We start from the raw sequence: 45,789 nt of genomic DNA, 5'->3' as shown, positions 1-45,789 counted from the left end.
CTGTTGAGTTCTCAAGGAACGGACACTTCCTTCGGACCGCCTTCCAGCGGGCCCTCCGGGCGCTTCGTTCTTTCGTGTTTCCAGCTTATCAGACGATTTCCGCCCCGTTTTCCGGAGTTTCATTCATCGGATTCGCTTTCCGCTTGCCCCCGCTCTCTCGCGGCGACTCCGGAACTGTACGGGGACCGGCCCGTCACATGCAAATCGCCCCCGCCCGGGGTCCGGGCGGGGGCGATGGAGCGGGCGGAGCCGTCTGCTCAGCGGACCTCGGTGATCTCCGGGCCGCGGGCGAACGGGTCGAGCGCGTTGCCGCCGAAGCGGCTGTCGCCCTCGCCGGCGGCGGCTGCCCCGCCACCGTCGGCGACCATCTGCGCGTCCTCGGGGAGCTTCAGCACGATCGGGTCGCGGGGCGCCATCGGGCTCTCACCGCGGACGACGACCGTCTGCTGGAAGACCTGCTCCAGGATCCCGGCCATCTCGGGCTGCACGGCGGCCTGGCCCGAAATCACGCCGCGGAGGAACCAGCGCGGCCCGTCGCAGCCGACGAAGCGCACCAGCTGGACGCCCTGGGTGCCGTCCGGCAGTTGTACGGGGACCTGGGCGCGGAGGTGCCAGCCGAGCGGGCCCTCCTCCTCCTCGACGAGGCCGCCCTGCGAGGTGATGCCGTTGGCGATCTCCTCGCGGACCTCGCTCCAGATGCCCTCCGACTTGGGGGCCGCGAAGGCCTGGAGCTGGATGGCGCTGTTGCCGAGGACCAGCGTCGCGGCGACGATCGCGTCGCCGGCCACCTCGACCCGCAGCTCCATGCCCTCGACACCGGGGACCAGCAGACCCCCGAGGTCGACCCGGCCCTCCTCCGGCTTCTCCAGCTCGGAGTAGTCCCACGGACCGTCCGGACGCGGGGCCGGCGGCAGCCCGACCCGGTCGGCCGGGTCCAGCTCGGTCACGTTCTCGCTCTCGGCGGAACCTTCGACGTCATCGGCCGTCTCGTCGGCGCTGATGGCGTCGTCGGCGAGCTGCTCGACAGCGTCCTCGCTCTTCTGGCGACGACGGAACACGGTCACTGTCCTTCCCGGTCCAAGACCGATGCGAATACCTGCTCGGCTTCCTGCGAGGCCGCGGGCAGCCTAGACCGCGGCGTGGCCGCCGGTCGACCCGAACCCGCCCTCGGCTCGTGCCGACCCGGGCAGTTCGGCCACCTCGTGGAAGCGGGCCTTCTCGACCTGCTGGACGACCAGCTGGGCGATCCGGTCCCCGCGGCGGAAGCTGACCGCCTCGCGCGGGTCCAGGTTGACGACGATCACCTTGATCTCTCCACGGTACCCGGCATCGACCGTCCCCGGGGCGTTCACGAGGGCAACTCCGCAACGAGCTGCCAGCCCGGACCGGGGGTGGACGAACGCCGCGTAGCCGTCCGGCAGCGCGATGGCGATGCCGGTGGGCAGGACGGCGCGCTCGCCGGGGGCCAGCTCCGCGTCGACGGTGGTCCGCAGGTCGGCGCCGGCGTCGCCGGGCTGCGCGTACGCGGGCAGCGGCAGCTCGGCGTCGATTCGCCTGATCAGAACGTCGACGGGCGGGCGGGGGGTGCTGCTCAAGGGTTCACCTCAAAGGCTCGGGCGCGCTTCATCAGATCCGGGTCGTCGAGGACCTTCTCGATGTCCTCGGGACGACCGTGCTTGGTGAAGTGTTCCAGCTTCACCTCGATGAAGAGTGCCTGCGCCCTCAGCGCGACCGGTCCGTCCGGGCCGCCGATCCGCGCCTCCGCGGCGCTGTAGATCTTGCGGCCGTGCACCCCGGTGATCCGGGCGCGCACGTGCAGCAGGGAGCCGACGGGGACGGGGCGGAGGAAGTCGGTCTCCAGCCGGCCGGTGACGGCGGGGGCGTGCAGCAGCCAGTTCAGCGAGCCGAGCGTCTCGTCCATCGCGGTGGTCAGCAGGCCGCCGTGGGCCAGGCCGGGGCCGCCCTGGTGGACGTCGCGCACCACGAACTCGGCGGTGACGTCGAGCCCTTCGCCGGCCACCGCTTCGATCCGCAGGCCGCCGGGGTGCTGCGGGCCGCAGCCGAAGCAGTGCTCGTAGTGCGAGCCGAGCCTGGTGCCCGGGGCCGGAGCCTCGGGGGCGCGCGGCGGCAGGACGGCGTCCGGCGGCGGCGTGGTCGGCGAGGGCGGCATCGGCGTGGGGGCCGTCGGCGTGGACGGGGAGGCGGGGGCGGTGGAACCGGTCACGGCGCCCAACCCTACCGACCGGTAGCCACGGCGGGACCGGGGGTGCCGTCCCTGGGCGCCCGTCACGGCGACCACAATGGGGGCATGTACGACGAACGCCTCACCGTGCCGCGCTCCTGGTGGTTGCTCCCGGTCGCGATCGGGCTCACGCTCGCGTTGATCCTGCTGCGTCTCAGCGCGGTGGGCGCGCTGGCCGGGCTGGTGGTCGGCATCGCCGCCGGCGCGGCCGCGATCAGCAGCTACGGCTCCGCCCGGATCCGCGTGGTGCAGGGCTCGCTGGTCGCGGGCCGGGCCCGGATCCCGGTCGACGCCCTCGGCGCAGCGCACCCGCTCAGCCCCGCCGAGGCGGTGGCCTGGCGCGGCCGGGACGCGGATCCGCGCGCCTTCATGCTGCTGCGCAGCTACGTCCCCACCGCGCTGCGGATCGAGGTGAGCGACCCGGCCGACCCGACGCCGTACCTCTATCTGTCGACCCGCTCGCCGATGAAGCTGGCCGAGGCGCTGGACGAGGCGCGCCGCGGCGCCCGCACCTGACCGGGGAAACCCGGGACGCACCCGGCACGCGGGGCACGCCGGCCACAGGGCCCCGGAAAACGGAGGGGGACGGTTCCGCGACGCGGGACCGTCCCCTTCTTCTCCGTACCGCACGAGGTGCCGCCCGAGGTGCGGCACGACGCGCGGTGCGGGGTGTGGCGCTGGTACTACCTGACTCCGTACTGCCGGTGCGTCCGCCTCGGCGGCCGCCGGAGCTGCCGTCCGGCCCCGCTGCCCGGGGCCGGAAGGGACGGTGTGCCGGTCTCGCTGGCTGCGAGGCCCGGACCATGGCCGCCCTCGTTCTCAGGCGCCGCAGTCCCGGCAGATCGGGTTGCCGTTCTTCTCGCTGTACAGCTGGCTGCGGTGGTGCACCAGGAAGCAGCTCATGCAGGTGAACTCGTCGGCCTGGCGCGGCAGCACCCGGACGGAGAGCTCCTCGTTCGAGAGGTCGGCGCCGGGGAGCTCCAGGCCCTCGGCCGCCTCGAACTCGTCGACGTCGACCGAGCTGCCGGTCTTCTCGTTCCGCCGAGCCTTCAGTTCCTCGATGCTGTCCTCGTTGAGGTCGTCATCGGTCTTGCGTGGGGTGTCGTAGTCCGTTGCCATTTTTCGCTCTCCCCCTCCGGGTTGTGCGGTGTGTGCGGTATCTCCAGCGCACGTAACGCATGGGGGGTCGGTCTTGTGCCCGACCCGAGGCGGAGATTTTGCCTTACTTCAAGCCCTGTTACTCAATCGACACTCAGCCAGGGGTCCGTTGGGGTGATCCGCTCGGGGACGGGGGGCCTCACGCTGGGCCATCACCGGCCCGCGGTCGGGACCGCGCAGTCGACACGCACAGTGATCGGCGGCCGCGCGAGCGTCCGCCAATTCCCTTGCCCACCAGGGGCGACCGTCGATCCACCGGAGTCGCCCGGGCGGCCGGTCCCCTCACGGACGGCGACCGGGGCGCCCACGACCATGATCACACTCCGGGGTCGGCCGGACCCGGACCGCGACACGGTGTGACCTTGGTCACGTTCTGAATCTTCCAGGGCAAACCACGGAAAACCCACCCAAGCGGAGCGGTCGGATCCTCGCCCCCGCGCGCCGCGGTTCGTGTCCGGCCGCTTCCGCCGGGCGGTCGTGGCGCGCCCGGGACCGGACGGTCCCCGGCGCCCGACCCGTCCGCTACCGGGCGGCCTGCCGCGCGGCCCGGCGCGCCAGCAGCGCGGCCTGCCGCTCGTCGAACTTGGTCGCCTGCGCGTCCAGCCCGCCGAGGAAGACGCCGAGCTCGTCCTGGGCCCGCAGGCCGTCCGGACCGAGGCCGGAGACCTCCATGACCTTGAGGTGGCGCAGCACCGGCTGCAGCACGTCGTCGTGGTGGATGCGCAGGTTGTAGACGCCGCCGATGGCGATCTGGGCGGCGGCCCGCTCGAAGCCGGGGATGCCGTGGCCGGGCATCCGGAAGTTGGTGACCACGTCGGCGATGGCCCGCATGGCCTGGTCGGGGGCGATCTCCAGCGCGGCCTTCAGCAGGTTCCGGTAGAAGACCATGTGCAGGTTCTCGTCGTTCGCGATCTTCGCGAGCAGCTGGTCGCAGAGCGGGTCGCCGGCGTGGTGGCCGGTGTTGCGGTGCGAGATGCGGGTGGCGAGCTCCTGGAAGGCCACGTAGGCCACCGAGTGGAGCATGCTGTGCGCGTTGTCGGACTCGAAGCCCTCCGACATGTGGCTCATCCGGGCCCGCTCCAGCTCGTTCGGGTCGACGGCCCGGGTGGCGAGCAGGAAGTCGCGGATGGCTATGCCGTGCCGCCCCTCCTCGGCGGTCCAGCGGTGCACCCAGGTGCCCCAGGCGCCCTCGCGGCCGAACATGGTCGCGATCTCGTGGTGGTAGCTGGGGAGGTTGTCCTCGGTGAGCAGGTTGACGACCAGCGAGACGCGGCCGAGCGGGGTCACCTTGGACTGCTCCACCGACCAGGCCTCGCCGCCCAGCACGCCGTCGAAGTCGCGGCCCTGGCTCCACGGGATGAACTCGTGCGGCATCCAGTCCTTGGCGACCTTGAGGTGGCGGTTGAGCTCCTTCTCCACCACCTCTTCGAGGGCCATGATCAGCCGCGCGTCGGTCCAGGCGCTCGAACCGAGGGAGGCGGTGCGCTGCACGGGGGCGATGGTCACGGTCTTGCTCCTGGGGGAAGGGGCACGCGCGGGACGGGCGCGTTGGGCGGGCACGTCGGGGGACGCGCAGTCGGGATTGACCTACGGTTGCGTAGGTTACGACACCGTAAGTTGCCCGGGCCGGAAAAGACAAGCCGCCCCCGCCAGGCCTTATGTCGTCTTGACAGGCCTGACGGGGGCGGCTCGCGATGATCGGCGCGCGGAGCGGGGGGCACCCGAACGGCGCAACGGGGGCGAGGAGGGCCCCGGGGGCGGCTCAGGCTCCCGGGATGCGCACCCGCATGGTGAGGCCCCCTCCGGGGCGCGGGGCGGCCTCGATGGTGCCTCCGTGCGCCCGGACCACCGAGCGGACGATCGAGAGTCCGAGTCCGACGCCCTTGTCGCTGCGGGTGCGGTCGGCGCCCTTGACCCGGCGGAACGGCTCGAAGATGTGCTCCAGCTCGTAGCCGGGGACGACCGGGCCGGTGTTGGAGACCACCAGCTCGCCCGCGCCGCCGGGCGCCAGGGCCGTGGTGATCTCCACCCAGCCGCCGGCGACGTTGTAGCGCACCGCGTTCTGCAGCAGGTTGAGCGCGAGCCGCTCCAGCAGGACGCCGTTGCCGCCGACGGTGGCCGGGTGCAGCTCGGAACGCAGCTCGACCTCGCGCTTGCCGGCCTCGGCCCGGGTCTGTTCCAGCGCCCGGGTGGCGACCTCGGAGAGCTCCACCGCGCGGCGGTCGGTCAGCTCGTTCTCGCTGCGGGCGAGCAGCAGCAGGCCCTCCACCAGCTGCTCGCTGCGCTCGTTGGTGGCCAGCAGCGTCTTGCCGAGCTGCTGGAGGTCGGGCGAGGCGGCCGGGTCGGAGAGCTGGACCTCCAGCAGGGTGCGGTTGATCGCCAGCGGGGTGCGCAACTCGTGCGAGGCGTTGGCGACGAAGCGGCGTTGGGAGTCGAACGAGCGGTCCAGCCGGTCGAGCATGTCGTCGAAGGTGTCGGCGAGCTCCTTGAGCTCGTCGTCCGGGCCGTCCAGCTCGATCCGCCGGTGCAGGTCGGAGGAGGCGACCTCGCGGGCGGTGCGGGTGATCCGGCCGAGCGGGCGCAGCACCCGGCCGGCCAGCGCGTAGCCGAGCACGAAGGCGATCACGGCGAGGCAGACCAGCACGGTGAGGGACTTGCGCAGCAGGGTGTTGAGGGCGCCGTTGGACTGGCCGGTCTGCAGCGCTCCCAGGCGGTCGGCCGGGATCTGGGTGCCGTCGGGCAGGGTCGCGACCAGGCCGGGGGCGAACTTGATGGTGGGCAGCGCCGCGTCGTGGAAGGCCTGCCGGACGAAGAAGTACATCAGCAGCAGCAGCACCACGCCGGCCATCAGGAACATCCCGCCGTAGAGCAGGGTGAGCCGCATCCGGATGGTGGGGCGGAAGGGCAGCCAGGCGAGCATGCCGTCGCCGGGGACGTAGGTGTCGTGCGCGTGGTGCAGCCGGGGGGCGCGCGGCGGGTGCACGGGCTTGGGCGGTACGGCGCGCGGGCCGCCGGCGGGCGCGCCGGAGGGCCCGCCGGCCGGGGGCGGGGTGGTCATGGTGTTCCTCTCGGGGCGTCCGCCGGGCGGCGGGCGCGGTGGGCCGGCGCGGTGGCCGGCGGGGTCAGATCCGGTAGCCGGAGCCCGGCACGGTGACGATCACCGGCGGGTCACCGAGCTTGCGGCGCAGGGTCATCACGGTGACCCGGACGACGTTGGTGAAGGGGTCGGTGTGCTCGTCCCAGGCCTTCTCGAGTAGCTGCTCGGCGGAGACGACGGCGCCGCCGGCCCGCATCAGCACCTCCAGGACCGCGAACTCCTTGGGGGCGAGCTGGACGGGCCGTCCGTCGCGGATGACCTCGCGGCGTCCGGGGTCGAGCGAGATGCCGGCGCGCTCCAGCACCGGCGGCAGCGGGACGGTCGCCCGGCGGCCCAGCGCCCTTACCCGGGCGACGAGTTCGCTGAAGGCGAACGGCTTCGGCAGGTAGTCGTCGGCGCCGATCTCCAGGCCCTCGACCCGGTCGCTGATGTCGCCGGAGGCGGTCAGCATGATCACCCGCGTGGCCAGGCCCTGGTCGACCACGCTGCGGCAGACGTCGTCCCCGTGGACCAGCGGCAGGTCGCGGTCGAGGACCACCACGTCGTAGTCGTTGACCGCGATGCGCTGGAGCGCGGCCTCCCCGTCGTACACCACGTCGACGGCCATCGCCTCGCGGCGCAGGCCGGTCGCGACGGCCTCGGCGAGCAGCTGCTCGTCCTCGACGACGAGAACCCGCACGGTCGTTGTCCCTTCTCCAGGCCGGCCCCGGAAGCGGACGCACGGCTCCGACGGTGCCTCCATCCTGCCTGGTCCCGCGGTAAAGCAGCGATAAGCTGCCCCGGAGGCAAGGACGCCGGCTCGGCGCGATCACGGCGGGGGCCGCGGTTCGTGTCGGGAGCACTCCGGTTGGACTGTGACACAGGCAACTTTCTCGCCCGGGGAGGTTTCCTCCGGCCGGGGGCGGGGAGGACAGGTGCACACCCGCGATCTGGCTGGTAGGCCGATCGCACCCACCCGCCGTGCGTTCATCCGCGCCGGCCCTGGGGCTGGGACGTCACCGGGAGCGGCCGAGGGCCGTCTCCGCGCCCGACCGGAGATCTCGACCTGCCGGACCGGACGCTGCCGCTGGCACCACCACCCTGGGGCGGGGGACGCACGAACGTGCACGTCCGACACAGTAAGGGGGCCCGTATGGACGCCTTCACCGCCGGAATCCTGCAGCGCATAGCCAACGCCGAGCAGGATCTGCACCGCGCGATCGAGGCCGGGGACGAATTCCTGGCCGAGGTGGAGCAGTCCGAGCTGGACGATCTGCGCCGGCTCGCCGCCGAACACGGCGTGGACACGGTGCTGGAGCGCCACCGCACCGCCGCCTGATCCACCCGACCCGCCCGACCCGTCGCCGGACCTCCGGCACCAGCGGCCCTGCGGGGGCCGTGCGAAACCCAAGCCCTGGCATCCCCCGTGTGCCAGGGCTCTTCGCTTGTCCGGGAACGGCCGTGTCAGCCCGGGAACAGCCGTGCCGGGAAGCCGGCCCGGGAGGGCCGGTCCGGGAGGGCCGGGGGAGCCGTGCCGGGAAAGCCGGTCCGGGAGGGCCGGGAGAGCCGCGCCGGGAGGGCCGGGAGTGGCCGCCCGGAGCGGCCGCCCCGGAACCCGCCTCAGTCCGCCCAGGCGCGCAGCGCGGCCAGCCGCTCCTGGAGCGGCTCGTAGACGCCGGGTGCGGCGGCGACGGTCAGCTCGCCGTCCGGGCCGTGGCCCGGACGGCCGCCGACCAGGGCGCCGGCCTCGGCGGCGATCAGGCAGCCGGCCGCCCGGTCCCAGGGGGCCAACCCGCGCTCGTAGTACCCGTCCAGCCGGCCGGCCGCGACGTCGCAGAGGTCCACCGCGGCGGCCCCGCCCCGGCGGACGTCGCGGACCTCCGGCATCAGGGCCAGCAGCACCTCGGCCTGCCGGACCCGCACCCGCTGCACGTAGTTGAAGCCGGTGCCGATCAGCGCCTGCCCCCACGGCGGGGCCGGCCGGGCCGCGATCGGCCGGCCGTCCAGGTGGGCGCCGCGGCCCCGCACGGCGTGGAACAGCTCGCCGCGCGCCGGGGCGAACACCACGCCGACGACCGCCTCGCCGTCCAGCTCGGCGGCCACGCTGACGGCCCAGGAGGGCAGCCCGTACAGGTAGTTGACGGTGCCGTCGAGCGGGTCGACCACCCAGCGGACCCCGCTGGTGCCGGGCCGCTCGGCGCCCTCCTCACCGAGGTAGCCGTCCGCCGGGCGGCGGCCGCCGATCAGCTCCAGGACCAGCTTCTCGGAGGCGAGGTCCATCTCGGTGACCACGTCGACCGGGCTGCTCTTGGTGCCCGCCACGCCCAGGTCGGCGGGCCGGCCGTCGCGCAGCAGGGCGCCCGCCTGCCGGGCGGCGTCCAGGGCGACGTCGAGCAGTTCGTCGAGCAGTTCGGGGCTGGGCACGGGTTCTCCTCGGAACGGGGTTCAGCGCTCGGCGGCGGCCGGGCGGGGGGCGCGCGGGTTGGGGCAGCAGGCGACCGCGCACACGTCGTGGCTGGGGCCGAGCGTGCCCAGGGCGCAGCGGGTCACGGCCTCGCCGCGCTCGGCGGCGGCCCGCTCCAGGACGAGGTCGCGCACCGCGGCGGTGAACCGGGGGTCGGCGCCGACGGTGGCGGCGCGGGCGACCGGCAGGCCCAGTTCGGCGGCCTTGGCCACCGCCTCGGTGTCCAGGTCGTACTTGACCTCCATGTGGTCGGAGACGAAGCCGATCGGGACCATCACGACGGCGGGCGCGCCCTCGGCGTGCTGCGCCTCCAGGTGGTCGCAGATGTCGGGCTCCAGCCACGGGATGTGCGGGGCGCCGCTGCGGCTCTGGAAGACCAGCTCCCAGGGCCGGTCCGCGACGCCGGTGCGCTCGGCCACGGCGGCGGCGATCAGGCGGGCGACGTCCAGGTGCTGGGCGACGTAGGCGCCGCCGGGCCGGCCGCGGGCCGGGTCGTCCGGGGCGCCGGAGGTCTCGGCCATGGTGTCCGGGATGGAGTGGGTGGTGAACGCCAGCCGGGCGCCGGACCGGACGTCCTCGGGCAGCCCCTCCAGGGCCGCGAGGGTGGCCTCGACCATCGGCTCGACGAACCCGGGGTGGTTGTAGAAGTGCCGCAGCTTGTCCACCCGCAGCTCGGGCAGGCCCTCCTCGGCGAGCCGCGCCAGCGCGTCGGCGAGGTTCTCCCGGTACTGGCGGCAGCCCGAGTAGCCGGCGTAGGCGCTGGTGGCGAGGACGGCGATCCGGCGGTGGCCGTCGGCGGCGATCTCGCGCAGGGTGTCGACCAGGTAGGGCGCCCAGTTCCGGTTGCCCCAGTAGACCGGGAGGCCGAGGCCGTGCTCGGCGAAGTCCTTGCGCAGGGCGGCGAGCAGCTCGCGGTTCTGCTCGTTGATGGGGCTGACCCCGCCGAACATGAAGTAGTGCTTGCCCACCTCCTTCAGCCGCTCCTTGGGGATGCCGCGGCCGCGGGTGACGTTCTCCAGGAACGGGACGACGTCCTCGGGGGCCTCGGGCCCGCCGAAGGAGAGCAGCAGCAGGGCGTCGTACGGAGCGGCGCCGGAGGGTGAGGGATTGCGCGCGTCGGACATGGCACCGATCCTGCCATTGAGGGGGCGGAGACCGTCGGCGGGGCCGCGCGGATGTCCGGAAAATACCGTTTGCCAAGGTACGTAAGCTGTGTTGGCCAGCCTCGTTCCTTACCTCCACGGAGCTCCCCCGTGCTCTCCAGCTACCGCCAGATCTTCGCCGCCCCCGGCACCCTGGCCTTCTCCTCCGCCGGGTTCATAGCCCGGCTGCCGATCTCCATGACCGGGATCGGCATCGTGACGATGCTCTCCGAGCAGAGAGGGTCGTTCGGGGTGGCGGGCGCGGTGTCGGCCACGCTGGCGATCGCCGCCGGCGTGCTGGGGCCGATGGTCTCCTGGCTCATCGACCGGCACGGGCAGCGCCGGGTCGCCCTGCCCGCCGCCGCCGTCACCGTGGCCGCCGCGATCGGACTGCTGCTCAGCGCGCACTTCGACGCACCGTCCTGGACGCTGTTCCTGTTCGCCGTCGGCATGGGCGTGATGCCCAGCGCCGGCGCCATGGTCCGCGCCCGCTGGGCCCACCTCTACCGGGACGAGCCGGACCGGCTGCACACCGCCTACTCCTTCGAGGCGGTGGTCGACGAGTTCTGCTTCATGGTCGGCCCGATCGTCGCCGTCAGCCTGGCCACCAACGTCTTCCCCGAGTCCGGCGTGCTCGCCGCCGTCGTCGCGTTCACCGTCGGCATCGCCCTGTTCACCGCCCAGCGCCGCACCGAACCGCCGGTCCACCCCGCCTCCGCCCACAGCGGCGGCAGCGCCATCCGCAACGGCGGCCTGGTCGTCCTGGTGCTCACCTTCATCGCCACCGGTGCGATCTTCGGCTCGGTCGAGATCGTCACCGTCGCCTTCGCCAAGGCCCAGGACAACGAGGGGCTCGCCGGCACCGTCCTCGCCGTGTGGGCGCTCGGCTCCGGCCTGGCCGGCATGGTCTACGGCGCGCTCAAGCCGAAGGGCTCGCTGGCCAACCGCTTCTTCGTCGGGGTGCTGTTGATGGCGCTCAGCATGATCCCGGTCCTGCTCGTCGCCTCGACCGTGCAGGGCGTGGGCGGGCTGCTCGTCGTCGGCGCCGCCCTGCTGATCGCCGGCCTCGCCATCTCCCCCACCCTGATCTCCGCGATGGCCCTGGTCGAACGGCTCGTCCCGGCCGGCCAGCTCACCGAGGGCATGGCCTGGACCACCACCGGGCTCGCCCTCGGCGTCGCGTTCGGGTCCGCGGCCGGGGGCTGGGTGGTCGACGCCGCGGGCGCCGCCGCCGGCTACTGGGTGCCCCTGGTCGCCGGGGCGTTCGGCGTCCTCGCCGCCCTCGCCGGGCTGGGCCGCCTGCGAGCCGGCATCGCCGCCCCCAGGACCGCCGAGCCCGCCGGACAGACCGTAGACCTCGAACGGTGAACTGACTACTCTCTCCCTACCCGTGGGCCTACCCGCGGGTAGGGAGACCGCAGGGCGGGCCGGCCGCCCCGGAGCGAGCCGACGCCGTTCGGCCACGGAGCAGGAGGCACCACATGCCCCAGGCCAGTACCGCACCCCGCGCCCGCTGGACCAACTGGGCCGGCAACCAGAGCGCCCACCCGGCCAAGGTGGTCACGCCCGGCACCGCGGAGGAACTGGCCAAGGAGATCCTGCGCGCCGCCGACCAGGGCCGCACCGTCAAGGCCGTCGGCTCCGGCCACTCCTTCACCTCGATCGCCTCGGCCGGCGACGGCGTCCTGGTCCGCCCGCACGCGCTGACCGCCGTCCGTGCCGTCGACCGAGAGGCCGGCACCGTCACCGTCGAGGCCGGCCTGCCCCTGGCCCGGCTCAACCGGCTGCTCGCCGCCGCCGGGCTCTCGCTCACCAACATGGGCGACATCGAGGTGCAGACCGTGGCCGGCGCCACCAGCACCGGCACCCACGGCACCGGCCGCGACTCCGGCTCCCTCGCCGCCCAGATCCGCGCACTGGAGATCGTCCTCGCCGACGGCACCGTCCGGCACTGCTCCCCCACCGAGAACCCACGGCTCTTCCAGGGCGCCCGGCTCGGCCTCGGCGCGCTCGGCGTGATCACCGCGCTCACCCTCGCCGTCGAACCGGCCTTCCTGCTCACCGCGCACGAGCAGCCGATGCGCTTCGACGAGGTGCTGGACCGGCTCGACGACCTCACCTCGGTCAACGAGCACTTCGAGTTCTACTGGTTCCCGCACACCGACCGCTGTTCCACCAAGCGCAACAACCGCAGCCAGGGCCCGGCCGCCCCGCTGCCCCGGTTCAAGGAGTGGCTGGAGGACGACTTCCTCTCCAACACGGTCTGGGAGGGGGCCTGCCGGGTCGGCCGGCGCTTCCCCGCCGCCGTGCCCACCATCGCCTCGCTGGCCAGCCGCGCCTGGTCGGACCGCAGCTACACCGACACCGCGTACAAGGTGTTCACCAGCCCGCGCAAGGTCCGGTTCATCGAGATGGAGTACGCGGTGCCGCGCGGCGAGGTCGCCGAGGTGCTGCGCGAGCTGAAGGCGATGATCGAACGGTCCGACTGGCGGATCAGCTTCCCGGTCGAGGTGCGGTTCGCCCCCGCCGACGACCTCTGGCTCTCCACCGCCAACGGCCGGGACAGCGCCTACATCGCCGTCCACCTCTACCGGGGCACCGCCGAGCAGGGGTACTTCACCGAGGTCGAGAAGCTGATGACCGCCCACCGGGGCCGGCCGCACTGGGGCAAGCTGCACACCCGCGACGCCGGCTACCTCGCCGAGGTCTACCCGCACTTCGCCGACTTCACGGCGCTGCGGGACGAGCTCGACCCGCAGCGCCGCTTCGGCAACGACTACCTGCGACGCGTCCTCGGCGCATAAGGCGCTTCCCCTCATCCGGCCGGCGGCGCGGACGGGGCGACGGCCGGCGGCGGGACCGCGGCCGGGGCGCCGCTCGGCGCGGGCGGCCGCGGAGTCGCCCCGCCGGACGGCTCGGCCGAGGAGGACGGGCTGCCGGACGGCGACGGGCTCGGGCCCGCCGACGGGGAGGCCGTGCCGCCGCTCCCGGTACTCGGACGGTGGGACGGGCTGACGGGGGCCGGGTCGCCGCCGTCCTTCCCGGCCGACGGCGACGAACCGCCGGGGGCCCCGGCCGGGGGCACGCCGGCCGGCCGCTCGGCCGGCGCCGACGGGCCGGAGGACCTCGGCCCCACCGTGCCGCCCAGCGAGGTGCCGCTGCCCGACTCCCCCTTCACCGTGGCCGACACCGGCTGCCCGGTGGCCAGTTCGAAGCCGACGATCGGCGCCATCGCCAGGACGAAGACCAGCCCGGACACCACGGCGTACGTCCGCCACGTCCACCGCCGGCGCGCCCGGACCACCCGCGGCGCGTTCCACTCCGCGGCGGGCGCCGGCGCGAGGGCCGGGCCGGCGGGCGGTCCGGCGGCCGGGCCGGCGGTGCGAACGGCGGTCGCGGCGGTCGAATCGGCGGCCGCGGGGACCTGGCGGAGTTCGTTCACGGCCGGACCGGGGCCGCTCCGCTCCACCGCGTCGCGCAGTTGTTCGCCGGTGCGTTTGAAGACGTGTTGGAACACCGCCCCACCGGTGGTGGCTCCGACACTCACCACCGCCGCGCCCAGAATGGTGCCGTAGACGCCGAGTTCGGAGGCGAGCAGCGCCCCCACCACGGCGGCGAGCGCGCTCGCCGCGACCTGAGCCACACTCAGGTCAATTCGCCCGCGACCTTCTCCGCCACCCTCCTCGACCGGCCTCCCGGCGGCCCGCTGCTCCGGCATCGACATCCCTCGGGTCCGTACGACCGTTCTTCGAACAAGTCACTCCATCTTGCTCAAAGAAGGACACAAGGGACGAAAATGCGGTTCCGCGCGGGAGATATATGTGAAGATGATCACCGTTCACCGGTGGATCGTCCGCCATCGGCGGAGCGCGCTCTTGAGATTCCCGTGAATCGCGGGAGACTTGAGCGGCGAGCCGCCCCTTCGGATGCCACGAATGGAGTACTGTTCGTAAAGCCTGAGCCTTGGGTCGACTTGTCGACTGCCCATCAACCGGCAGCTTGACAAGGAGCCACGGCACAGGCACGCACGGCGACGCCCGTCCCGGAACGTCGCGTTCACTGCGCGTGCGAGTACGGCCGGGACACCCAGGCGCGACGTCAAGAGCGACGTGGCAAAAAGGCAACCGTGCCACAGCGGCGAGCCCGGGCGTGAGCCCGACACGCCGGGGAACTCAGCAAGGTTGTGGCCAGTCGCGAGCGGGCAGGCCACACTCAGTACGGGAGCAGCGACGCAGGTGACGTCGGCAGGCACCACCCGGGAGGTAACCGTGCCCGAACTGCGGGTTGTGGCCGTCAGCAACGACGGCACACGGCTGGTGCTCAAGGCTGCCGACAGCACGGAGTACACCCTCCCCATCGACGAGCGGCTGCGCGCCGCCATCCGGGGGGACCGTCCCCGCCTCGGCCAGATCGAGATCGAGGTGGAGAGCCACCTCCGCCCCCGCGACATCCAGGCGCGGATACGAGCCGGTGCCTCCGCCGAGGAGGTCGCGCAGGCCGCCGGCATCTCCGTCGACCGGGTCCGCCGCTTCGAGGGACCGGTGCTCGCCGAGCGCGCCTTCATGGCCGAGCGGGCCCGCAAGACCGCCATCCGCCGGCACGGCGAGTCCACCGGACCGCAGCTGGGCGAGGCCGTCGCCGAGCGGCTCGCGCTGCGCGGCGCCGAGAAGGACACCGAGCGCTGGGACTCCTGGCGGCGCGACGACGGCACGTGGGAGGTCATCCTCTCCTACCGGGCCGACGGCGAGGGCCGCAGCGCCGCCTGGACGTACGACCCGCCGCGGCGCCTGGTGCAGCCGAACGACGACGAGGCCCGGGCGCTGATCGGCGAGAACGTCGAGCGCGAGGAGGAGTCGGTCTTCCCGTTCATCCCGCGGATCGCCCGGCTCCCCCAGGACCGGCCGCCGCGCCCGATGATCGACCGGCCGTCCGCCGACCGCATCATGTCCGCCCGCGAGGTGCGCGAGGCCCGCGAGGCCACCGCCGACTCGCGCGACTCGCTGACCAGCCTGCTCGACGTCGTCCCGGCCTTCCGCGGCGACCTCGCCGTCGGCGCGCCGCCCTCGATCGAACCGGTGGTGCCCGCCGAGGTCGCCGAGGAGGACGAGGAGGCGGCCGCCGCCGCGCCCGCGGTCGGCGCGGGTTCGGCGTACGCGGACATCCTGATGCCGCGCGCCGTCGCCCCGCACCGCGAGCGGCTGGTCGGCACCACCGACCGGCAGGCCGAGGCGGACGGCGTCCGGCCCGGGCGCCGGGCCACCGTGCCGAGCTGGGACGAGATCGTCTTCGGCAGCCGGCGCAAGAAGCAGGAGTAGCCACCACGGTGAGGAGGGGCGTCCCGCGCGGGGCGCCCCTCCTCGCCGCGCGTCCGGCTACCGCGCGTCCGGCTACCGTGCGTGCGGTAGCCGGGCGTCCGGCTCAGCCCGGCTGATCGGTGACCGCCACCGGGCGGCTCTCGTCGCTCGACCACTCGCTCCACGAGCCCGGGTACAGCGTGGCCGGCACGCCCGCCACCGCGAGCGCGAGGATCTGGTGGGCCGCCGTCACCCCCGAACCGCAGTACACGGCGGTCTCCCGCTCGCCCGCTCCCAGCGCGCCGAACCGCTCGGCGAGAGCGGCGGCCGGCAGGAAGCGCCCGTCCGGGCCGACGTTCTCGGTGGTCGGCGCGGAGACCGCACCCGGGATGTGCCCGGCGCGCGGGTCGATCGGCTCGGTCTCGCCCCGGTAGCGCTCCCCCGCCCGGGCGTCCAGCAGCAGACCCGACCGGGCCCAGGCCGCGGCGCCGTCGCCGTCCACCGTCGGCAGCTGCCCCGGCACCGGCTTGAAGTCACCCTCCTCCGGCGCCGGCACCTCGGCCGTCACCGGCAGCCCGGCCGCCCGCCAGGCCGCGAACCCGCCGTCCAGCACCCGCACGTCCGGGTGGCCGGCCCAGCGCAGCAGCCACCAGGCCCGGGCGGCGGCCAGCGAGGTGGCGCCGTCGTACACCACCACCGGGCGGTCGGCACTGACCCCGAAACGGCGCAGCGCCGCCCCGAACTCCTCGACGTCCGGCAGCGGGTGGCGGCCGCCGCGCCCGGGCGGGCCGGCCGGAGCGGCGAGGTCGGTGTCCAGCGCGACGAAGTGGGCGCCGGGCAGGTGGCCGGCCGTGTAGTCCTCGATCCCGGGCGGGCCGCCGAGCTGCCAGCGCACATCGAGCAGGACCGGCGGTCGGGCGGAGCCGAGCGCCTCCTGGAGGCCGGCCACCGAGACCAGCGGGGATTCGTCGTGAGAGGTCGTCATGACGGTCATTCTCGCGCAGTGCCGCCACCCCGACGCTCTTTGTGCGGTCTTTGCCGGACTTTCCGCGCGGCCCGGGGGTCGGGTGCGCGCCAGGGTGGAACCATCACCCTCACGTGCGCGGTTCCGTGCGCCGAACGCCCCTGAGGAGGCCCGCATGCCCGCGGTGCAACTCCGGCTCGCCCAGGGCACTCCGTGCTGGGTCAGCCTGATGACCGACGACCTGGACGGCGCCCGCGCGTTCTACGGCCGACTGCTCGGCTGGACGTACACGCCGGGCCCGACCCAGCTCGGCGCCTACGTCCGGGCCGAGGTCGGCGGTGCCCCGGTGGCCGGTCTCGGCGTCTCCACGGTGACGGGCTTCCCGGTGCAGTGGACCACCTACTTCGCGGTGGACAGCGCCGACCGGACGGCCCAGCTGGTGCGCGAGTGCGGCGGCACCGTGGCGGTCGGACCGCTGCAGGCCGAGCGGGCCGGGCGGCTGGCCATCGCGGCCGACGTCTCCGGCGCGGTCTTCGGGCTCTGGCAGGGCGAGGAGCACCCGGGCCGGGAGGCGGGCCCCGAGCCGGGCGGGCCGGCCTGGGCCGAGCTGATCACCCCGGACGACGAGGGCGCGGCGGTCTTCTACGGCGCGGTACTGGGGCGGCCGGTGGCGCCGGCCGGCGGCGAGTCCGCGCTGCTGGTGGACGGCCGGCCGGTGGCGGGCATCCGGCCCGGGGCGGAGCTGCGCGGTCACCCGCCGCGCTGGCGGGTCCACTTCGCGGTCGAGGACGCCGGGCTGACGGCCCGTCGGGCGGTCGAGCTGGGCGGCCGGGTGCTGGTGGAGCCGCGGGACACCGGGCGGGGCCGGGTGGCCCGGCTGGCCGACCCGCAGGGCGGGCACTTCTCGGTGCTCCAGCCCTGGTGACCCACCCGCTCGCGGCTCAGGCCTGCTGCTCCTCGAAGGGCAGCACGTCCGGGGAGAGCACCGAGGCGCGGGCCGTCGCGGCGGTCAGCCGGCGACGGTGGTGGCGGCGGCAGAGCACCTCGTAGCCGACCTCGTCCTCGCGCACCGAGATGTCGCCGATCACGACCTGGGCGCCCTCGACCACCATCACGCCGCCCACCGTGCGGGCGTTGTGGGTGGCGCGCGCGCCGCACCAGCAGAGCGCCTCGACCTGCAGCACCTCGACCCGGTCGGCCAGTTCGATCAGCCGCTGGGAGCCGGGGAAGAGCCTGGTCCGGAAGTCGGTGGTGATGCCGAAGGTGAAGACGTCGATGCCGAGTTCGTCGACCACCCGGGCCAGCTGGTCCACCTGCTCGGCGCCGAAGAACTGGGCCTCGTCGCAGATCAGGTAGTCCACCCGGCCGCCGGCCGAGAGCCGGTGCACGACGTGGGCGTGGAAGTCGAAGTCGTCCGTCACCTCGACGGCCTCGGCGCGCAGGCCGAGCCGGCTGGAGATGGTGGCCGCACCGGCCCGGTCGTTGCGGGTGAGGATGATCCCCTGCCGGCCGCGCGCGGCGTGGTTGTGGTCCATCTGGAGCGCGAGCGTCGACTTCCCGCAGTCCATCGTGCCCGAGAAGAACACCAGTTCAGCCATGGGTGGAGCAGAGGCCTTTCAGAGAGGGGGAGTTCACGCGGAGCGGGGGTTCACGCGCGGACTTCGAGCAGGGGCACGAACTGCTCGACCGGGGTCATCGAGCCGTGCAGGCCGATCATCGCGGACTCACCGGGCTCGTTGCGGGAGGCGATCACGGCGATGTCGTCGCGGGCGGCGGCGACCACGTCGCCGATCCGGTGGTAGACCCGCTCGTCCACCGAGGGGCCGAACCAACCGGCGGCGATCGCCTCGTCCCGGGTCGCCACCCACATCCGGTCGCCGAGCACCTCGCTCCAGACCGTGTGCACGTCGGCGGCCGCCCCCGGCACCGCGTACACGTGCCGGGCCCGGCCCTCGCCGCCGAGCAGGGCCACGCCGGCGCCGAGCTCCCAGTCCTCGTCGAAGTCGATCCGGTCCTCGGGGGCGATGTCGATCATGCCGTGGTCGGCCGTGACGTACATCGCCGAGCGCGGCGGCAGCTGCTCGGCCAGCCGCCGGGCGAGGCGGTCCACCGCGTCCAGGGTCATCCGCCACTCGTCGGAGTCCACCCCGAAGCGGTGGCCGGCGCCGTCCAGCTCGCTCACGTAGGTGTAGACCAGCGCGCGGTCGTGCTCGGCCAGCCAGGCGGCCGCCTGGTCCATCCGCTCCTCACCCGTGGTGCGGCCGAGGAAGGTGCCGCCGGACAGCGCCACCCGGGTCAGCGGGGTCTGGGCGAACAGCGGCGAGGAGACCTGGGCGGTCGCCACCCCGGCGGCCTGGGTCTGCTCGAACACCGTCGGGTACGGCTGCCAGAGCGCCGGATCGGTGTGCGGCTGCCAGCGCAGCTGGTTCATCAGGTAGCCGGCGCCCGGCACCGCCACCGTGTAGCCGGCCAGGCCGTGCAGGCCCGGCGCCGTCCCGGTGCCCACCGAGGCCAGCGAGGTCGCGGTGGTGGACGGGAAGCCCGCGGTCAGCGGGCGGCCGGTGCCGCCGAGCGAGCTGCCGGCCAGCGAGGAGAGGAACGGCGCGTACTCGGGGTGGCGCAGCAGCAGCTCCCAGCCGAGGCCGTCGACCAGGAACACCACCACCCGGTCGGCGGGCGCGATCGGCAGCGTCGCGGTGAACCCGGGCACACCGAGGCCGGCCGCCACCGAGGGCAGCAGGTCGCAGAGCGAACCGCCGCCGTAGGGGGGCGCCGGGGCGGTGGCGGGGTCGAGGATCTCGAAGGCGTCGGGGCCGTCGGGTACGAAGGACATGGCTTGGGGGGCTGGCTTCCTGGCTTCGGTGGCGTCGTCGTGCGTCGTGCGTCAGGTCTCGCACGCCGTCGTGCGTCGTGCGTCAGGTGTCGCACGTCGTCGTGCGGCGCCGGCTCAGACCCGCGGACCGTTGCTGATCGTCGCGTCGGAGAGCGCCCGGGCGAACACCAGCGCCTGGGCAACCGTCTCCGGACCGTCACCGGCCTCGCTGACCCGCAGTGACAGGTCGTCAGCGGTGGCCGAACCGGTGTAGCCGTGGTCCGCCTCACAGTTCGGGTCCGAGCAGCCGGCCGGCTCCAGGTCCAGGCGCTGCACCGCGCCCCAGCCGATGGTCAGCACCACCTCCCGCGGCAGCGTGCCCGGGGTGTACGTCTCGGGGTTGGCAACCATCCGGCTCACCACGACCGAGCCGATGCGGTCCAGCCGGACGCTCTCGGTGGACGTGGTCGCGTACGGCACCGCCGGGCCGGCGCCGTCGCCGGACTGCTCGTCGGTGTGGCTCACCACGAACCGGGTCGGGGTCAGCACCAGCACGGTCACGTGCCGGCGGACCTCGTTGGCGTCGAAGGTGGTCTCCTGGTGCACCAGGTAGGAGCTGATCGGCTCGGGACCCACCGCGGACTCGACCGCCTCGGACACCAGGGCCGGGTAGTAGCCGCTGCGCTCGATCGCCGAGCGCAGGTCCTGAGTGGTGGTGGTACCGGTCTTCGCCATAACTCCATCCTGGCATGGTCCGCCGACGAAGCGGGCGGCACGGCGCCGAGCTTCCGGACGACAGCGCCCCCGGGCAGGGCGCAACCTAGGAAGGTTACAGCGTGCTCATGGCGCGCGGGCCCAGATCGCTGCGGACGGGCAGGGGCGCGATCCGCACCTGCGCCCCCAGGATCGCCAGCCCGTGCGGGGCCACGACCACGGGTTCGAGGTCCACCGAGGCCACCTCCGGGAGGTCGTCGACCAGACGGGACACCCGCAGCAGCAGCTCCTCCAGCGCGCCGGTGTCCACCGCCTCGGCGCCGCGCCAGCCGAACAGCAGCGGCGACGCCCGCACCTCGCGGATCAGCCCGGCCACGTCCTGGTCGGTGGCCGGGACCAGCCGGTGGGCGACGTCACCGAGCAGTTCGGCGGGCGCTCCGGCCAGACCGAAGGAGAGGATCGCGCCGACCGCCGGGTCGACCGTGGCACCGATCACGGTGTCCACGCCGCGCGGGGCCAGCCGCTGCACCACCAGCCCGGCCTGGGCCGCCCCGCCGAGCAGCGCGTCCAGCTCGCGGTGGGCGCGGCGCAGCCCCGGCTCGCCGGTCAGGTCCAGCCGGACGCTGCCGAGGTCGGGGCGGTGGCGCAGGTGCGGGGCGGTCGCCTTGAGCGCGACGGGGTAGCCGAGCGTCGCGGCGGCGCGGACGGCGGTCTCCTCGTCGGGGGCGGGCAGGGTCGGCGAGACGTCGATGCCGTAGTGGGCGAGCAGCGCCGCCGCGTCCGCGTCCGGCAGCGCGATCCGCGCGCCGCCGGGCTGGGTACGGGCGAAGAAGCTCCGGCGCGTAGCGCCGCGATCAAGGGTGGTGGTGGGCGACGGGCGGGCCGCGGTCCGGGTGGAGAGCGCGGTCTCGACCAGGGCCCGGGCGGCGCCCTCGTCGATCCGGTCCAGCTCGGGGACGCGGGCGGTCTCCTCCGCCTCGGCCATCCGGTGGCGCCACTGGGCGTAGTGGACGGCGTGCGCGAGGGCGCGCACCGCCCGCTCGGGCGCCGGGTAGGCGGGGATGCCGCCCGGACGCAGCCGGCTCGGCAGGTCGGTCAGCGCCAGGTGGGCGAGCAGCAGCGGCTTGCCCAGCCTCCTCGCCCGCGTGCCCGCTTCGAGCAGCGCGGCGGCGATCTCCGGATCGTCGGAGCCCATCTCCGGATCGTCCGGTCCGGCCAGCCGGCCACCCATGAACGCGTGCGCCGAGGTGCCGATCGGCGGGATCGCGACAGCGATCACCGCGTCCACCGCCGGGTCGTCCAGCGCCACGTCCAGCGCGATCCGGAAGTTCTCGCCGGTGGCGGCCGTGGTCAGGTCCACCGGGGTCCGGGGGCGCAGCCCGGCGCTGAGGCAGGCGTCGTGGGTCAGCAGGCCCAGCGAGTCCGAGTTGCCGACCACAGCCACCCGGTCCCCGGCGGGCAACGGCTGCAGCGCGAGCAGTTCGCCGGTGTCGTACAGCTCGGTGATCGTCTCCACCCTGGTCACCCCGGCCTGCTGGAACAGCGCGTCGACGGTCGCGTCGCGCAGCCCGCTGGCGGTCGGCGGGACGGCGTGGCCCGGCGGCAGGCTGCCGGTGTGCCGGGCGCCCTTCACCACCACGATCGGTTTGGCCACGGCCAGGCGGCGGGCGATCCGGGTGAACTTCCGGGGGTTGCCGAAGGACTCCAGGTAGAGCAGCACCACCTCGGTGGCCGGGTCCTCCGCCCAGTACTGGAGGAAGTCGTTGCCGGAGACGTCCGAGCGGTTGCCGACCGAGGCGAAGGAGGAGACGCCCAGGCCCCGGCGGTGCGCGGCCTCCAGCAGGGCGACGCCGATCGCGCCGGACTGGCAGAAGATGCCGAAGCCGCCGCGGCGCGGCAGGGCGGGCGCGAGCGAGGCGTTCAGCGGCCGGTCGGCGTCGGTGTTGATCAGGCCGAAGGCGTTCGGGCCGATCACCCGCATGCCGGCCGCCCGGGCCTGGCGGACCAGGGCGCGCTGCCGGTCCCGGCCCTCCGGACCGGTCTCCGCGTAGCCGGCGGTGACCACCACCAGCCCCTGCACGCCGTGCGCACCGCATTCGGCGACGGCGGCGGGCACGGCCGCGGCCGGGACGGCGATCACCGCGAGGTCCACCGGGCCGGGGATCTCCAGGACCGACCGGTGCACCGGGACGCCGTCCAGCTCGGTCCCGGGCGGGGCGTTGCGGTTCACGGCGTAGACCCGCCGGTCGTCGCCGCCGCCTCCGTGCTTCTCGTCGTCCTCGTCGCCGGGCCGCCCGTCGGACTGCCCGCCCGCCGCGAAGCCGGCCAGCAGGTCGCGCAGGATCGCCCGGCCGACCGTCTGCGGATTGCGCGACACCCCCAGCACCGCGACCGACCGCGGGGTGAGCAGTCGCTGCACCGACCTCGCCTCGGCACGGTGCTCCCGCGCCCGCATCACCGCGAGCGAGGCCGCGGTCGGCTCCAGGTCGAACTCCAGGTGGACCACACCGTCGGCGAAGCTGCGGCGCTGGGTGTAGCCGGCGTCGGTGAAGACCTTCACCATCTTGCGGTTCTCCGGCAGCACCTCCGCCTGGAACCGGCGGATGCCGCGCTCCTGCGCCACCGCCGCGATGTGCTCCAGCAGCGCCGAGGCCACCCCGCGCCCCTGGTGGGCGTCCTGCACCAGGAACGCCACCTCGGCATCGGTGCCGGTCTCCGACGGACGGCCGTCGGCGTCGATCCGGTCGTAGCGGACGGTCGCGATGAAGCGGTCCCGGATCACCACGGCCAGGCCGACCCGGTTCACGAAGTCGTGGTGGGTGAAGCGGCGGACGTCCTTGTCGGAGAGCCGCGGGTAGGGCGCGAAGAAGCGGAAGTACTTGGACTGGTCCGACACCTGCTCGTAGAACTCCACCAGCCGGCCGGCGTCGTCGGGCGTGATCGGCCGGATCCTGGCCGTACCGCCGTCACGCAGCAGGATGTCGGCCTCCCAGTGCTGCGGGTAGTCCGGCCCGGCGTGCTCGGGGTGCTGCGCGCTCTGCCGCGGGCCCAGCCCGGGGTGCGGTGCCAGGGAGTCGTCCACATTCGTCAGGTTATCCGGCGGCGAGCCGAATGGCGCCGGCCGTGCGTCGGCGGCAGGGTGGGCAGGGCCCACCGGGGCTCCCGGCCGGGGACTTACGTCCCTGCTTATGGCCCCGAAAGAAACAATCACAAGTACTGAACGCGGCGGCTCGGAGGGGTCACCTGCGTGCAACACTGGTCTAGACAACATGGCCGCCTCCGCCAAGCACGGCCATGACCAGTTACACCGGAAAGGCACGTCTCATGGCCGAGCGCCGCGTCACCATCGGTTGGGCCGAGGGCCTGCACGCCCGTCCCGCCTCCGTCTTCGTCAGGGCCGTCACGGCCACCGGCGTGCCGATCACCATCGCCAAGCCCGGCGGCAACCCGGTCAACGCCGCCTCCATGCTCGGCCTGCTCGGCCTCGGCGCCCAGGGCGGCGAGGAGGTCATCCTCGCCTCCGACGCCGAAGGCGCCGACCAGGCCCTCGACCGCCTCGCCAAACTGGTCCAGGAAGGCCTCGACGAGCTCCCCGCCGCCGCCTGAGCCCAGCAGCCCGAACGCGGAGCGCCCGGCAGGCATAGCACTGCCGGGCGCTTTTGTTCGCACATTCGATCGCATCCATACCATCGAGCGAACCGATGAGCGAGCGGACCATTCCGGTGGCCGATCGCACACATGCTCGCCGCATGACGGTCTTCGACCTCGAACGACCCGACCACGCATACTTGTTCGCCTTCCTCCAGGCGGACGGACACCTCGCGCAGGGCCCCGGCAACAAGGGCCGGCTCACCGTCGAGCTCTCCGCGCGCGACGCCCCGATCCTCGACGAGTTCCAGCGACTCTGCCCGTACAACAGCAGCATCGGACACCGGACCCGCAGCACGAACTTCAAGGCCGATCACACCTCGGTGATGTGGACGGTCTGCGCCCGTGGATTCCGCGAAGAGCTTCAGGCGCTGGGCCTGCCTGCGGGACGGAAGTCCGAGATCGTCGCGCCGCCGCGCGCCCCGTTCTCCGAGCGCGACTACCTGCGGGCGCAGACGGACGCCTTTGGGATGAGCCGAGATAACGCGGGAAGGGCCCCGACCAAGTCGGGGCCCTTCCCGCGTCAGTGCTCAGCCCTTGATGCAGATGACCTGCTTGATCTGCGCAACGATCTCCACCAGGTCGCGCTGCTGCTCCATGACCTTCTCGATCGACTTGTACGCGCCCGGAATCTCGTCGACGACACCGCTGTCCTTACGGCACTCGACTCCCCGGGTCTGCTCCTCCAAATCCCGCACGGTGAAGCGCTTCTTCGCCGCCGAGCGGCTCATCTTGCGGCCGGCACCGTGCGAGGCGGAGTTGAACGCCGCCTCGTTGCCGAGTCCGCGGACGATGTAGGAACTCGTTCCCATCGAGCCCGGGATGATCCCGTACTCGCCGTCACCGGCCCGGATGGCCCCCTTGCGGGTCACCAGCAGGTCGACGCCGTCGTACCGCTCCTCTGCCACGTAGTTGTGGTGGCAGCTGATCACCTCGTCGAAGGTGACCTTCTTCTTGGCGAACTCACGGCGCAGCACGTCCTGGAATAGCGCCATCATGACGGCGCGGTTGTTCTTGGCGTACTCCTGCGCCCAGTACAGGTCCTCCCGGTACGCCGCCATCTGCGGCGTGTCCGAGATGAACACCGCCAGGTCGCGGTCGACGAGACCCTGGTTGTGCGGGAGGGACCGGGCAACGGTCATGTGGTGCTCAGCGAGCTCCTTGCCGATGTTGCGCGAGCCGGAGTGCAGCATCAGCCACACCGTCCCGACCGTATCGATGCACAATTCGATCATGTGGTTGCCCGCTCCGAGCGTTCCCATCTGCTGCATGGCCCGCTCGCGGCGCCACTTCACCTCGTGGGCGACCCCGTCGAAGCGGTGCCAGAAGTCGTCCCAGCCGGCCGTCGCGAAGCCGTGGAGCTTGCGCGGGTCGACCGGGTCGGTGTGGAGGCCGCGGCCGACCGGGATGGCCTGCTCGATCTTGGAGCGGAGGCGGGAGAGGTCGTCGGGGAGGTCCTTGGCGGTCAGGGACGTCTTCACCGCGCTCATGCCGCAGCCGATGTCCACGCCGACCGCCGCCGGGCAGACGGCGCCCTTCATCGCGATCACGGAGCCGACCGTCGCGCCCTTGCCCAGGTGGACGTCGGGCATCACGGCGAGGCCGTGCAGCCAGGGCAGCGAGCTGATGTTGCGCAGCTGCTGCATGGCCTGGCCCTCGACGGTGGCCGGGTCGGTCCACATCCGGATCGGGACCCGGATGCCGGGCACCTCGGTGTACGACATGGTTGAACGACCTCCCAAGGTCGGTTGGTTCAAGCGTAGGTGGGTGCCGCACGAAGGATCCCGGTGCGGCTCGGGGAAGATCGGGGGGGTACGCGGTGCTCAGGCCGCGAAGGGGCGTCGGGAGGACGGCCTCGGGGAGCGCAGTATGGTCGGCTCGACCCGCATGGTGACCGCCTCCTCTCCGTGTGTGTACCGGCTGCCGGGGATATCTACCCACAGCGTGATCACGGCCCGCAAGGGATTTAGAACGCGGCGGGCCCGGCGGAGCGGAGTGCTCCACCGGGCCCTGCCCGTCAGGGGGTTCGGGCGCGTCAGGCGCCGACCACGGTGACCTCGCCGATGCCGAGCGCGCGGACGTCGTCGGCGATCGCGGCGGCGTCGCCGACCAGGACGGTGACCAGCCGCTCGGGCGGGAAGGCCGCGACCACGGCCTCGGTGGCGGCGGCCGTCGGGAGCTCGGCGAGCTTCCGGTAGACCTCGGCCTGGTAGTCGTCGGGCAGGTGCTGCTCGACCTGGTCGGCGAGGGTCCCGGCGACCGAGCCGGCCGTCTCGTACTTCAGCGGGGCGACCCCGACCAGGAACTGCACGGCCTCGTCGCGCTCGGCGTCGGTGAGGCCCTCGGCGGCGAGGGTGCGCAGGATGGTCCAGGTGTCGGCGAGCGCCGGGGCGGTGGAGGCGGTGTCCACCGAGCCGCTGATCGCGAGCAGCGCGCGGCCGCTGCCGTCGGCGGCGGAGCGCAGCGGCTGGGCGAAGGCGCGGACGCCGTAGGTGTAGCCCTTCTCCTCGCGCAGGACGCGGTCGAGGCGGGAGGTGAGGGTGCCGCCGAGGCAGTAGGTGCCGAGGATCTGGGCGGCCCAGGCGGCGTCGTGCCGGTCGGGTCCGACGCGGCCGATGAGGAGCTGGGTCTGGACGGAGCCGGGGCGGTCGACGATGACGACGCGGCCGGTGTCGTCGGCGGTGACCGGGGCGTGGGTGCTGGGGTTGGCGGGGTCGGCCGTCCAGGTGCCGAGGGTGGCTTCGAGCAGGGCGGGCAGGTCGGTGCCGGTGAGGTCGCCGACCACGACGACGGTGGTGGTGGCGGGCCGGATGTGGGCGTCGTAGAAGGCCTTGACGGCGGCGCGGTCGATCGACTTGACCGTGTCGGCGGTGCCGCCGCGGGGGCGGGAGAGGCGGTCGGCGCCGTCGAAGAGCTCGGCGTAGAGGGCCTTGGCGGCGCGGCGGGCGGGGTTGGCCTGCTCGTGGACGATCTCGTCGAGGCGGTTGGCGACGAGGCGTTCGATCTCGCCCTCGGGGAGGGCGGGGGCGCGCAGGGCGTCGGCGAGCAGGGTGAGTCCGCGCTGGAGCCGGCTGGCGGGGACCTCCAGGGAGACGCGGATGCAGGGGTGGTCGGCGTGGGCGTCGAGGGTGGCGCCGGCGCGCTCGAGCTCGGCGGCGAACTCCTCGGCGGTGAGGGTGTCGGTGCCTTCGTTGAGGGCGCGGGCGAGGATGCCGGCGATGCCGTCGAGGCCGTCGGGTTCGGCGGCGAGCGGGGCGTCGAGGAGCACGTCGACGGCGATCAGCTGCTGGCCGGGGCGGTGGCAGTGCAGGACGGTGATGCCGTTGCCGAGGGCGGCCCGCTCGGGGGCGGGGAAGGCCCACGGGCTGGGCGTGCCGGGCTCGGGCTGGGGGTGGAAGGTCATGGCGGGGGCGTACTCGGCGCTCATGCGGCAGCGCCCTCCTCGTCGGTGTCGGCGGCGGTCTCGGTGTCGTCGGCGGTGGTGGGCTCGTAGACCAGGACGGCGCGGTTCCGCGGGTGCAGGCGGGCCTGGGCGACGGCCTGGACCTCTTCGGCGGTGACGTCGAGGACCTTGGGGAGGGCGTCGGCGAGCAGCTTGGGGTCGCCGAACAGGACGGCGTAGCGGCAGAGTTCGTCGGCGCGGCCGGCGACGGTGGTGAGCCGGTCGAGCCATTCGCGTTCGATCTGGGCCTGGGCGCGCTCGAGTTCGGCGGCGGTGGGGCCTTCGGCGGCGAAGCGGGCGAGTTCCTCGTCGACGGCGGTCTCGATCTGCTCGATGGTGGCGTCGCCGGAGGTCTTGACGTCGAGCCAGCCGAGGCTGGGGGCGCCGGCGAGGCGGAGCAGGCCGAAGCCGGCGGCGACGGCGGTGCGGTCGCGGCGGACGAGGCGGTTGTAGAGGCGGCTGGATTCGCCGCTGCCGAGGATGGTGAGGGCGAGGTCGGCGGCGTCGGCCTCGCGGGTGCCGTCGTGCGGGAGGCGGTAGGCGGCCATCAGGGCGCGGGAGGGGACGTCCTCGCGGACGTGCTCGCGGAGTTCGCGGCCGATGGTGTCGGGGAGGGTGCCGTCGCGCGGGGGCTGCTTGCCGTCGTGGGCGGGGATGCTGCCGAAGTACTTCTCGACCCAGGCGATGGTCTGCTCGGGGTCGATGTCGCCGACGACGGAGAGGACGGCGTTGTTGGGCGCGTAGTAGGTGCGGAAGAACGCGCGGGCGTCCTCGAGGGTGGCGGCGTCGAGGTCGGCCATGGAGCCGATGGGGGTGTGGTGGTAGGGGTGGCCGTCGGGGAAGGAGAGCGCGGTGAGCTTCTCGAAGGCGGTGCCGTAGGGGACGTTGTCGTAGCGCTGGCGGCGCTCGTTCTTGACGACGTCGCGCTGGTTCTCCATGGAGGCCTCGTCGAGGGCGACGAGCAGGGAGCCCATCCGGTCGGCCTCCAGCCAGAGGGCGAGTTCGAGCTGGTGGGCGGGCATGGTCTCGAAGTAGTTGGTGCGCTCGAAGCTGGTGGTGCCGTTGAGCGAGCCGCCGGCGCCCTGGACGAGCTCGAAGTGGCCGTTGTTCGAGACGTTGGCGGAGCCCTGGAACATCAGGTGCTCGAACAGGTGGGCCAGCCCGGTGCGGCCCTTCACCTCGTGCCGGGAGCCCACGTCGTACCAGAGGCAGACGGCGGCGACCGGCGTGAGGTGGTCCTCGGAGAGGACGACGCGCAGGCCGTTGGCCAGGCGGTGCTCGGTGATGGCGATGCCTCGGTGGGAGGCGGGGGCCGGGTTGGCCATGCGCTCGGGTCCTTCCCGTCGTCGATGTCGGGGGTTCGTGTGGCGTCCCCCATTGTGGTGCAACGCGCGGAGGGCGCGGATGTGTCCGCGCGGACGGGGCGTTCGCCAGGGGCGGAAGAGGGGCGCTGGGCGGGACTGTCGGTGCGAGGGTCCACAATGGGGGCGCTGAGCCGTGAGCTGAGCCTTGATTCGAAGCAGCCCGAAGCAGCCCGAAGCAGACAGACGAAGCAGACAAGACGCAAGGGAGCCCCGCCGCGATGGCCCGCCGCAGTTCGCAGACCCCGCCGCCCGGAGATTTCGAGGAGCGGATCCTCGACGTCGACGTCGTGGACGAGATGCAGGGCTCCTTCCTGGAGTACGCCTACTCGGTGATCTACTCGCGTGCGCTGCCCGACGCGCGGGACGGTCTGAAGCCGGTGCACCGCCGGATCCTGTACCAGGCCAACGAGATGGGCCTGCGACCGGAGCGCGGGCACGTGAAGTGCGCGCGGCTGGTCGGCGAGGTGATGGGCCGGCTGCACCCGCACGGTGACGCGTCGATCTACGACTCGGTGGTGCGCATGGCGCAGCCGTTCTCGATGCGGCTGCCGCTGATCGACGGGCACGGGAACTTCGGTTCGCTGGGCAACGACGACCCGCCGGCCGCGATGCGGTACACGGAGTCGCGGCTGACGGCGGCGTCGATGGCGATGGTGGAGTCGATCCACGAGGACACCGTCGACTTTGGCCCGAACTACGACGGCAGCGAGCAGGAGCCGTTGGCGCTGCCGGCGGCGTTCCCGAACCTGTTGGTGAACGGTGCGACGGGGATCGCGGTCGGGATGGCGACCAACATGCCGCCGCACAACCTGTCCGAGGTGGTGGCGGCGGCCCGGCACCTGATCAAGCACCCGAACGCGGACCTGGACACGCTGATGCGGTTCGTCCCCGGTCCGGACCTGCCGACGGGTGGCCGGATCGTGGGCCTGTCGGGGATCCGGGACGCGTACGAGTCGGGGCGCGGCACGTTCAAGATCCGGGCGACGGCGACGGTGGAGGCGGTGACGGCCCGCCGCAAGGGCATCGTGGTCACCGAGCTGCCGTACAACGTCGGTCCGGAGAAGGTGATCGCGAAGATCAAGGACCTGGTCAACGCGAAGAAGCTGCAGGGCATCGCGGACGTCAAGGACCTCACCGACCGCGAGCACGGGCTGCGGCTGGTGATCGAGGTGAAGAACGGCTTCGTGCCGGAGGCGCTGCTGGAGCAGCTGTACAAGCTGACGCCGATGGAGGAGACCTTCGGCATCAACAACGTGGCGCTGGTGGACGGCCAGCCGCTGACGCTGGGGCTGAAGGAGCTGCTGGAGGTCTACGTCGACCACCGCTTCAACGTGGTGCGCCGGCGCAGCGACTTCCGTCGGCGCAAGCGCCAGGAGCGGCTGCACCTGGTCGAGGGTCTGCTGGTGGCGCTGGTCGACATCGACGAGGTCATCGCGATCATCCGGTCGAGCGACAACGCGGCGCAGGCGAAGGAGCGCCTGATGGAGCGCTTCGCGCTGTCGGAGACGCAGACGGCGTACATCCTGGACACTCCGCTGCGGCGGCTGACCCGGTTCGACCGGGTGGAGCTGGAGCAGGAGCAGGCGAAGCTGACGACCGAGATCGCCGAGCTGACGGAGATCCTGGAGTCGGACGCCAAGCTGCGCAGTGTGGTGTCGGGCGAGCTGGGCGCGGTGGCGAAGCAGTTCGGCACGGAGCGGCGGACGGTGCTGCTGGAGGCGGGCGCGGTGCCGTCGGCGTCGCTGGCGGTGCCGTTGGAGGTGGCGGACGATCCCTGCCGGGTGCTGCTGTCGTCGACGGGTCTGCTGGCGCGGACGGCGGACGGTGAGCCGTTCGAGCTGTCGGAGAAGCGGGCGAAGCACGATGTGATCGTGTCGGCGGTGCCGGCCACGGCGCGGGCGGACGTGGGCGTGGTGACGTCGGCGGGCCGGGTGCTGCGGCTGCCGGTGATCGATCTGCCGGCGCTGCCGCCGACGCCGTCGCCGACGTTGGCGGGCGGGGCCGCGGTGGGCGAGTTCCTGCGGCTGGAGGCGGGTGAGCGGGTGCTGGCGCTGACGACGCTGGACGAGTCGTCGCCGGGGCTGGCGCTGGGTACGGTGCAGGGCGTGGTGAAGCGGGTGGTGCCCGAATGGCCCGCGAACAAGGACGAGTTCGAGGTGATCGCGCTCAAGGACGGGGACGAGCTGGTGGGCGCGGTGGAGCTGCGGACCGGCGAGGAGGACTTGGTCTTCATCACGTCGGACGCGCAGTTGCTGCGGTACCCGGCGGGTCAGGTCCGTCCGCAGGGCCGTCCGGCGGGTGGCATGGCCGGTATCAAGCTGTCGGAGGGTGCCCGGGTGCTGTCGTTCACGGCGGTGGATCCGGCGTCGGACGCGGTGGTGGTGTCGGTGGCCGGTGCCGCGGGGACGCTGACGGGCGAGGAGCAGAGCTCGTGGAAGGTGACGCCGTTCGAGCAGTACCCGCGCAAGGGCCGGGCGACGGGTGGTGTCCGCTGCCAGCGGTTCCTGCGGGGTGAGGACGGGCTCGTGTTCGCGTGGGCCGGTGCGGCTCCCGCCCGGGCGGCGACGGGGAAGGGCGCGCCGGTGGACCTGCCGGAGCGCGACCCGCGCCGGGACGGTTCGGGCACCCCGGTGACGACGCCGATCGCGGTGGTCGCCGGTCCGGCGTAGCGGCGCCGGGAGGGGCTACGGCCTGCGGCGGGACACCGTGTGGTGTCCCGCCGCGGGCGTTTTCGGTACGGGTAGCCTTGCCTGCGTGAGCACCTGTGCGACCTTGTCGCGTGAACTGTCGGAGCCGCTGGCCGCCACGGCGGCGACCGCCACCACCTGGCTGCTGGTCGAGCAGAACGGGCCGTGGGGGGCGAAGGCGCTCGGCGAGAGCCATCTGGACGCGGCGGTCGGGCGGGCGCTGGAGGCGGCCGCGGCGGGGACGGGCGTGCGGGTGGCGCTGATCCGGCGGCCGGGACGGCACGCGGACTGTCTGCCGTCGGCGCGGCGCGAGGTGATCGTGGCGCACACCGTGCCGGGCCGGGGTTGGGTGCGGCGGGCGGAGGTGGCCGATCCGGCGGAGTTGCTGGGGCTGGACTTCGCGGCGCTGGGCGGCGGTGAGCACGGCGGGTTCGGGGCGGAGCGGGTCGGCGGTCCGGTGGCGCTGGTGTGCACGAACGGGCGGCGGGACCGCTGTTGTGCGTTGCTGGGCCGGCCGTTGGCGGCGGAGCTGGCGGCGGCGGGGCACAGCGAGGTGTGGGAGGTGACGCACCTGGGCGGGCACCGCTTCTCCCCCACGATGCTGGTGCTGCCGTACGGCTACGCGTACGGGCGGCTGACGGCGGAGAGCGCCAAGGAGGTGCTGGCGGCGACGGCGGCCGGGCACGTGGTGCCGGAGTGGTCGCGGGGCTGTTCGGGCTGGGACCGTCCGGGCCAGGCGGCCGAGCACGCGGTGCGGCTGGCGACCGGGGAGACCGGGGTGGACGCGTTGACGCTGGTCCAGCGGCCGGCCGGCGAGGGTCGTTGGCTGGTGGGCGTGCGCCACCGGGACGGCCGGTGCTGGGAGGTCGAGGTGGTCGAGGGGGCCAGTGAGCCGGCTCGGCCGGAGAGCTGTGGCAAGGCGGCGGGTACGCCGTCGCGGATGGACGCGGTGGCGGTCCGGGAGCTGTGACGGCCCCGCGCCCGTGGGGGTGGGCGCGGGACCGTCGGGCACCGGGCGGTGGGCGGGGTCGCGCCCGCTGTCCGTGGGAGGCGCGGGGCCGTGCCGTCCCGGGGCCGGCTCAGCCGGTGGTGGCCTTGGTGACGAACTCGGTCGTGTAGGTGCGGGCGAGGTCGATGGCGTCCTCCTTGCCCTTGACGTCGGGGTGGAAGGCGGCGAGGACGGCGAGGACGGTCTTGGGTCCGTCGGCGGGCATCACGCCGTCGGCGGTGAACATCGGCAGGGTGGCCTTGATCGCGGCCGCGTACTGTTCGGCGCCGCCCTGCGCGTAGTCGGCGGGCATCTTGGCGGCGATCTCCTCGGGGGTGTGGGTGGACATCCACTTGAGGGTCTTCACGAAGGCGTTGGCGAGCTTCTGGGTGGTGTCCTTGTTCTTCTCCACCCAGTCGGTGTTCATGTAGAGCGAGGACGAGGGGTAGAGCCCGCCGAGGGCGTCGCGCGAGCCCTGCGGGGTGCGCATGTCGTAGAGGATCTTGCCGAGGCCCTTGTCGAGGATGGTGGCGACGGTCGGGTCGGTGGTCATGCCGGCGTCGATGCTGCCCTGCTGGAGGGCGGCGATGAAGGTCTGGCCGGCGCCGACGGCGATCGGGCTGAACTCGCTGACGGCGGTGCCGTTCTTGACGGCGAGGTACTTGGTGAGGAAGTCGGTGGAGGAGCCGATGCTGGTGACGCCGAGCTTCCTGCCCTTGAAGTCGGCGCCGGACCTGATGGCGTCGGCCTGCTTGGCGGAGACGATCTCGACCTCGCCGGGGGCCTGGGAGAACTGGACCACGGACTCGACGTTCTTGCCCTTGGCCTGGAGGTCGATGGTGTGGTCGTAGAAGCCGACCGCGCCCTGGACGTCGCCGGCCAGCAGGGCGGTGGTGGCGTTGACGCCGGCCGGTTCGCTCATCAGCTCGACGTTGACGCCGGCGTCGGCGAAGTAGCCGAGGCGCTGGGTGAGCATGGCGGGCAGGTAGATGACCTTGTCCAGCCCGCCGACCATGATCTTGACCTTGGGCCCCTCGACCTGCGGGCCGGCGGGGGCGGCGCCGTTGTGGGAGCTGGAGGCGGCGTCGTTGGCGCACGCGGCGAGCGGGAGCAGCAGGGTGGCGGCGAGGGCGGCGGCGAGGGATCTGCGCATGGGTGGGGGTGCCTCTCTTGCGTACTGCGGGGGTTGAGTACGGCGGGGGACGGGGGTCAGCGGCCGTCGCCGGTGTCGGCGGGCTTCCAGCGGAAGAGCTTCTTCTCGGCGAAGGTGAGGAGCCCCTCGGTGAGCAGGGCGACGACGGCGAGGATGGTCATGGCGGCGTACACGCCGGCCGCGTTGAAGGTGCCCTGGGCGGCGGCGACGAGCAGGCCGAGGCCCTTGGTGGCGCCGATGTACTCGCCGACGATGGCGCCGATCAGCGCGAAGCCGAAGCTGACGTGCAGGCTGGTGAAGATCCAGGTGGTGGCGGCGGGGATGACCACCTGCAGGGTGACCCTGCGGTTGTCGGCGCCGAGGATGCGGGCGTTGGCGACGAGGTTGCGGTCCACCTCGCGGGCGCCCTGGAAGGCGTTGAAGAAGACCGGGAAGAACACCAGCACCACCGCGGAGGCGACCTTGGAGGCCGGGCCGAGGCCGAACCAGATCAGGAAGATCGGGGCCAGCACGATGCGCGGGATGGCGTTCAGCACCTTGATGTAGGGCCCGAACACGTCGGCGAGGAAACGGATCCGGCCGAGCGCGATGCCCAGCAGCACACCGCCGGTGACGCCGATCACCCAGCCGGTGAGTGCCTCGTAGAGGGTGTAGCCGATCTGTTCGCCGAGCGAGCCCTGGGCGGTGCCGTGGGTGATCCACTGCCAGATCTGCGCCCAGATCTTCGACGGCTGGGAGAAGTTGAACGGGTCGATGACGCCGGTGCGGGCGCACAGTTCCCAGAGCCCGAGGAAGGCGAGGAGCACGGCGCCGCGGGCCCCGTAGACACCCAGTCTCCGGTTGCGGGCCGCCCGTTCGCGAGCCTCGGACCTGCTGGCGGCGGGCGCCGGGGACTTCCCGGCGGCGGCCGGTACGGCGTCGGCGGTCTCAAGCGGCACGACCCGCTCCTCTCTCGCGGGTGATGCGCACCTCTTCGCCGAGCGAGGCCCAGATCTCGCGGTACAGCTCGACGAACCTCGGCTGCAGCCGGACGGCCTCCACGGTGCGCGGGCGGGGCAGGTCGACGGTGAAGACCTCCTTGACGGTGGCGGGGCCGGCCGTCATCACCACGACCCGGTCGGCCAGCGCGATCGCCTCGTCCAGGTCGTGGGTGACGAAGACGACGGAGGAGCCGGTGCCCGCCCACAGGTCCAGCAGCTGGTCGGACATCAGGGCGCGGGTCTGCACGTCCAGCGCCGAGAACGGCTCGTCCATCAACAGGATCTTCGGGTCGTTGACGAAGGTCTGGGCGAGCGCGACGCGCTTGCGCATGCCGCCGGAGAGCTGGTGCGGGTAGCGGTCCTCGAAGGCGCCGAGACCGACCCGGGCCAGCCAGTCGCGGGCCCGCTCCTTCGCCTCGGCGGCGGGGACGCCGCGGAAGCGCGGGCCGGCCGTGACGTTGGACAGGACGGTGCGCCAGGGGAAGACGGCGTCCTGCTGGAAGACGAACCCGACCTGCGGGTCGATCCCGTCGACCGGCTCGCCGTACACCCGGACGTCGCCCTCGGTGGGCTCCTCCAGGCCGCTGACCAGGGTCAGCGTGGTGGACTTGCCGCAACCGGTGGGGCCGACGACGGCGACGAACTCACCCTGCGCCACGGTCAGGTCCAGATCGCGGACGGCGGTGTGCAGGGCGCCGGACGGGGTGCGGAAGCGCTTGGTCGCGCCGGCCAACTCGATCGCCGGGGCTGCCGACGACCGGGTCGTCGGCGAGTTCGGCACCGGGGTTTTGCTCATCTGACCTCCCGGGTCTGTGCTTGCTCCGGGAGGCTAGGAGCGGGCCCGGGCCCGGCGGGAGGCTTCTCGGCGTACTGCGGGTTCTCCGCGTTGAGGGGTGTTCTGCTCCTTTTGCTTCCGCTACAACAGCGGGGACGCGGCTGACAGAAACACGCCGGAAACGTAGGGTGTGCCGACCGCAGGAGAGGAGGCCCGGATGAAGCCGCCCCGTTGGCCCCGCCGGGTCTTCGCCCAGCTGCTGCTGAGCCAGACCGTGGTCACCGTCGGTGTCACCGTCGTGACGGCCGGGCTGTTCCTGGCCCCGGTCAGCTCCGAGCTGGACCACGACGCGATGCAGCGCGCGCTGTCGATCGCCCAGGCCACCGCCAGCGACGACGTGATCGCCCGGGCCGCCGAGGCCCGCGACTCCGCGACCGCGCAGCGCAACGCCGAGCAGATCCGGCTGGCCACCGGCGCCAGTTTCGTCGTGGTCACCGACCTGGACGGGATCCGGCTCTCGCACACCGACCCGGGCCGGATCGGGCACCGGGTCTCCACCGACCCCGAGCCGGCGCTCAGCGGCCGCAGCGTCACCGCCATCCAGGAGGGCACGCTGGGCCGCACCGCGCGCGGCAAGGTGCCGCTGCGGACCGCCGACGGGCGGATCGTCGGCGAGGTGTCGGTCGGCATCAGCGACGACTCGATCCGGCGCCGGCTGCTCACGATGCTCACCGGGATCCTGCTCTGCGCGGGCGCCGGCCTGGCCGCGGGCACCGTCGCCACCCTGGCGCTGGCCCGGCGGCTGAAGCGCCGCACCCACAACATCGCGCTGGCCGACATCTCGGCGCTGCTGGTGGAGCGCGAGGCGATGCTGCACGGCATCCGCGAGGGCATGGTGGCGCTGGACGAGCGCGGCCGGATCCGGCTCGCCAACGACGAGGCGGTCCGCCTGCTGGGCCTGCCCGACGACTGCACCGGCCGGCCGATCGACGAGGTGCTGCCGCCCGGCCGGCTGGCCGACGTCCTGGCCGGGCGGATCGTCGGCACCGATCTGCCGGCCGTCCGGGACGACCGGGTGCTGGTGGTGAACCGGATGGCCACGGCCCCGGGCCTGTCGTCGGGCTCCCGCAGGCCGGGCGGACGGCGGGAGCCCGACGCCGGGCCCGGCAGCGGCGCGGTGGTGACCCTGCGCGACCGGACCGAGCTGGAGTCGCTGGTCCGCGAGCTGGACACCACCCGCAGCCTCACCGAGGCGCTGCGGGCGCAGGACCACGAACACGCCAACCGGATGCACACCCTGCTGGGGCTGCTGGAGCTGGGCCGGCACGAACAGGCGGTGGCGTTCATCTCCGAGCAGTCGGGCTCGCACGCGGTGGTCGCGGCGCGGATCGCCGAGCAGGTGCAGGATCCGCACGTCGCCGCGCTGCTCGCGGGCAAGGCGGCGGTGGCGGGCGAGCGCGGCGTCCGGCTGGTGGTGGCCCCGGCCGCGCACCTGCCGGACGCGGTGGTCGACGCCCGGACGCTGGTCACGGTGCTCGGCAACCTGGTCGACAACGCCGTGGACGCGCTGGCACCGGGCGGCGGCGGCCGGGTGGAGGTGACGCTGGCCGCGGCCGGCCCGACGCTGCTGGTCGAGGTCGCGGACAGCGGCCCGGGCGTGCCGTCGGAGCTGCGCGAGCGGGTCTTCGAGGAGGGGTGGAGCAGCAAGGACGCGCCGGCGCACCGGCCGCGCGGGCTGGGGCTGGCGATGGTGCGGCGGCTGGTCGAACGGACCGGCGGCCGGATCGTGCTCGACACCGGCCCGCTCGGCGGCGCCCGGTTCACCGTCGAGCTGCCCGAGGCCCTGCACAGCGAGGCCCTCCGCACCGGAGCCCTGCACACCGGGGCACCGCACACCGGCGCCCCGCACACCGGGGCAGCGCGGGCCGGGGCGCCGCGGTCCGGGCCTTCGCGGGCCGGGTCCGGGCATCCGGGGGGTACCGAAGGACGACCCACCGCACCGCTCGTGGAGGCGTGATGATCGACGTACTCGTGGTGGACGACGACTTCCGGGTCGCCGACGTGCACGCCGCGTACGTGGCCAAGGTGCCCGGGTTCCGGGTCACCGGCACCGCGCACTCGGCCGGCGAGGCGCTGGCCGCGCTGGAGCGGCGCCCGGTCGACCTGCTGCTGCTGGACCACCACCTGCCGGACGAGAGCGGCCTGGCGCTGGTCCGGCGACTGCGCGACCGGCAGGTGGCCTGCGACGTGATGATGGTGACGGCCGCGCGGGACGTCTCCACCGTGCACGCGGCGATGCAGCACGGCGCCCTGCAGTACCTGGTGAAGCCGTTCACCTTCGCGGGGCTGCGGGAGAAGCTGGTCGCCTACGCGCAGCTGCGGCACGCACTGGCCGGGCCCGCCGCCCGCGAGGCGGGCCAGGACGAGGTGGACCGGCTGTTCGCCACCCTGCGCAGCGCGGCGGCCCCGGCGGCCGCACTGCCCAAGGGCCACTCGGCGCCCACCACCGACCTGGTCCTCGGGGTGCTCCGCCGGGCGGGGCGGCCGCTCTCCGCCCAGGAGGTCGCGGACGCCACCGGGCTCAGCCGTTCCACCGCGCAGCGCTACCTCAAGCAGCTGGAGCGCGACAGCCGGCTGCGGCTCACCCTGCGGTACGGGGACACCGGCCGGCCCGAGCACCGGTACGGGCTGGCCGTCCGCGCCTGAACCGGGCCCGGACGCGCCGGACCCCGGCGGGTCCGAGCCCGCCGGGGTCCGTGGATCGCAGGCCGCTCGGGCCGCTCAGGCCGCCCCGGCTCCGGTGAGGGAGCGGACCTCCAGCTCGGCGTAGCGGTCCGGGTCGGCCGGCTCGGGCGAGGTGATCGTGCCGATCCAGCCGGCCAGGAAGCCCAGCGGGATGGAGACGATGCCCGGGTTCTCCAGCGGGAACCAGTGGAAGTCCACCCCCGGGAAGAGCGCCGCCTTGCTGCCGGAGACCACCGGCGAGAAGGTCACCAGCAGGACGGCCGGGATCAGCCCGCCGTACACCGACCAGACCGCGCCGCGCGGGGTGAACCGCGGCCAGAACAGGCTGTACAGCAGCACCGGCAGGTTCGCCGAGGCGGCGACGGCGAAGGCCAGGCCGACCAGGAAGGCGACGTTCATCTGCTGGGCGAAGAGGCTGAGCGCGATCGCGACCGCCCCGATCCCCACCGCGGCGACCCGTGCCACCCAGACCTCCTCGCGCTCGGTGGCCTCGCCGCGCGCCCCGGCACCGCGCGCCCGCCGGGGGCCCGGGCCCCCGGCCCGCCGGCCCCGGGAGCGGCGGCGCGGCCGGCCCAGCCAGGCGCCCGCCCAGATGTCGTGGGCGAAGGCCGCCGAGGAGGCGAGCGTCAGCCCCGCGACCACGGCGAGGATGGTGGCGAAGGCGATCGCCGAGATCAGCGCGAACAGCACCACCCCGCCGGTGCTGCCGTTCCCCCCGCCGAGCACCAGGGCCAGCAGCGGGACGGCGGTGTTCCCCGCCGAGTTGGCGTGCCGGACCTCGGCCGAGCCGACCAGGGCGGTGGCGCCCAGGCCGAGCGCGATCGCCATCAGGTAGAAGCCGCCGACCAGCCCGATCGCCCACATCGTGGAGCGCCGGGCGGCCCGGGCGGTCGGCACGGTGTAGAAGCGGGACAGGATGTGCGGCAGCCCGGCGGTGCCCAGGACGAGGGCCAGGCCGAGGCTGAAGAAGTCCAGCCGGCTGGTGAAGCCCTTGCCGTACTTGAGGCCCGGCTCCAGGTACCGCTGTCCGGCGCCGCTGTGCTGGGCGGCCTGCCGCATCAGGTCGGCGACGTCCCCGTGGAAGCGGACCATCAGCAGCACGGTGAGCAGCACCGAGCCGGCCACCAGCAGGAAGGCCTTGACGATCTGGATCCAGGTAGTGGCGCGCATCCCGCCGACCGTGACGTAGATGATCATCAGGCCGCCGACCGCCACGATGGTCCACGTCCGGGCCCCGGAGCTGTTGGTGCCGAGCAGCAGGGCGACCAGGCTGCCGGCGCCGACCATCTGGGCGACCAGGTAGAACAGGGTGACGACCACGCTGGCGCCGCCGGCCGCCGCCCGGACCTTGCGGCGGCGCAGCCGCAGCGCCAGCACGTCCGCGAGGGTGTACCGGCCGGCGTTGCGGACCAGCTCGGCGACCAGCATCAGCACCACCAGCCAGGCGACCAGGAAGCCGATGCTGTAGAGCACGCCGTCGTAGCCGTACAGCGCGATCAGCCCGGCGACGCCGAGGAAGGAGGCGGCGGAGAGGTAGTCGCCGGAGAGCGCGAAGCCGTTCTGCAGCGGGGTGAAGCCGCGGCCGCCGGCGTAGAAGTCCTCGGCGGCGCTGCCCCGGCGGCCCACCCAGAGGGTGATGGCCAGGGTGACCAGGACGATGACGGCGAACAGCGCGATGGCCAGGTCGTGGTGGTCGCCGGTGGGGGCGACGGGGGGCGGGGTGGCGGTCGTCATCGCAGCTGGTCCTGGGTGTCCCAGCGGAGCCCCAGGGCGGCCCGGTCGCGCTTGGTGCGGGCGTTGCGGGCGTAGAGCCAGGTGAGCACGAAGGTCGTGGCGAACTGCAGCAGCCCGAGCAGCCAGGCCACGTTGACCGGGCCGGCGACCTCGCTGCGCATCACGCCGGGCGCGGCGGCCTGGGCGGCGACGTACATCAGGTACCAGCCGAGGAAGGCGCCGCTGGCGGGGAAGACGAAGGCCCGGTAGCTGTGCCGGATCTCCTGGAACGCGGCGCTGGCCTGGACGGCGCGGTACACCTCGGTGGTGCTGTCCACGGCGGCCGGGGCGCCGGCGGACCGGCCGGCCGGTCCGGACTGCCCGGGCAGCGGCGGGACCGGGTGCTGGAGCGGTCGTGCGGACACGGCCGCGACGGGGGACGGCCGGCCGGGGGCCGGGGCCTCGGCCCGGGGCGCGCCCGGTACCGCCGGTGCCGGAACGGGCACCGGGTTCGACCGACCGGACCGGCCCGCGTCCGACTCGCCCGCACCGGACCGGCGGGCGGCGGCGGGAGCGGCCCACCAGTCGAATCGCTGCCCCTGCCCGGGACTGCTCGTCTGCTGCTGTGGCACTGCTGCTCCTGGGCCGAGGGGGGTGCTGACCGAACCATGATGAAGGCCCGCAAACCCCGCCAACTCCCTTTGCAGATACGTTCACTCGATGAGGTGATCGATGATCCGACAGACACTCATCCGACTACTGCTGCGTCCCGGTGATCCCGTGGCGGAAGGCGTACGCGACCGCCTGCGCCCGGTCCCGGACGGCGGTTTTGGCGAACAGGTTGTTGATGTGCGTCTTCACCGTGGCCGGGCTGACGAACAGCCGGCGGGCGATCTCGGTGTTGGAGAGCCCCTCGGCGATCAGCGCCAGCACCTCGGCCTCGCGGGCGGTCAGCCCGTCCGGCAGCGGTCCCCCGGGCACCGTCGCGGGCGTCCCCGCGGGCGTCCCCGCGGGCGTCCCCGCGGGCGCGGGAGCGCTCCCGGGCGGCGGCGCGGCCGGCTGCGGCGCGGCGGTGTCCGCCAGCCGCTCCAGCAGCCGCAGCTGGACCTGCGGTGAGAGCCCGGCCGCGCCCGAGCGGACGTCCGCGACGGCCCGGGCGATCTCCTCCCCGCCCGCGTCCTTGGTGAGGTAGCCGCGCGCCCCGGCCCGCAGCGCGGGGAACAACGAGTCGTCGTCGGCGTACGTGGTGAGCACCACCACCTCGGTCTCCGGGTGGGCGGCGCGGATCCGGCGGGTCGCCTCGACGCCGTCCACCCGCGGCATCCGCAGGTCCATCAGCACCACGTCCGGGTGGTGCCGCTCCACCAGTGCGACGGCCTCCTCGCCGTCGGCGGCGGCGCCGACCACCTCGATGCCCGGGAGCAGCCCGAGCAGCATCACGATGCCCTCGCGCACCACCGTCTGGTCGTCGGCGACCAGCACCCTGATCGCGCCGGTGGTCCGCTCGTTCACGCCGGCACCCGCAGCAGCACGCGCCATCCTCCCTCGTCCGGGCCCGCCAGCAGGGTGCCGCCGAGCAGTTCAGCGCGTTCGCGCATCCCCAGCAGACCGTACCCGCTGCCGCTGGCGGCCAGGTCGGCGGCGGGCTCGCCGCGGACCGGGCGGGTGTTGCGCACCTCCAGCTCCACCTCCCCGGACAGGTAGCGCAGTTCGACCGTGCAGCGTGCGCCGGGGGCGTGCTTGCGCACGTTGGTCAGCGCCTCCTGCGCCGTGCGCCGTACCGCGAGCCCCGCCTCGGCCGCCAGCGGGCGCGGCGTCCCGGTGACGGTGAACCCGGCCCGCTCACGGCCCGTCAGCTCCACCAGGAACTCCCCGACCGGGGTGAACTCGCCGCGTAGGGCGGAGAGCGCCTGCCGGGTCTCGGCCAGGCCGTCCTGCGCCATCCGGCGGGCGGCCACCACCCGTTCGCGGATCCGCTCCCGGTCGGTGCCGGCGTCCAGCATCAGCCGGGCCGCCTCCAGGTGGACGAGCTGCGCGGAGAGGCTGTGCGCCAGCACGTCGTGGATCTCCCGGGCGATCCGGGCCCGTTCGGCGAGCGCGGCGCTCTCCGCCTCGGCGGCCCGCGCGGCGCGTTCCTGCGCCAGCAGCCGCCGCGCGGTGCCGCGCGCCTCGGTGTCCAGCCGCAGCAGGTAGCCGAGCACGCTCAAACCGCCGACGGTGGCGCTGACGGCGAGCCAGCTCTCCCAACTGGCCGCCGCGTAGGAGCCGAAGGCGGCCGCGGCGGTGACCAGGGCGGCGCCGATAGGCAGCCGGACCAGCGCGGTGACCGCCAGACCGGCCCAGGTGAAGTCGGCCAGCACGTACGCGTGCGCCCACTCGCCGAGCCAGGCGGAGCCGATCAGGGCAGCGGCCAGGGCGTACGTGGGACGCGGCCGCTGTTCCCGGCTGACCCGCAGGAAGGCCAGCCACTGCGCCACGACGACGACGAGCCCGGCGCCGACCGCGACCGCGCCCCAGCCGACGAAAGCGCCCCGGGAGTACGTCCCCAGGATCAGGGTCACGAGCAGGACCGACCGGCCCAGCACCGTGAGGGTCCGCCGCGCCGGCGTCTCCGACTCCCGTTCCAACCCCTCCCGGGAGGGCCAACGGGTCCAGCTCCACCCGGGCACGGGCAGCTCCTTCTCGGCTCGGTGGTTCCCGGACGGCTCAGCCGGTCACATCGGTGCGGTGGGCGGGTTCCAGGTCCCGCGCCCTCCAGTTCACCACGAGCGCGCGGACCAGCAGCAGGACGGCCAGGCCGAGCAGCAGCGCGCTGCCGCTCTGGTGGACGTGCAGGGCGGAGCCGATCGCGAACAGGCCGAGCCGGATGCCGATCATGCCGACCCAGGCGGCCACGGTGGCCCTGGTGCCCCGGGCCCAGACCGCGCCGTCCGCGCCGCGCCAGAGCCGAACCGTCCAGCCCCAGACGCAGCCCATCGCGAGGACCACCAGCAGCGAGGCGGCCAGCAGGGCGATCGCGGGGCCCTCGTGGGCGCGGTCGACCAACTGCGGGTCGCGCAGCGCGAGCACGGCGAGGACCAGCGGTGCGGCCCAGAACCGGCGCTCGGTGTCCAGGCGCTGGGCGCGGAGCTGGCGCTGGACCACCAGGGCCATCACCGCGACGATCACGACGATGTTGACGAGGCCGGTCATCGGGCTCTCCGTTCCGGCGGAAGAGGGGGCTGGCTGACCTCTCCGACGCTACGGATCCGGCGTCGCCCGCTGATCGGAGCCGGGGTGGACGGGGGGTGGAAGCCGAACGGCCGGGCCCTCCACCCGTGGGTGGACGGCCCGGCCGCGGGACGGAGCGCGTCAGGCGTCGATGCGCGAGCGGTCCAGGGTGGCCGCCGAGTCCACGATGAACTCCTTGCGCGGGGCGACGTCGTTGCCCATCAGCAGGTCGAAGATCTTCTCGGCCTGCTCCAGGTCGCCCAGGTTGATCCGGCGCAGCGTGCGGTGGCGCGGGTCCATGGTGGTCTCGGCCAGCTGGTCGGCGTCCATCTCGCCGAGACCCTTGTAGCGCTGGATCGGGTCCTTCCAGCGCAGGCCCTTGCGCTGCATCTCCAGCAGGGTGGAGCGGAGCTCGGCGTCGGAGTAGGTGTAGTGGTACTTCTCCTGGCCGCGCTTGGGGTTGGTGAGCTCGATCCGGTGCAGCGGCGGCACCGCGGCGAAGACCCGGCCCTGCTCGATCATCGGCCGCATGTAGCGCTGGAACAGCGTCAGCAGCAGGGTGCGGATGTGCGAGCCGTCGACGTCGGCGTCCGCCATGAAGATGACCTTGCCGTAGCGGGCCTGGTCGATGTCGAAGGTGCGGCCCGAACCGGCCCCTATCACCTGGATGATCGCGGCGCACTCGGCGTTCTTGAGCATGTCGCTCACGGACGCCTTCTGCACGTTGAGGATCTTGCCGCGGATCGGCAGCAGCGCCTGGAACTCGGAGTTGCGGGCCAGCTTGGCGGTACCGAGCGCGGAGTCACCCTCGACGATGAAGAGTTCGCTGCGCTCGACGTCGTCGCTGCGGCAGTCGGCCAGCTTGGCCGGCAGCGAGCTGGTCTCCAGCGCGGTCTTCCGGCGCTGGGCCTCCTTGTGCTGGCGGGCGGCGACCCGGGTGCGGGCGGCGGCGACGATCTTCTCCAGCACGGCCCGGGCCTGGAGCTTCTCGTCCTTCTTGGCGGAGGTCAGGAAGGCCTTGAGCTCCTTGGCGACCACGGCGGCGACGATCCGGTTGGCCGCCGAGGTGCCCAGCACCTCCTTGGTCTGGCCCTCGAACTGCGGCTCGGCCAGCCGGACGGTGACCACCGCGGTGAGGCCCTCGGTGGCGTCGTCCTTGGTGATGTCGTCCTCGGCGACCCGCAGCAGCTTGCTGGAGCGCAGCACCTCGTTGACGGTCTTGGCGAGCGAGCGCTCGAAGCCGGTGACGTGGGTGCCGCCCTTGGGGGTGGCGATGATGTTGACGAAGGAGCGCAGCGTGGTGTCGTAGCCGGCGCCCCAGCGCAGCGCGATGTCCACGCCGAGGTGGCGGGTGACCTCGGTGGGCGTCATGTGGCCGAGGTCGTCCAGGACGGGCACGGTCTCCTTGAAGGTGCCCTCGCCGCGCAGCCGCAGCACGTCGCAGACCGGCTTGTCGGGCGCCAGGAACTCGCAGAACTCGGCGATGCCGCCGTCGTAGCGGAAGGTCGACTCCTCGACCCGCTCGCTCTCGGTCAGCCGCTCGTCACGGACCACGATGGTCAGGCCGGGGACGAGGAAGGCGGTCTGCCGGGCGCGGTTGTGCAGGTGCTCCAGCGAGAGCCGGGCGTCCTTGAGGAAGATCTGCCGGTCGGCCCAGTAGCGGATCCGGGTGCCGGTGCGGGTCTTCGGGACCTTGCGGATCTTGCTCAGGCCGTTGGCCGGCTCGAAGGGGGCGTCCGGGCTGGTCTCGGTGAAGATGCCGGGGGTGCCGCGGCGGAAGCTGATCGCGTGGGTGTGGCCGCCTCGGTCCACCTCGACGTCCAGCCGCGCGGAGAGCGCGTTGACGACGGAGGCGCCGACGCCGTGCAGACCGCCGGAGGCCGCGTACGAGCCGCCGCCGAACTTGCCGCCCGCGTGCAGCTTGGTCATCACGACCTCGACGCCGGACAGGCCGGTCTTGGGCTCGACGTCCACCGGGATGCCGCGGCCGTTGTCGCGCACCTCGACCGAGGAGTCCTCGTGCAGGACGACCTCGATCCGGTCGCAGTACCCGCCGAGGGCCTCGTCGACGGAGTTGTCGATGATCTCCCAGAGGCAGTGCATCAGGCCGCGGCTGTCGGTCGAGCCGATGTACATGCCGGGGCGCTTGCGGACCGCCTCCAGGCCCTCCAGGACGAGAAGGTGCCGAGCGGTGTAGTTGGAACCGTCGTCGCCGGCCAGCAGTGCGGACGGCACGGTCGTTTCGGCACTCACGCGGCTCACTCCTCAGTCAAGTTCTGTCTCGTCGGTCACACCGGCCGCAGCCGGATCGTCCGCCGGTGCAGCACATCGCAGCACATCGCACCGACAGCCGTTCCGGCGGCCGTTCCCCTGCGTGTGCACACCCCACCGCTGAGTGCACAGCACGGCGGGCCGGCCCCGCGCAGCTTGTACGCGCTGCGCGAACAAGCGCCGCGCCGGGCGACGGACGCCGGAGCGCCATCTCCTCCCGGTACCACCGCTCCTGGCGGATCGTGGGACCGGGCGCAGGCGCCGGAACTGCCGTTATGCAGGCTACCGGGGCCTGGGACGGGGCTTATGCTCCAACCCAACGGAGGATTATGCTACGCGGACCTCGCACCCGGTCCCGATCGGGCGTTCGAGCGACAGGCGGATCCTGGGATCCGGTACGCATGAACCACCGGCCCCCGGGGCACGTCCTCATCAACACAGCAGAATCCTCAAAGAAGAAAAGCCACGAGCGGGAACGTTTTCGGCCTGGTTGGATGTTGACCCTGGTACGACAGCTCGTCGAGCTAGAGAAGAGGCGACGTGACTACTGTTCTGACACCTGCGAGCCCGCTGACCGCGGCTGACCGCTGCGACCGCTGCGGCGCCCAGGCCTACCTGCGCGTCGTACTCGCCAGCGGCGGAGAGCTGCTCTTCTGCGCCCACCACGGCCGGAAGTTCGAGCCCGAGCTCAAGAAGATCGCCGTGGAGATACAGGACGAGAGCGGCCGTCTCAGCACCACCGCGGCCACGGCCGCCGACGACGAGCGCTGACTCGACGAGCGCTGACTCGGGGCGCCACAGCAGCAACCAGCGACGAGCTGTGTCCGGTCACGCACCACGCGTGACCGGCGGGGCGGGGGGCCGGGACCCCCCCCGGGGGCCGGGGCCCCGCCCGGCCCCGCCCGCCGGCCCACCCCGCCCCACCCCACCGCCGCACTCAACCCCCC

At 73.5% G+C, this 45,789-nt stretch carries 39 protein-coding genes; 12 read left to right on the top strand and 27 right to left on the bottom strand.

What is annotated here, in order from left to right; translation table 11 throughout:
• Nucleotides 1-257: 257 nt before the first annotated feature.
• The 3 genes from ACFVHB_RS33090 to ACFVHB_RS33080 all read right to left on the bottom strand — a co-directional run bounded on the left by ACFVHB_RS33090 (nt 258) and on the right by ACFVHB_RS33080 (nt 2,170).
• Nucleotides 258-1,058 carry a DUF3710 domain-containing protein gene (locus ACFVHB_RS33090; RefSeq protein ID WP_380329586.1) on the bottom strand — a complete coding sequence of 267 codons (801 nt, stop codon included), beginning with the start codon at nt 1,056-1,058 and terminating at the stop codon, nt 258-260.
• A 69-nt stretch (nt 1,059-1,127) separates the two neighbouring features.
• Nucleotides 1,128-1,595 carry a dUTP diphosphatase gene (gene dut, locus ACFVHB_RS33085; protein WP_380329584.1) on the bottom strand — a complete coding sequence of 156 codons (468 nt, stop codon included), beginning with the start codon at nt 1,593-1,595 and terminating at the stop codon, nt 1,128-1,130.
• Nucleotides 1,592-2,170: a PaaI family thioesterase gene (locus ACFVHB_RS33080; protein WP_380329588.1), complete on the bottom strand. Its 579-nt coding sequence runs from the start codon at nt 2,168-2,170 to the stop codon at nt 1,592-1,594. Before ACFVHB_RS33080 ends, dut begins: the two co-directional genes overlap by 4 nt.
• Before the next feature lie 138 nt (nt 2,171-2,308).
• On the opposite strand from ACFVHB_RS33080, the gene ACFVHB_RS33075 reads away from it, so the two are divergent.
• Complete coding sequence (locus tag ACFVHB_RS33075; RefSeq protein ID WP_380329582.1) at nt 2,309-2,758, top strand: DUF3093 domain-containing protein; 450 nt, start codon at nt 2,309-2,311, stop codon at nt 2,756-2,758.
• Nucleotides 2,759-3,061: 303 nt separating this feature from the next.
• On the opposite strand, the gene ACFVHB_RS33070 is transcribed toward ACFVHB_RS33075, so the two are convergent.
• The 4 genes from ACFVHB_RS33070 to ACFVHB_RS33055 form a co-directional block, all read right to left on the bottom strand.
• Nucleotides 3,062-3,361, bottom strand: coding sequence for a DUF4193 domain-containing protein (locus ACFVHB_RS33070; RefSeq protein ID WP_148642658.1), 300 nt, complete (start codon nt 3,359-3,361; stop codon nt 3,062-3,064).
• A 561-nt stretch (nt 3,362-3,922) separates the two neighbouring features.
• Nucleotides 3,923-4,906 (bottom strand): acyl-ACP desaturase, encoded by a 984-nt coding sequence (locus ACFVHB_RS33065; RefSeq protein ID WP_380329580.1) that lies wholly within the window; start codon nt 4,904-4,906, stop codon nt 3,923-3,925.
• Between the two features lie 256 nt (nt 4,907-5,162).
• Complete coding sequence (locus ACFVHB_RS33060) at nt 5,163-6,458, bottom strand: sensor histidine kinase (protein ID WP_380329578.1); 1,296 nt, start codon at nt 6,456-6,458, stop codon at nt 5,163-5,165.
• Between the two features lie 64 nt (nt 6,459-6,522).
• Nucleotides 6,523-7,176, bottom strand: a complete 654-nt coding sequence (locus ACFVHB_RS33055; RefSeq protein ID WP_148642660.1) for a response regulator transcription factor — start codon at nt 7,174-7,176, stop codon at nt 6,523-6,525.
• Nucleotides 7,177-7,629: 453 nt separating this feature from the next.
• On the opposite strand from ACFVHB_RS33055, the gene ACFVHB_RS33050 reads away from it, so the two are divergent.
• On the top strand, nt 7,630-7,815 hold the full coding sequence (locus tag ACFVHB_RS33050; RefSeq protein ID WP_030301315.1) for a hypothetical protein: 186 nt from the start codon (nt 7,630-7,632) through the stop codon (nt 7,813-7,815).
• Between the two features lie 281 nt (nt 7,816-8,096).
• Here ACFVHB_RS33050 and ACFVHB_RS33045 read toward each other — a convergent pair whose 3' ends face one another.
• On the bottom strand, nt 8,097-8,900 hold the full coding sequence (locus tag ACFVHB_RS33045) for an inositol monophosphatase family protein (protein ID WP_380329576.1): 804 nt from the start codon (nt 8,898-8,900) through the stop codon (nt 8,097-8,099).
• Nucleotides 8,901-8,921: 21 nt separating this feature from the next.
• Nucleotides 8,922-10,064, bottom strand: coding sequence for a ferrochelatase (locus ACFVHB_RS33040; protein WP_380329574.1), 1,143 nt, complete (start codon nt 10,062-10,064; stop codon nt 8,922-8,924).
• 129 nt (nt 10,065-10,193) lie between these two features.
• Between ACFVHB_RS33040 and ACFVHB_RS33035 the strand changes: the two genes are divergently transcribed.
• Both ACFVHB_RS33035 and ACFVHB_RS33030 read left to right on the top strand, forming a co-directional pair.
• On the top strand, nt 10,194-11,450 hold the full coding sequence (locus ACFVHB_RS33035) for an MFS transporter (protein WP_380329572.1): 1,257 nt from the start codon (nt 10,194-10,196) through the stop codon (nt 11,448-11,450).
• Between the two features lie 113 nt (nt 11,451-11,563).
• Nucleotides 11,564-12,886, top strand: coding sequence for a D-arabinono-1,4-lactone oxidase (locus ACFVHB_RS33030; protein WP_380329570.1), 1,323 nt, complete (start codon nt 11,564-11,566; stop codon nt 12,884-12,886).
• 11 nt (nt 12,887-12,897) lie between these two features.
• Here ACFVHB_RS33030 and ACFVHB_RS33025 read toward each other — a convergent pair whose 3' ends face one another.
• Nucleotides 12,898-13,725, bottom strand: coding sequence for a hypothetical protein (locus ACFVHB_RS33025; protein WP_380329568.1), 828 nt, complete (start codon nt 13,723-13,725; stop codon nt 12,898-12,900).
• A gap of 592 nt (nt 13,726-14,317) precedes the next feature.
• Between ACFVHB_RS33025 and sepH the strand changes: the two genes are divergently transcribed.
• Complete coding sequence (sepH, locus tag ACFVHB_RS33020) at nt 14,318-15,397, top strand: septation protein SepH (protein ID WP_380329566.1); 1,080 nt, start codon at nt 14,318-14,320, stop codon at nt 15,395-15,397.
• Nucleotides 15,398-15,500: 103 nt separating this feature from the next.
• On the opposite strand, the gene ACFVHB_RS33015 is transcribed toward sepH, so the two are convergent.
• Nucleotides 15,501-16,361 carry a sulfurtransferase gene (locus ACFVHB_RS33015; protein WP_380329564.1) on the bottom strand — a complete coding sequence of 287 codons (861 nt, stop codon included), beginning with the start codon at nt 16,359-16,361 and terminating at the stop codon, nt 15,501-15,503.
• 154 nt (nt 16,362-16,515) lie between these two features.
• Between ACFVHB_RS33015 and ACFVHB_RS33010 the strand changes: the two genes are divergently transcribed.
• The gene (locus tag ACFVHB_RS33010; protein ID WP_380329562.1) at nt 16,516-17,265 is read left to right on the top strand and encodes a VOC family protein; all 750 of its coding nucleotides are present in this window, start codon (nt 16,516-16,518) and stop codon (nt 17,263-17,265) included.
• Between the two features lie 16 nt (nt 17,266-17,281).
• Here the strand turns inward: ACFVHB_RS33010 and ACFVHB_RS33005 are convergent, their stop codons facing one another.
• From ACFVHB_RS33005 to ACFVHB_RS32990, 4 genes are all read right to left on the bottom strand, one after another.
• A complete protein-coding gene (locus ACFVHB_RS33005; protein ID WP_380329561.1) occupies nt 17,282-17,938 on the bottom strand; it encodes a thymidine kinase in 657 nt (218 codons plus the stop codon).
• A 50-nt stretch (nt 17,939-17,988) separates the two neighbouring features.
• The gene (locus ACFVHB_RS33000) at nt 17,989-19,173 is read right to left on the bottom strand and encodes an alkaline phosphatase family protein (RefSeq protein WP_380329559.1); all 1,185 of its coding nucleotides are present in this window, start codon (nt 19,171-19,173) and stop codon (nt 17,989-17,991) included.
• A 114-nt stretch (nt 19,174-19,287) separates the two neighbouring features.
• Nucleotides 19,288-19,887 carry a DUF5998 family protein gene (locus ACFVHB_RS32995; RefSeq protein ID WP_148642670.1) on the bottom strand — a complete coding sequence of 200 codons (600 nt, stop codon included), beginning with the start codon at nt 19,885-19,887 and terminating at the stop codon, nt 19,288-19,290.
• A gap of 94 nt (nt 19,888-19,981) precedes the next feature.
• Nucleotides 19,982-22,948 (bottom strand): GNAT family N-acetyltransferase, encoded by a 2,967-nt coding sequence (locus ACFVHB_RS32990; protein ID WP_380329557.1) that lies wholly within the window; start codon nt 22,946-22,948, stop codon nt 19,982-19,984.
• A 242-nt stretch (nt 22,949-23,190) separates the two neighbouring features.
• Here ACFVHB_RS32990 and ACFVHB_RS32985 point away from each other — a divergent pair, with 242 nt between their 5' ends.
• Nucleotides 23,191-23,472 carry an HPr family phosphocarrier protein gene (locus tag ACFVHB_RS32985; protein ID WP_380329555.1) on the top strand — a complete coding sequence of 94 codons (282 nt, stop codon included), beginning with the start codon at nt 23,191-23,193 and terminating at the stop codon, nt 23,470-23,472.
• Between the two features lie 572 nt (nt 23,473-24,044).
• Here ACFVHB_RS32985 and ACFVHB_RS32980 read toward each other — a convergent pair.
• From ACFVHB_RS32980 to ACFVHB_RS32970, 3 genes are all read right to left on the bottom strand, one after another.
• Entirely contained in the window at nt 24,045-25,238 is a 1,194-nt protein-coding gene (locus ACFVHB_RS32980) for an RtcB family protein (RefSeq protein ID WP_380329553.1), read from the bottom strand.
• A 311-nt stretch (nt 25,239-25,549) separates the two neighbouring features.
• Nucleotides 25,550-26,941 (bottom strand): M16 family metallopeptidase, encoded by a 1,392-nt coding sequence (locus ACFVHB_RS32975; RefSeq protein ID WP_380329551.1) that lies wholly within the window; start codon nt 26,939-26,941, stop codon nt 25,550-25,552.
• A complete protein-coding gene (locus ACFVHB_RS32970; RefSeq protein WP_380329549.1) occupies nt 26,938-28,281 on the bottom strand; it encodes a M16 family metallopeptidase in 1,344 nt (447 codons plus the stop codon). Before ACFVHB_RS32970 ends, ACFVHB_RS32975 begins: the two co-directional genes overlap by 4 nt.
• Nucleotides 28,282-28,538: 257 nt before the next feature.
• Between ACFVHB_RS32970 and ACFVHB_RS32965 the strand changes: the two genes are divergently transcribed.
• Complete coding sequence (locus ACFVHB_RS32965) at nt 28,539-30,989, top strand: DNA topoisomerase (ATP-hydrolyzing) subunit A (protein WP_380329547.1); 2,451 nt, start codon at nt 28,539-28,541, stop codon at nt 30,987-30,989.
• Nucleotides 30,990-31,074: 85 nt separating this feature from the next.
• Nucleotides 31,075-31,977: a sucrase ferredoxin gene (locus ACFVHB_RS32960; RefSeq protein WP_380329545.1), complete on the top strand. Its 903-nt coding sequence runs from the start codon at nt 31,075-31,077 to the stop codon at nt 31,975-31,977.
• Nucleotides 31,978-32,086: 109 nt separating this feature from the next.
• On the opposite strand, the gene ACFVHB_RS32955 is transcribed toward ACFVHB_RS32960, so the two are convergent.
• From ACFVHB_RS32955 to ACFVHB_RS32945, 3 genes are read right to left on the bottom strand one after another with little or no spacing between them, the layout of a single operon-like run.
• Complete coding sequence (locus tag ACFVHB_RS32955; protein ID WP_380329543.1) at nt 32,087-33,148, bottom strand: ABC transporter substrate-binding protein; 1,062 nt, start codon at nt 33,146-33,148, stop codon at nt 32,087-32,089.
• A 56-nt stretch (nt 33,149-33,204) separates the two neighbouring features.
• Complete coding sequence (locus ACFVHB_RS32950; RefSeq protein ID WP_380329541.1) at nt 33,205-34,086, bottom strand: ABC transporter permease; 882 nt, start codon at nt 34,084-34,086, stop codon at nt 33,205-33,207.
• Entirely contained in the window at nt 34,076-34,924 is an 849-nt protein-coding gene (locus ACFVHB_RS32945; protein ID WP_380329539.1) for an ABC transporter ATP-binding protein, read from the bottom strand. The genes ACFVHB_RS32950 and ACFVHB_RS32945 overlap by 11 nt, the downstream gene beginning before the upstream one ends.
• Nucleotides 34,925-35,120: 196 nt before the next feature.
• On the opposite strand from ACFVHB_RS32945, the gene ACFVHB_RS32940 reads away from it, so the two are divergent.
• Both ACFVHB_RS32940 and ACFVHB_RS32935 read left to right on the top strand, forming a co-directional pair.
• Complete coding sequence (locus ACFVHB_RS32940; RefSeq protein WP_380329537.1) at nt 35,121-36,920, top strand: ATP-binding protein; 1,800 nt, start codon at nt 35,121-35,123, stop codon at nt 36,918-36,920.
• The gene (locus ACFVHB_RS32935; RefSeq protein ID WP_380329535.1) at nt 36,920-37,609 is read left to right on the top strand and encodes a response regulator; all 690 of its coding nucleotides are present in this window, start codon (nt 36,920-36,922) and stop codon (nt 37,607-37,609) included. Before ACFVHB_RS32940 ends, ACFVHB_RS32935 begins: the two co-directional genes overlap by 1 nt.
• Nucleotides 37,610-37,684: 75 nt before the next feature.
• Here ACFVHB_RS32935 and ACFVHB_RS32930 read toward each other — a convergent pair whose 3' ends face one another.
• The 6 genes from ACFVHB_RS32930 to ACFVHB_RS32905 form a co-directional block, all read right to left on the bottom strand.
• Nucleotides 37,685-39,382 (bottom strand): cation acetate symporter, encoded by a 1,698-nt coding sequence (locus ACFVHB_RS32930; RefSeq protein WP_380329533.1) that lies wholly within the window; start codon nt 39,380-39,382, stop codon nt 37,685-37,687.
• The gene (locus ACFVHB_RS32925; protein ID WP_380329531.1) at nt 39,379-39,786 is read right to left on the bottom strand and encodes a DUF485 domain-containing protein; all 408 of its coding nucleotides are present in this window, start codon (nt 39,784-39,786) and stop codon (nt 39,379-39,381) included. The genes ACFVHB_RS32930 and ACFVHB_RS32925 overlap by 4 nt, the downstream gene beginning before the upstream one ends.
• Before the next feature lie 331 nt (nt 39,787-40,117).
• On the bottom strand, nt 40,118-40,900 hold the full coding sequence (locus tag ACFVHB_RS32920; protein WP_380329529.1) for a response regulator: 783 nt from the start codon (nt 40,898-40,900) through the stop codon (nt 40,118-40,120).
• Nucleotides 40,870-42,030 (bottom strand): sensor histidine kinase, encoded by a 1,161-nt coding sequence (locus ACFVHB_RS32915; RefSeq protein WP_380329527.1) that lies wholly within the window; start codon nt 42,028-42,030, stop codon nt 40,870-40,872. The genes ACFVHB_RS32920 and ACFVHB_RS32915 overlap by 31 nt, the downstream gene beginning before the upstream one ends.
• A gap of 37 nt (nt 42,031-42,067) precedes the next feature.
• Complete coding sequence (locus ACFVHB_RS32910) at nt 42,068-42,553, bottom strand: DUF1453 domain-containing protein (protein ID WP_380329525.1); 486 nt, start codon at nt 42,551-42,553, stop codon at nt 42,068-42,070.
• 159 nt (nt 42,554-42,712) lie between these two features.
• A complete protein-coding gene (locus tag ACFVHB_RS32905) occupies nt 42,713-44,824 on the bottom strand; it encodes a type IIA DNA topoisomerase subunit B (protein WP_380329523.1) in 2,112 nt (703 codons plus the stop codon).
• A gap of 558 nt (nt 44,825-45,382) precedes the next feature.
• Between ACFVHB_RS32905 and ACFVHB_RS32900 the strand changes: the two genes are divergently transcribed.
• Nucleotides 45,383-45,613 carry a hypothetical protein gene (locus ACFVHB_RS32900; RefSeq protein WP_380329521.1) on the top strand — a complete coding sequence of 77 codons (231 nt, stop codon included), beginning with the start codon at nt 45,383-45,385 and terminating at the stop codon, nt 45,611-45,613.
• Nucleotides 45,614-45,789: the final 176 nt, after the last annotated feature.

This window comes from Kitasatospora sp. NPDC127111 (assembly GCF_042677465.1).
In the GTDB taxonomy this organism is placed as follows: domain Bacteria; phylum Actinomycetota; class Actinomycetes; order Streptomycetales; family Streptomycetaceae; genus Kitasatospora.
The sequence above is the reverse complement of the archived record's forward strand: the minus strand, read 5'-3'. Positions and strand labels throughout refer to the sequence as shown.

Coding starts and splice junctions, on each gene's coding strand:
- ACFVHB_RS33070 (WP_148642658.1), bottom strand. CDS start 3,361: ATGGCAACGGACTACGACACCCCACGCAAGACCGATGACGACCTCAAC.
- ACFVHB_RS32995 (WP_148642670.1), bottom strand. CDS start 19,887: ATGGCGAAGACCGGTACCACCACCACTCAGGACCTGCGCTCGGCGATC.
- ACFVHB_RS32965 (WP_380329547.1), top strand. CDS start 28,539: ATGGCCCGCCGCAGTTCGCAGACCCCGCCGCCCGGAGATTTCGAGGAG.
- ACFVHB_RS33015 (WP_380329564.1), bottom strand. CDS start 16,361: ATGACGACCTCTCACGACGAATCCCCGCTGGTCTCGGTGGCCGGCCTC.
- ACFVHB_RS32970 (WP_380329549.1), bottom strand. CDS start 28,281: ATGGCCAACCCGGCCCCCGCCTCCCACCGAGGCATCGCCATCACCGAG.
- ACFVHB_RS33040 (WP_380329574.1), bottom strand. CDS start 10,064: ATGTCCGACGCGCGCAATCCCTCACCCTCCGGCGCCGCTCCGTACGAC.
- ACFVHB_RS32920 (WP_380329529.1), bottom strand. CDS start 40,900: ATGGCGCGTGCTGCTGCGGGTGCCGGCGTGAACGAGCGGACCACCGGC.
- ACFVHB_RS33010 (WP_380329562.1), top strand. CDS start 16,516: ATGCCCGCGGTGCAACTCCGGCTCGCCCAGGGCACTCCGTGCTGGGTC.
- ACFVHB_RS32910 (WP_380329525.1), bottom strand. CDS start 42,553: ATGACCGGCCTCGTCAACATCGTCGTGATCGTCGCGGTGATGGCCCTG.
- ACFVHB_RS33080 (WP_380329588.1), bottom strand. CDS start 2,170: ATGCCGCCCTCGCCGACCACGCCGCCGCCGGACGCCGTCCTGCCGCCG.
- ACFVHB_RS32975 (WP_380329551.1), bottom strand. CDS start 26,941: ATGAGCGCCGAGTACGCCCCCGCCATGACCTTCCACCCCCAGCCCGAG.
- ACFVHB_RS32945 (WP_380329539.1), bottom strand. CDS start 34,924: ATGAGCAAAACCCCGGTGCCGAACTCGCCGACGACCCGGTCGTCGGCA.
- ACFVHB_RS32940 (WP_380329537.1), top strand. CDS start 35,121: ATGAAGCCGCCCCGTTGGCCCCGCCGGGTCTTCGCCCAGCTGCTGCTG.
- ACFVHB_RS32955 (WP_380329543.1), bottom strand. CDS start 33,148: ATGCGCAGATCCCTCGCCGCCGCCCTCGCCGCCACCCTGCTGCTCCCG.
- ACFVHB_RS33005 (WP_380329561.1), bottom strand. CDS start 17,938: ATGGCTGAACTGGTGTTCTTCTCGGGCACGATGGACTGCGGGAAGTCG.
- ACFVHB_RS32980 (WP_380329553.1), bottom strand. CDS start 25,238: ATGTCGTACACCGAGGTGCCCGGCATCCGGGTCCCGATCCGGATGTGG.
- ACFVHB_RS33000 (WP_380329559.1), bottom strand. CDS start 19,173: ATGTCCTTCGTACCCGACGGCCCCGACGCCTTCGAGATCCTCGACCCC.
- ACFVHB_RS33060 (WP_380329578.1), bottom strand. CDS start 6,458: ATGACCACCCCGCCCCCGGCCGGCGGGCCCTCCGGCGCGCCCGCCGGC.
- ACFVHB_RS33075 (WP_380329582.1), top strand. CDS start 2,309: ATGTACGACGAACGCCTCACCGTGCCGCGCTCCTGGTGGTTGCTCCCG.
- ACFVHB_RS33030 (WP_380329570.1), top strand. CDS start 11,564: ATGCCCCAGGCCAGTACCGCACCCCGCGCCCGCTGGACCAACTGGGCC.
- ACFVHB_RS33050 (WP_030301315.1), top strand. CDS start 7,630: ATGGACGCCTTCACCGCCGGAATCCTGCAGCGCATAGCCAACGCCGAG.
- ACFVHB_RS32935 (WP_380329535.1), top strand. CDS start 36,920: ATGATCGACGTACTCGTGGTGGACGACGACTTCCGGGTCGCCGACGTG.
- ACFVHB_RS32930 (WP_380329533.1), bottom strand. CDS start 39,382: ATGACGACCGCCACCCCGCCCCCCGTCGCCCCCACCGGCGACCACCAC.
- ACFVHB_RS32985 (WP_380329555.1), top strand. CDS start 23,191: ATGGCCGAGCGCCGCGTCACCATCGGTTGGGCCGAGGGCCTGCACGCC.